General features: G+C 42.0%; 53 protein-coding genes and 4 pseudogenes (2 of these 57 only partly in view). 37 read left to right on the top strand and 20 right to left on the bottom strand.

Features of this window, described 5'->3' with window-relative positions:
• On the bottom strand, window positions 1-274 hold the 5' portion of the coding sequence (locus J5O05_RS19530) for an EAL domain-containing protein (RefSeq protein ID WP_208845306.1). The gene continues 4,217 nt to the left of window position 1, outside the view; only the first 274 of its 4,491 coding nucleotides appear in the window; its start codon is at window positions 272-274; the stop codon falls past the left edge of the window.
• A gap of 276 nt (window positions 275-550) precedes the next feature.
• On the opposite strand from J5O05_RS19530, the gene J5O05_RS19535 reads away from it, so the two are divergent.
• Window positions 551-745, top strand: a complete 195-nt coding sequence (locus J5O05_RS19535) for a (2Fe-2S)-binding protein (protein ID WP_208845308.1) — start codon at window positions 551-553, stop codon at window positions 743-745.
• Window positions 746-822: 77 nt separating this feature from the next.
• Here J5O05_RS19535 and bfr (J5O05_RS19540) read toward each other — a convergent pair whose 3' ends face one another.
• From bfr (J5O05_RS19540) to J5O05_RS19565, 6 genes are all read right to left on the bottom strand, one after another.
• Window positions 823-1,287, bottom strand: a complete 465-nt coding sequence (gene bfr / locus J5O05_RS19540; RefSeq protein WP_208845310.1) for a bacterioferritin — start codon at window positions 1,285-1,287, stop codon at window positions 823-825.
• A 9-nt stretch (window positions 1,288-1,296) separates the two neighbouring features.
• Window positions 1,297-1,767 carry a bacterioferritin gene (gene bfr, locus J5O05_RS19545; RefSeq protein ID WP_208845312.1) on the bottom strand — a complete coding sequence of 157 codons (471 nt, stop codon included), beginning with the start codon at window positions 1,765-1,767 and terminating at the stop codon, window positions 1,297-1,299.
• A gap of 156 nt (window positions 1,768-1,923) precedes the next feature.
• A complete protein-coding gene (locus tag J5O05_RS19550; RefSeq protein ID WP_208845314.1) occupies window positions 1,924-2,823 on the bottom strand; it encodes a cation diffusion facilitator family transporter in 900 nt (299 codons plus the stop codon).
• A gap of 84 nt (window positions 2,824-2,907) precedes the next feature.
• Window positions 2,908-6,027 carry an efflux RND transporter permease subunit gene (locus J5O05_RS19555; RefSeq protein WP_208845316.1) on the bottom strand — a complete coding sequence of 1,040 codons (3,120 nt, stop codon included), beginning with the start codon at window positions 6,025-6,027 and terminating at the stop codon, window positions 2,908-2,910.
• A gap of 8 nt (window positions 6,028-6,035) precedes the next feature.
• Entirely contained in the window at window positions 6,036-7,151 is a 1,116-nt protein-coding gene (locus tag J5O05_RS19560; RefSeq protein ID WP_208845318.1) for an efflux RND transporter periplasmic adaptor subunit, read from the bottom strand.
• Between the two features lie 242 nt (window positions 7,152-7,393).
• Window positions 7,394-7,678: a hypothetical protein gene (locus J5O05_RS19565; RefSeq protein ID WP_208845320.1), complete on the bottom strand. Its 285-nt coding sequence runs from the start codon at window positions 7,676-7,678 to the stop codon at window positions 7,394-7,396.
• A 270-nt stretch (window positions 7,679-7,948) separates the two neighbouring features.
• On the opposite strand from J5O05_RS19565, the gene J5O05_RS19570 reads away from it, so the two are divergent.
• From J5O05_RS19570 to J5O05_RS19595, 6 genes and pseudogenes are all read left to right on the top strand, one after another.
• Window positions 7,949-8,431 (top strand): GNAT family N-acetyltransferase, encoded by a 483-nt coding sequence (locus tag J5O05_RS19570; RefSeq protein ID WP_208845321.1) that lies wholly within the window; start codon window positions 7,949-7,951, stop codon window positions 8,429-8,431.
• A 79-nt stretch (window positions 8,432-8,510) separates the two neighbouring features.
• On the top strand, window positions 8,511-9,872 hold the full coding sequence (locus J5O05_RS19575; protein ID WP_208845323.1) for a DNA-3-methyladenine glycosylase 2 family protein: 1,362 nt from the start codon (window positions 8,511-8,513) through the stop codon (window positions 9,870-9,872).
• Window positions 9,869-10,331, top strand: a pseudogene (locus J5O05_RS22635) (methylated-DNA--[protein]-cysteine S-methyltransferase). Before J5O05_RS19575 ends, J5O05_RS22635 begins: the two are co-directional and overlap by 4 nt.
• A 127-nt stretch (window positions 10,332-10,458) precedes the next feature.
• Window positions 10,459-11,226, top strand: coding sequence for a substrate-binding periplasmic protein (locus J5O05_RS19585; RefSeq protein ID WP_208845327.1), 768 nt, complete (start codon window positions 10,459-10,461; stop codon window positions 11,224-11,226).
• A gap of 62 nt (window positions 11,227-11,288) precedes the next feature.
• A complete protein-coding gene (locus tag J5O05_RS19590) occupies window positions 11,289-11,873 on the top strand; it encodes a thymidine kinase (RefSeq protein WP_208845329.1) in 585 nt (194 codons plus the stop codon).
• Between the two features lie 132 nt (window positions 11,874-12,005).
• Window positions 12,006-13,415 carry an ATP-binding protein gene (locus tag J5O05_RS19595; RefSeq protein ID WP_208845331.1) on the top strand — a complete coding sequence of 470 codons (1,410 nt, stop codon included), beginning with the start codon at window positions 12,006-12,008 and terminating at the stop codon, window positions 13,413-13,415.
• A 59-nt stretch (window positions 13,416-13,474) separates the two neighbouring features.
• Here J5O05_RS19595 and J5O05_RS19600 read toward each other — a convergent pair whose 3' ends face one another.
• Window positions 13,475-14,665, bottom strand: a complete 1,191-nt coding sequence (locus J5O05_RS19600; RefSeq protein ID WP_208845333.1) for an acyltransferase family protein — start codon at window positions 14,663-14,665, stop codon at window positions 13,475-13,477.
• Between the two features lie 94 nt (window positions 14,666-14,759).
• Between J5O05_RS19600 and J5O05_RS19605 the strand changes: the two genes are divergently transcribed.
• Window positions 14,760-15,638 carry a LytR/AlgR family response regulator transcription factor gene (locus J5O05_RS19605; protein WP_244370185.1) on the top strand — a complete coding sequence of 293 codons (879 nt, stop codon included), beginning with the start codon at window positions 14,760-14,762 and terminating at the stop codon, window positions 15,636-15,638.
• Between the two features lie 145 nt (window positions 15,639-15,783).
• Window positions 15,784-16,305 carry a DUF2059 domain-containing protein gene (locus J5O05_RS19610; protein WP_208845335.1) on the top strand — a complete coding sequence of 174 codons (522 nt, stop codon included), beginning with the start codon at window positions 15,784-15,786 and terminating at the stop codon, window positions 16,303-16,305.
• Between the two features lie 195 nt (window positions 16,306-16,500).
• On the opposite strand, the gene rlmF is transcribed toward J5O05_RS19610, so the two are convergent.
• Window positions 16,501-17,358, bottom strand: a complete 858-nt coding sequence (rlmF, locus tag J5O05_RS19615; protein ID WP_208845337.1) for a 23S rRNA (adenine(1618)-N(6))-methyltransferase RlmF — start codon at window positions 17,356-17,358, stop codon at window positions 16,501-16,503.
• Window positions 17,359-17,538: 180 nt separating this feature from the next.
• Here rlmF and J5O05_RS19620 point away from each other — a divergent pair, with 180 nt between their 5' ends.
• Both J5O05_RS19620 and J5O05_RS19625 read left to right on the top strand, forming a co-directional pair.
• Window positions 17,539-18,390, top strand: a complete 852-nt coding sequence (locus tag J5O05_RS19620) for a GNAT family N-acetyltransferase (RefSeq protein WP_208845339.1) — start codon at window positions 17,539-17,541, stop codon at window positions 18,388-18,390.
• A 111-nt stretch (window positions 18,391-18,501) separates the two neighbouring features.
• Window positions 18,502-19,413: an alpha/beta fold hydrolase gene (locus J5O05_RS19625; RefSeq protein WP_208845341.1), complete on the top strand. Its 912-nt coding sequence runs from the start codon at window positions 18,502-18,504 to the stop codon at window positions 19,411-19,413.
• Window positions 19,414-19,477: 64 nt separating this feature from the next.
• On the opposite strand, the gene J5O05_RS19630 is transcribed toward J5O05_RS19625, so the two are convergent.
• Both J5O05_RS19630 and J5O05_RS19635 read right to left on the bottom strand, forming a co-directional pair.
• On the bottom strand, window positions 19,478-20,926 hold the full coding sequence (locus J5O05_RS19630) for a tetratricopeptide repeat-containing sulfotransferase family protein (protein ID WP_208845343.1): 1,449 nt from the start codon (window positions 20,924-20,926) through the stop codon (window positions 19,478-19,480).
• A gap of 90 nt (window positions 20,927-21,016) precedes the next feature.
• Window positions 21,017-23,599 carry a TonB-dependent receptor plug domain-containing protein gene (locus tag J5O05_RS19635; protein ID WP_208845345.1) on the bottom strand — a complete coding sequence of 861 codons (2,583 nt, stop codon included), beginning with the start codon at window positions 23,597-23,599 and terminating at the stop codon, window positions 21,017-21,019.
• A gap of 394 nt (window positions 23,600-23,993) precedes the next feature.
• Here J5O05_RS19635 and J5O05_RS19640 point away from each other — a divergent pair, with 394 nt between their 5' ends.
• Window positions 23,994-24,368 (top strand): hypothetical protein, encoded by a 375-nt coding sequence (locus J5O05_RS19640; RefSeq protein WP_208845347.1) that lies wholly within the window; start codon window positions 23,994-23,996, stop codon window positions 24,366-24,368.
• A gap of 108 nt (window positions 24,369-24,476) precedes the next feature.
• Entirely contained in the window at window positions 24,477-25,841 is a 1,365-nt protein-coding gene (locus J5O05_RS19645) for a leucyl aminopeptidase family protein (protein WP_208844658.1), read from the top strand.
• A 39-nt stretch (window positions 25,842-25,880) separates the two neighbouring features.
• On the opposite strand, the gene J5O05_RS22150 is transcribed toward J5O05_RS19645, so the two are convergent.
• Window positions 25,881-26,168, bottom strand: coding sequence for a hypothetical protein (locus tag J5O05_RS22150; protein ID WP_244370082.1), 288 nt, complete (start codon window positions 26,166-26,168; stop codon window positions 25,881-25,883).
• A gap of 23 nt (window positions 26,169-26,191) precedes the next feature.
• Complete coding sequence (locus J5O05_RS22155; protein ID WP_244370084.1) at window positions 26,192-26,554, bottom strand: hypothetical protein; 363 nt, start codon at window positions 26,552-26,554, stop codon at window positions 26,192-26,194.
• Window positions 26,555-26,672: 118 nt separating this feature from the next.
• Between J5O05_RS22155 and J5O05_RS19655 the strand changes: the two are divergent.
• Window positions 26,673-27,331, top strand: a pseudogene (locus J5O05_RS19655) (SDR family NAD(P)-dependent oxidoreductase); the annotation flags it as partial.
• Window positions 27,332-27,461: 130 nt separating this feature from the next.
• Here the strand turns inward: J5O05_RS19655 and J5O05_RS19660 are convergent.
• Both J5O05_RS19660 and J5O05_RS19665 read right to left on the bottom strand, forming a co-directional pair.
• Window positions 27,462-28,931, bottom strand: a complete 1,470-nt coding sequence (locus J5O05_RS19660) for an aminoacyl-histidine dipeptidase (protein WP_208844659.1) — start codon at window positions 28,929-28,931, stop codon at window positions 27,462-27,464.
• Between the two features lie 78 nt (window positions 28,932-29,009).
• Window positions 29,010-30,080 carry a ketoacyl-ACP synthase III gene (locus J5O05_RS19665; RefSeq protein ID WP_208844660.1) on the bottom strand — a complete coding sequence of 357 codons (1,071 nt, stop codon included), beginning with the start codon at window positions 30,078-30,080 and terminating at the stop codon, window positions 29,010-29,012.
• Between the two features lie 155 nt (window positions 30,081-30,235).
• Between J5O05_RS19665 and J5O05_RS19670 the strand changes: the two genes are divergently transcribed.
• The 17 genes and pseudogenes from J5O05_RS19670 (at window position 30,236) to J5O05_RS19745 (ending at window position 46,037) form a co-directional block, all read left to right on the top strand.
• On the top strand, window positions 30,236-30,637 hold the full coding sequence (locus tag J5O05_RS19670; RefSeq protein ID WP_208844661.1) for a nuclear transport factor 2 family protein: 402 nt from the start codon (window positions 30,236-30,238) through the stop codon (window positions 30,635-30,637).
• 67 nt (window positions 30,638-30,704) lie between these two features.
• Entirely contained in the window at window positions 30,705-31,925 is a 1,221-nt protein-coding gene (locus tag J5O05_RS19675; protein WP_208844662.1) for an ATP-binding protein, read from the top strand.
• The gene (locus J5O05_RS19680; RefSeq protein ID WP_208844663.1) at window positions 31,925-32,446 is read left to right on the top strand and encodes a response regulator transcription factor; all 522 of its coding nucleotides are present in this window, start codon (window positions 31,925-31,927) and stop codon (window positions 32,444-32,446) included. The genes J5O05_RS19675 and J5O05_RS19680 overlap by 1 nt, the downstream gene beginning before the upstream one ends.
• Before the next feature lie 59 nt (window positions 32,447-32,505).
• Window positions 32,506-32,910, top strand: a complete 405-nt coding sequence (locus J5O05_RS19685) for a DUF1761 domain-containing protein (protein WP_208844664.1) — start codon at window positions 32,506-32,508, stop codon at window positions 32,908-32,910.
• A gap of 283 nt (window positions 32,911-33,193) precedes the next feature.
• The gene (locus tag J5O05_RS19690) at window positions 33,194-33,403 is read left to right on the top strand and encodes a hypothetical protein (protein ID WP_208844665.1); all 210 of its coding nucleotides are present in this window, start codon (window positions 33,194-33,196) and stop codon (window positions 33,401-33,403) included.
• Between the two features lie 24 nt (window positions 33,404-33,427).
• Window positions 33,428-34,198 carry a sensor domain-containing diguanylate cyclase gene (locus tag J5O05_RS22785; RefSeq protein ID WP_208845392.1) on the top strand — a complete coding sequence of 257 codons (771 nt, stop codon included), beginning with the start codon at window positions 33,428-33,430 and terminating at the stop codon, window positions 34,196-34,198.
• Between the two features lie 209 nt (window positions 34,199-34,407).
• Window positions 34,408-34,659, top strand: a complete 252-nt coding sequence (locus J5O05_RS22160) for a hypothetical protein (protein ID WP_244370087.1) — start codon at window positions 34,408-34,410, stop codon at window positions 34,657-34,659.
• A gap of 212 nt (window positions 34,660-34,871) precedes the next feature.
• Complete coding sequence (locus J5O05_RS19700; RefSeq protein ID WP_208844666.1) at window positions 34,872-35,135, top strand: CBU_0592 family membrane protein; 264 nt, start codon at window positions 34,872-34,874, stop codon at window positions 35,133-35,135.
• A 339-nt stretch (window positions 35,136-35,474) separates the two neighbouring features.
• A complete protein-coding gene (locus tag J5O05_RS19705) occupies window positions 35,475-37,232 on the top strand; it encodes a TonB-dependent receptor plug domain-containing protein (protein ID WP_208844667.1) in 1,758 nt (585 codons plus the stop codon).
• Between the two features lie 194 nt (window positions 37,233-37,426).
• Window positions 37,427-38,878, top strand: a complete 1,452-nt coding sequence (locus tag J5O05_RS19710; RefSeq protein WP_208844668.1) for an SLC13 family permease — start codon at window positions 37,427-37,429, stop codon at window positions 38,876-38,878.
• Entirely contained in the window at window positions 38,862-39,347 is a 486-nt protein-coding gene (locus J5O05_RS19715; RefSeq protein ID WP_208844669.1) for a hypothetical protein, read from the top strand. The genes J5O05_RS19710 and J5O05_RS19715 overlap by 17 nt, the downstream gene beginning before the upstream one ends.
• Window positions 39,319-40,308, top strand: coding sequence for a sensor histidine kinase (locus J5O05_RS19720; RefSeq protein ID WP_208844670.1), 990 nt, complete (start codon window positions 39,319-39,321; stop codon window positions 40,306-40,308). The genes J5O05_RS19715 and J5O05_RS19720 overlap by 29 nt, the downstream gene beginning before the upstream one ends.
• Window positions 40,275-40,553, top strand: a complete 279-nt coding sequence (locus tag J5O05_RS19725; protein ID WP_208844671.1) for an ATP-binding protein — start codon at window positions 40,275-40,277, stop codon at window positions 40,551-40,553. The genes J5O05_RS19720 and J5O05_RS19725 overlap by 34 nt, the downstream gene beginning before the upstream one ends.
• Window positions 40,554-40,592: 39 nt before the next feature.
• Window positions 40,593-41,950: pseudogene (locus tag J5O05_RS19730) on the top strand (sigma-54-dependent transcriptional regulator).
• A 152-nt stretch (window positions 41,951-42,102) separates the two neighbouring features.
• Window positions 42,103-43,059 carry a porin gene (locus J5O05_RS19735; protein ID WP_244370089.1) on the top strand — a complete coding sequence of 319 codons (957 nt, stop codon included), beginning with the start codon at window positions 42,103-42,105 and terminating at the stop codon, window positions 43,057-43,059.
• Between the two features lie 10 nt (window positions 43,060-43,069).
• On the top strand, window positions 43,070-44,518 hold the full coding sequence (locus J5O05_RS19740; RefSeq protein ID WP_244370095.1) for an SLC13 family permease: 1,449 nt from the start codon (window positions 43,070-43,072) through the stop codon (window positions 44,516-44,518).
• Between the two features lie 112 nt (window positions 44,519-44,630).
• Entirely contained in the window at window positions 44,631-46,037 is a 1,407-nt protein-coding gene (locus J5O05_RS19745) for a coniferyl aldehyde dehydrogenase (protein ID WP_208844672.1), read from the top strand.
• A gap of 58 nt (window positions 46,038-46,095) precedes the next feature.
• On the opposite strand, the gene J5O05_RS19750 is transcribed toward J5O05_RS19745, so the two are convergent.
• The 4 genes from J5O05_RS19750 to J5O05_RS19765 all read right to left on the bottom strand — a co-directional run bounded on the left by J5O05_RS19750 (window position 46,096) and on the right by J5O05_RS19765 (window position 48,966).
• Complete coding sequence (locus J5O05_RS19750) at window positions 46,096-46,821, bottom strand: tetratricopeptide repeat protein (protein WP_208844673.1); 726 nt, start codon at window positions 46,819-46,821, stop codon at window positions 46,096-46,098.
• A gap of 433 nt (window positions 46,822-47,254) precedes the next feature.
• A complete protein-coding gene (locus J5O05_RS19755; protein ID WP_208844674.1) occupies window positions 47,255-47,866 on the bottom strand; it encodes a flavin reductase family protein in 612 nt (203 codons plus the stop codon).
• A 3-nt stretch (window positions 47,867-47,869) separates the two neighbouring features.
• On the bottom strand, window positions 47,870-48,583 hold the full coding sequence (locus J5O05_RS19760) for an SDR family NAD(P)-dependent oxidoreductase (RefSeq protein WP_208844675.1): 714 nt from the start codon (window positions 48,581-48,583) through the stop codon (window positions 47,870-47,872).
• Window positions 48,580-48,966 carry a thiol-disulfide oxidoreductase DCC family protein gene (locus tag J5O05_RS19765; RefSeq protein ID WP_208844676.1) on the bottom strand — a complete coding sequence of 129 codons (387 nt, stop codon included), beginning with the start codon at window positions 48,964-48,966 and terminating at the stop codon, window positions 48,580-48,582. Before J5O05_RS19765 ends, J5O05_RS19760 begins: the two co-directional genes overlap by 4 nt.
• 360 nt (window positions 48,967-49,326) lie before the next feature.
• Here J5O05_RS19765 and ppc point away from each other — a divergent pair.
• The 3 genes and pseudogenes from ppc to cdd all read left to right on the top strand — a co-directional run bounded on the left by ppc (window position 49,327) and on the right by cdd (window position 53,687).
• Window positions 49,327-51,973, top strand: a pseudogene (gene ppc, locus J5O05_RS19770) (phosphoenolpyruvate carboxylase).
• A gap of 407 nt (window positions 51,974-52,380) precedes the next feature.
• The gene (locus J5O05_RS19775) at window positions 52,381-52,770 is read left to right on the top strand and encodes a hypothetical protein (protein ID WP_208844677.1); all 390 of its coding nucleotides are present in this window, start codon (window positions 52,381-52,383) and stop codon (window positions 52,768-52,770) included.
• 53 nt (window positions 52,771-52,823) lie between these two features.
• On the top strand, window positions 52,824-53,687 hold the full coding sequence (gene cdd, locus J5O05_RS19780) for a cytidine deaminase (protein WP_208844678.1): 864 nt from the start codon (window positions 52,824-52,826) through the stop codon (window positions 53,685-53,687).
• A 72-nt stretch (window positions 53,688-53,759) separates the two neighbouring features.
• Here the strand turns inward: cdd and udp are convergent, their stop codons facing one another.
• Window positions 53,760-54,527: a uridine phosphorylase gene (gene udp, locus J5O05_RS19785; RefSeq protein WP_208844679.1), complete on the bottom strand. Its 768-nt coding sequence runs from the start codon at window positions 54,525-54,527 to the stop codon at window positions 53,760-53,762.
• 245 nt (window positions 54,528-54,772) lie between these two features.
• Here udp and J5O05_RS19790 point away from each other — a divergent pair, with 245 nt between their 5' ends.
• The 3 genes from J5O05_RS19790 to J5O05_RS19800 all read left to right on the top strand — a co-directional run.
• A complete protein-coding gene (locus tag J5O05_RS19790; protein ID WP_208844680.1) occupies window positions 54,773-55,549 on the top strand; it encodes a DUF2189 domain-containing protein in 777 nt (258 codons plus the stop codon).
• 308 nt (window positions 55,550-55,857) lie between these two features.
• Entirely contained in the window at window positions 55,858-56,967 is a 1,110-nt protein-coding gene (locus J5O05_RS19795) for an arginase family protein (RefSeq protein WP_208844681.1), read from the top strand.
• 81 nt (window positions 56,968-57,048) lie between these two features.
• A protein-coding gene (locus J5O05_RS19800; protein WP_244370097.1) for a type 2 periplasmic-binding domain-containing protein crosses the window boundary here: on the top strand, window positions 57,049-57,671 show its 5' portion. The gene runs 28 nt beyond the window's last position; only the first 623 of its 651 coding nucleotides appear in the window; it begins with the start codon at window positions 57,049-57,051; its stop codon lies off the right edge, out of view.

Here is a 57,671-nt window from a genome sequence, read left to right on the forward strand (position 1 = left end):
TATTAAGAGCACGCAGCAAATAAATAGGTTTATCAGAAAAATCAATGTCATGATTGATAACACTAATTTGATAACCGTCGAAGCGGTTGAGCCCTTGTTCAGTGCCAACCCAAACATAACCAAGTTTATCTTGGACAATGTTATTAACGACACTTTGGGATAGGCCTTCGTTAACAGAAAGGCGTGTCAGTCTTTGCGCGTAATTGGTCGTCGCGAAGGCATTTAATGAAACGCACAAAGAAAACAGAAGCATAAACAAAGACGTCAAACGCATCTACTCTAACTCCAATGCTGCGGAAACCGATTTGTCCCGCCTACATCCAAGTACTCAGACTTCTTCCATGAACTATTTCATATTCTAATAGTATAATTTACCACATATTTTAAGATTTATTTACATCATTTAAGTCGAAAAGATAATTTGTTTTCTTTATAGAAACAATCAAAGGCGTAAAAGACAGATAAAACAAAGTTTAAAAACAGTATTGATAATTATTGTTGTTTACACTAAAATCCGTTTTGTAAATCGTACTGAGATTGGTTCTTATTTATGTATATCTGTATTTGTCATGGTGTTACCGATAAAAAAATTGCACAAGCTATTGATGATGGTGCGATGACTATGCGTGATCTTGCAAAAGAGCTTTCGGTGGGCACACAGTGTGGTAAATGCACAAACTGTACGAAGAAAATTTTGAATGAACGACTAATCGAAATAGCAGATATTACAGATCAAGTCGCATAAACGAATACAAAAAAAAAGGCTTACCACTGGTAAGCCTTTTTTTTGTATTTTTAACTCACTCGATTTTCGATTTTCGATTAGAGCTGTGACTGTAGATAATTCTCGATGCCCATTTTTGCAATTAAGCCAATTTGTGTATCAAGCCAATCAATTTGCTCTTCTTGCTCACCCAAAATATGGTTAAGCGCTTCACGGCTGATGTAATCTTGTTTAGTTTCGCAAAGAGCAACCGCATCGTGAAGGTCTTTAATGGTGTCTTGTTCAAACGCAAGATTAGCTTCAATCATTTCTTGGCTATTTTCGCCAATTCGAAGTCGACCTAAATCTTGTAAGTTTGGAAGGCCTTCTAAAAATAAAATCCGTTCAATAAGACGATCCGCGTTTTTCATCTTTTGGATTGAAACTTTGTAGTCAGCTTTATCAAGTTGGCTAAAACCAAAGTCTTTAAACATTCTAGCGTGTAAAAAATATTGGTTAATGCCTACAAGCTCGTTTGCAAGAACTTTGTTTAATGAAGCAATGACCGCTTTATCACCTTTCATTTGAAACCCTTATGCTAACTGCGACTGAACGTAATTTTGTAGACCAATCTTGTCCATCAGACCAAGCTGTTGTTCAAGCCAATAGACGTGGTCTTCTTCAGTGTCGAAAAGTAGTTTTTCAAGTACTGAACGAGATTGGTAGTCTTGCTCTTGTTCGCAAATTGCAATGGCTGCTTTGACGGAGGTCACCACCTCAAGTTCGAGAGTGAGGTCATTTTGCATCATAGAACTTACGTCAGAGCCAATTAACAAGTCGCGGCGATTCGTCATATTTGGCACACCGCCTAGGAAAAGGATACGTTTAATTAGCCAATCTGCATGCGTGGTTTCTTCTTCCATTTCATGATTTAGACGCTCATACAACTTCGCCATTCCCCAATCATCGTACATACGTGAATGGATAAAATATTGATCGATAGCGGCCAGTTCGTTTGCGAGAAGTGCATTAAATGCATCAATGACTTTTTGCTTGCCTTGCATAGCGGAATCCTAGGGATATCTGTATTGCAGGCCAGTGTACCTTCTACATACGGAGTGTCAATAAAAAACGTTTAAAAACATATGGTTAAAAATTGATTGTGATTCTCATTTGGTTTCAACATGAGAATCTATTTTCATTACAATAAAAGAAGATATCTAACTTGCTGATATATAACATGTATCCAATTTTTCAGCTGAGTTAACTATTTCTATCGTCGCGTGTGAGATGTGGAACGTTTCTTTAAGTGCCAATTTTAATCGCGCTAAATCGATGTTGGGTTGATTTCCTAAGATAATTTGCGCGTCGAGCATGATTTTGTGTTCGTCTAATTGCCAGATATGAATATGAGGAACGTCTTTTATTTCCGTCGTATGTTTCATGAAATCAACCACCTCTGGTAACGTAATGTGGTTAGGTACAGCTTGCATAAGAATGTTCATACTTTCCTTGGCAAGCAGTGAACCGTGATAAATCACATAGAGACTGATCAATACGGTTGCAACGATATCAACCCAGTAAACTTGGTAAAGGATAATAAGTGAGCCTGAAATAATCACAACCAACGAGGCAAGTGCGTCGGATACGTTGTGAATAAATGCTGCGCGTATATTCATACTTGTCTTTGCGCCAGAAAAGTACGTTAACAATGCGGTGATGACGTCGATGATTAGCGCAAGAGCTGCAATCCAAACGACAATCCAGCCATCAATTGGTTCTGGATTAAAGACTTTGCTAACGGCTTCAAAGATGAGATATGCACCGATTAAAATGAGCGTTGTGCTGTTTATTAATGCGCCAATTATTTCAGCTCGTTGATAGCCATAGGTCATTGTTTCATTCGCTGGGCGATTCGCTATTTTGCGAGCAAGCTGCGCAATGAAGATAGCGCCTGCATCGGAAAGATTATGCAGTGCATCCGCAACAAGCGACAAACTACCCGATAAAACGCCGCCAACGATTTGCGCGATAGTTAGCAAAATATTAATGAATACGGCGTACGTGAGTTTGTCATGGTGATGATGACCATGAGCTCCGTGGTGATGTGCATGTGGCATGCTCAATTCCTCACTTGAATTTTGTAAATACCTAACACGATGCTAAACGGCTTAGCATCGTGTGTTCCTTTAGGTTAAAGATAATTAGTCTGTCGTCTTTGTCGTCATAACGACTAGAACAGGAAGCACAATCAAGGTCAATAGCGTTGAGGTGATAATTCCACCAACAATAACGGTTGCCAACGGCTTTTGAATTTCAGCACCAACGCCAGTAGACATTAGCATAGGTAACAGCCCCATCGCGGTTGTCAACGCCGTCATTAGTACAGGGCGAAATCGAGAAAGTGCACCATGGATGACCGCTTCTTGGACGCTTGTTCCACTTTTCATTCGTTGATTAATGCTATCGATGAGAACGACACCATTGAGTACCGCAATGCCGAATAGGGTAATAAAGCCAATCGCTGTTGGAACAGATAGGAATTGATTAAAGGTGTATAAAGATATCACGCCACCCGCTGTTGCTAACGGCACGTTCACTAAGATCAAGAGCGTTTGCTTTAGCGATTGAAAAGTAATGAACAATAAAACAGCGACCAGTAGTATCGATACGGGAATGAGTATTTGCAGACGTTTCTGCGCTCGTTGCTGATTTTCAAATTGGCCACCAATACTAAAACTATAGCCTGCAGGTAAAAGATTACTCTGTTCGATGGTCTTTTTGATTTCGCTCACAACCGGTTCCATGTCACGTCCTAACACGTTGGCTTGTATTACCACACGACGTTGTACGTCATCACGGCGGATCTGGATTGGACCCGTGGCATATGCAACCGTTGCTACATCTTTAACTCGAACCCAATAGCCGCTTGGTGTTTGTATCGGTAAGGCTTCAATCGCGGAAATGGAATTTCGAAATGATTTTGCGAGTCGAACTCGAATGTCGTAGCGCGCGTTCCCTTCGAAAATTTGTCCAGTAGTCACCCCTCCGATACCTTTCTCAACAATATCCATTAAATCCTTAACGGCGAGTCCATAGTTCGACAGTGCTGTACGATTCGGTTCAATAAGTAACTGCGCTTCCCCTCCAAGTTGTTCAAGTGCGACGTCAGCCGTCCCTTCAATCGTTTTTATCCTCTGTTCTAGTTGGGTTCCCAACAACTGCAACTTTTCTAAATCTTCACCTGTGATTTTGATAGCAAGTTGCGACTTCACACCGGACAACAATTCATCAACGCGTGTTGCGATTGGTTGCGAAAAATTTAGTAGTACGCCAGGAAATTGTTCCAACTGCTTCGCCATTTGTTGTTGCAGTAACTGTCTTGTAAGGCCTTTCGGCCAAGTCTCATGTGGGGTCAGCGATAAAAACACTTCGATATTGTTTACGGGTTCTGGATCTCCGCCTATTTCAGCTCGACCAATACGGCTGACGGCATAATCCACCTGATCAAAGGCTAAAAGAACATTCTCAAGCTTTGGAGCAAGAGTCAGTGCGGTGTCTAAGCTTGCCGAGGGTGCAAGGGTGACTCTTAGATTAATGGTGCCTTCTTCAAGTTCTGGGACAAATTCACTGCCGAGCTGAGGAATCACCAATAGTGTACTGAAAACGATCCCCAGCATGCAGACCAATACTATTTTCGAGGACCGAACCGCTCTGGTTAATAGTCGGAGATAATTCTTTTCTAACACGTTCAGTAGTGGATTTTGTCGCTCGTTTGTTTTTCGCGATAATATTTTACTGGCAATGGCGGGAACAACGACTATGGCAACGAGCATTGACGCGAGTATCGCCAACATAATTGACACAGCCATTGGTTCGAAAAGTTTTGCTTCGACACCTTCGAAACTAAACAGCGGTAAAAACACCACTAGGATAATACTTGAAGCGAAGAAAACAGGCTTTGCAACTTCGCATGCAGCCAGACGTATGGTTTCAGGTGCACAGCGCGACGTATCTTTCTGATTTTCTCTGAGTCTCTTAACCATGTTTTCGACCATCACCACCGATCCATCTACGAGCATGCCGATAGCAATGGCTAATCCTCCGAGTGACATGAGGTTTGCTGAGAGTCCGAGTAGCGTCATTACAAATAACGCGAGCGCGATTGAGATTGGTATGGAGATTAGAACGAGCAAAGTCGCGCGGAAGTCCATTAAGAATAAGAGAAGTACGATAATGATAAATAAAAAGGCGAGTAGCAACGCGAAGACCACGGTATCGATGGCTTTTTTGACGAGTTGTGACTGGTCGTAAATAACCTGAAAAGTGACGCCCCTAGGTAACGCTTGATTGATTTGCTCGACGCGTTGATTTATCGCGTTGATTGTCTCGTTAGTGTTCGAGCCGAGACGTTTCAGAATAATCCCTGTGACGATTTCGCCTTTAGGAGTAACGCGTTGATTGTCATCTTTGACAGACATGGTGACAGCTCCTTGGCGCTCTTCACCTGCAAACTTTACTGATGCGACATCCGCTACTTTTACAATTCGGCCTTCACGGTATTTGACGGGTAACTGCGCTATATCTTGGATAGCAGACTCTGAGCGGATCCAACCAAACCCTCGGATCGCCAGTTGTTCTTCTCCGCGATTTAGATACCATCCACCGACGTTAAGGTTATTTTCTTCGATTGCCTGCATCACGTCTTGCTGAGTAAGCCCAAACGCGTTGAGTTGTTCTGGATTTAACTCCACGCTTAATTGTTTAACTTCTCCACCAAACGACAATACGTCGGTGATACCATCGATGGGCATTAGCAATAATTTTACTACCCAGTCATTGAGGCTGCGAAGCGTCATGTTATCGATACCACTATTTGCATCGGCATCTAGTCGGTATTGATAGATTTGGCCAAGGCCTGATGTGTTTGGGCCGATTTCAGGGGCGGAAATTGTTCCCGGGAGTGACCCTTTGGCTTGTTCAAGCCGTTCGAAAACCAATTGTCGAGCAAAATAGATGTCGACATTTTCCTTGAATACGATGGTGACACCAGATAATCCGGTCTTTGAAATTGAACGGACAGATTCCACGTCAGGCAGCGCATACATCACGGTTTCGATAGGGTAGGTGATGAGTTGCTCCACTTCCTCTGCTGCTAAACCCGGTGCTTCAGTGTTAACTGAGACTTGAACATTCGTGACATCAGGAAAAGCATCTAGATTGATTTTTGGGATGACGATTGCACAGGCCGCGAGTAGGACGGCGAGTACTATGCACACGATCGCACGATTTGAAAGTGCCCATGAAATGATTCTATTGATCATCTTGCCTCCTAATGGTTGTGCGCATCAAAACCGGCTTTAGCCAGTTCGGAAGCCAAGTAGAAAGCGCCTTTCACAACGACATTTGAACCACTATTGAGATCATCTATGGCTATCCCACCCTCAAACTCGCCGAGTCGCTTTACTTCAATGGGAATATATTCTCCAGAGTCGTGCTCGATGAATACTTGCCAATCACCATCGCTCGAGCGGACCAGAGCACTTTCAGGTACCACACTTACATTTTTTCTATTTGCTGGAAGTTTGATTGTGACAAACATGCCTGGATGCAACTGATCATTCTCATTTTTTACATTAAGTCGTACGACTCGTGAGCGTGTATCGGTGAGTGCGAAATGACTTTGTTGAGTGACCATAGCGCTAAATTTCTGACCCAATACCTGCACTTCTACTTGTGTACCGGGTAAGACGTTTAGCGTTTCTTGCAATGGCAGTTGAGCATCAACCCAAAGTGACGATTCGTCCGTAATAAAAAAGAGAGGAGTACCAGCTTCAACACGTTGTCCACGAACAAATTCATCTTTAATGACAACACCTGCTTGTTCTGCATTTAGGACGTACTGGCCCATCTTAGCCAATGGCATTGATGGTAAGGCATCGATTTGACCCTGATCGAGGCCGAATGCTAATAGTTTTCCAGTTGAGCGGCGGAAGTCGATATTAATCAGCTGTTTATCTTTATCACTGATGATGCTGCTGCCTAAATTCTTTACACGCTGCCATTCTTGATATGCACTCAAGTAATTCGCTTGTTCGTTTGCGATATCTGGACTGAATAGTGTAACAAGCTGAGTGCCTAGAGTGACTATGTCGTTTTGCTTCACATGTCTTTGTATGACGATAGACTCCGTTCTTGGCGTAACAATGTAACTTGCGTAGTTATTCGCTCTTACTTCGCCTTGCAAAGTTAATAGCGAGGTTTGTGGTCTTGGCTTAACTTCTTGTATCTCAAGACCAATGTTGGCGACTTGCTGTGGTGTTAATTTTATGGTGTTTTCGTGGCGTTCATCGTCTAAATGAACAGCATTGTTAGCCAAAACCGAAAAGTGGATAAGCATGGAAAATAACACGACGACACGTGCCGACGCGGAAAAATTTAAGTTCATAACGTTTACCTAGCGTGGGGCAAACTCAGCTCATTTTATGGAGCAGAAAACGGGAATTCCTACATAGAAAAGCGAAGCATTAGAATGCTATCTAACATTGCCGCTGACCGTATGCAGAACGTAACTGTATCCAATGACCATAAACAGTCTAACCAACCCCAATAACGATGAGTTTGATTAAACCCGAGCAGGTGAGTCTGCCGAAAAATTTAATTTAAAAAGGTGATTGAAATAAAAATGCGCTAGGCAATGGGCGGTCTAAGCAAGGGCGCGTAATAGCCCTTGGACTGATGTTTAATCCAGTTGAAATTGTGTGTGGTCAGGCCTTCATCAAGGCTAGGTGAGATAGAGCTGTTTACCCAACTAATATGGGAGCCACTGCAATGACCACAATGGTGGCAATCTTTAATGTGGTGTCCATCTGCTTCAGAAGCAGAGTTTACCGTGTTTTTGGTGTCAAGATGATGATCGTGCTCAGTTTGTAAATGACTTTCTGTTATTTGATGTACCGTATTCGAATCAGCCATAGCAGCGATACTCTGAAATGCCACTACGCACATCAAAAGCAACGAGGTAACTGAACGAAATAATGTACTTGAAAACAAAATGACCACCCTAAATTATTCAATGTAAAAGGTATCAAATCTAAACGAGATTGTCATGCATTTGGTGACAAAGTGAAAAACCGGTTTAGCGATGTTAGTAAGCTGCTTTGAATTTTAACCTGTAGCAGTTGCAATCAATCTAACGGTATGGAAGATTAGGGATCCAAATAGTTGCAAATAAAAAAGAGAAAAATGCTCCATATTAGACCAGCAGAAATTGAAGATGTTTCTACGATTTTACATTTTATCAATGAGTTAGCGATATATGAAAAAGAGCCTGATGCGGTTTTCGCGACTGAAGAAAAGCTCATCAATACCTTGTTTTGTGAAGGTGCAACGGCACATGCGATTCTATGTTTTGATGGCGACGACGTCATCGGGTTTGCGGTTTACTTCTTTAACTATTCTACATGGCTTGGTAAAAATGGCCTTTACTTGGAAGATTTATTTGTTAGCCCATCTCACCGAGGAAAAGGGGCAGGCAAAGCCATTATGAAGTATTTGGCAAATCACGCGTTAGAACGCAAATGTGGTCGATTCGAATGGGTTGTGTTGGATTGGAACAAACCCGCAATCGATTTTTATGAAAGTATTGGTGCTCAGGCTCAGAGCGAATGGATTATTTATCGACTCACTGGACAAGCTTTAGTGGATTTTGCCAAAGCTGAACAATAAGGTTCAGTGCCAAATGTGGCTAAATTAGTTCTTAGAAGGTGGTAAGCTTTCGTTATCACCTTCTAACCTTTGTGCGACTATGTATACCAAAACTCAGTTTCAGTCCGCGAGACAATCTCGAGACCCTCGTTTTGATGGGCTATTTTATGTTGCAGTGAAAAGTACAGGAATATACTGTCGTCCTATCTGCCCTGCGCCAATGGCGAAAGAGCAAAATGTTGAATATTTTGAATTTGCACATCAAGCCGCGCAAGCAGGTTTTAGGCCCTGCATACGTTGTCGACCTGACAGTGCCCCAGGAAGTTATGCTTGGCAGGGGACGGGGACAACTGCGAATCGAGCGAAAAAGCTGATTGACGAAGGTGTATTGAATGAGGGGACAACAACCGAGCTTGCGGACCGTTTAGGTATTTCGGTTCGACATTTAAACAAGCTTTTTCAGCAGTACTTTGCAACAACGCCTAAATCCTATGCACTTTATAAGCAATGTGATTTCGCAAAGCAATTGTTACAGCAATCTCAGTTGAGCATCACAGACATCGCCTACGCGAGTGGTTTTTCGTCAGTGCGACGTTTCAATGATGCGTTTTCGAAACTCTATCAGCTCACCCCCTCTCATTTGCGTGCAAAAGGGTCGCAACCGATTACAACATCCATTCGTTTATTCTTAACGTATCGACCGCCATATAACTGGGGTGTGTTACAACGCTTTCTCGCTGCGCGTTTAATTGAAGGCCTCGAATGGATATCGGAGAGCAGCTATGGGCGAACCTTTGAAGTACAGCAGTTTTATGGCCGTTTCACCGCAACCTTTAGTGAGAACAAACATGGTTTCATGGTTGATATAGAAATTAATGATGTCAAAGGATTGCATGTTGTGGTGCAAAACATAAGGCGTGTACTCGATCTTGATGCGGATTGTTCTGTCATTGAGGATCTACTGAAAGGTAAGCTCAGTGCTAACTTTGAGTTAGTAGAAGGACTCCGTTTGCCAGGTATTTGGAGCCCATTTGAAGCTGGGATAAGAGCTATATTAGGGCAACAAGTGTCGGTAAAAGCGGCTCGAACTTATGTGCAAACACTTTATGATCAATTGGGTGTTCAACGGGGAGATCTTAAAACGTTTCCAAACCCTGAGAGAGTTGCGACAAGTGAACTCGATTTTTTCAAAATGCCGGAAAGGCGAAAAGCATCTTTGAAACTATTAGCGGACTATGAATGGCGGACACCTGCGCGCGAACTTGAAGAATGGTTGGCGATTAAAGGAATTGGTCCATGGACAGTCCAATATGCGCAAATGCGAGGGCAAAGCCATCCTGATATCTTTTTGGGTGGTGACTTAGGGGTCATTAAGGCGATGGACAAATGTGAAAAGTTTACGCAGGAAGATGCGGCACCATTTCGCTCATATTTAACGTTTCAACTATGGAGTTTATTATGATCTTTACTGCCAAAATGCCATCGCCAATCGGCGAAATTACGTTACAAGCGACGGAAGATGGGACTCTGTTATGTTGGTTTTCATCCGATATATAAAGAAGTAATTGGTTCGAATAGGCATTTAATGCAAGGAATGACGGAACTGAAAGAGTATTTCAATGGCAGAAGATTTGAGTTTGAAGTTAAGCTCGACGTAAAAGGGACTGTTTTTCAGCAGTCTGTTTGGAAAATACTCAGTACCATTCCTTATGGCCAAACATATAGCTACGGCTGGATAGCGAATAAACTAAATAACCCGAAGGCTGTTCGAGCGGTTGGGGCTGCCAATGGTAAAAACCCAATCAGTTTTATCGTGCCTTGTCATCGAATTATTGGTGCCAATGGGACTTTAACTGGGTATGCTGGTGGTATTAGTGCCAAGGCTTGGCTACTTGAGCATGAAAGAGAACATCACCATTAAATTTACAAGTATCATGCTCTTATCCAACGATTATACTAGACTTGCGGTAAATAAGGATCGAAAAGTTGGCGATTTTTTACTATGCTTCACATACTAACTATGTGAAAGCGAACGTCCTCGAGAATCAATGAAATTTGTCGCTATCTGGGTGTTTAGCCTGTTTTGCTCGTTAACGTGCTATGGTTCTGAAATTGTCTTTTGCTACGAAGATAAAGCACTTCCCCCAATGTTTATGGGTGAAGGTTTTGACGTGCCAAAAGAAGACCCCGGAGCAAGTATTGAGATTTTGCAAAAGATCACAGTCGAAGATCCACACATTCGTTTTCAATTTGTGAGACGTCCTTGGAAACGTTGTTTGGCAGACCTCACTTTAAACAAAGTCGACGCAGTTATCGCCTCCTATCGAGAAGAACGTGAATCTTTTATGGTATTTCCGAAACGAGCGGATGGACGTTTGCACACTCGTCAAGCAATTAGCCAATTTGGTTCGTGTTTAATTGTGAAAAAGACACGGGTTGACAGTCTACAAGGTACGGCAAGTGTCACGGTAGCGGTTCCAAATGGTTACTCTGTCTCTTCTGTTTTAGCTGAGCAAGGTTATCGAGTGATAAACACCTACTCGCAAAGTGATGCCTACGATTTAGTGCTAAAAGGCGTTGTTGATGCAACGGTAGGGGTCTGCAAAGTAGGTCAGGAAAACGTAATTGGTTTTTTACACTCAGATAAACTTGCTGCTAAATACCCTGCATCAGAGATGAATTATGGATTTGTCGCGTTTTCAAAAGGATATGCAAAAGCGCATCCCTCTACTGTAACTACGGTTTGGCGACATTTAGAAAACATGCCGAGCACACCGCTCTATTTGAAATACATTATGAAAGGATTGGAAGACTGAGTTCTTTCGTTTTTTAGCCGTTGTTTGATATTATCCTTTGGATTTTCTATAAGGTAATGACAATGGCACAGCTGTATTTCTATTATTCCGCGATGAACGCGGGCAAGTCGACGACCCTTCTGCAATCCGCATTCAATTATCGCGAAAGAGGTATGACGCCTTTTATTCTTACAGCAGCAATTGACAATCGTTCAGGCGTTGGAAAAGTGGCAAGTCGTATCGGTCTTGAAGCCGATGCACACGTTTACGAAAACGAAACTAACGTGCTGGCGTTAATTAGCGATGCAAATCAAAAACAAAAACTGGATTGTATTTTGGTCGATGAGTCGCAGTTTCTGACAAAAGATCAAGTGCTCCAATTGACAGACGTCGTTGACCATTTAGGTATTCCGGTTTTGTGTTATGGATTGCGAACAGATTTTCGCGGTGAACTATTTTTAGGCGCTCAATATTTACTTGCGTGGGCTGATAAATTAATTGAACTGAAGACAATTTGCCATTGTGGACGCAAAGCCAACCATGTGTTGAGGTTAGACGAGCTGGGTCTTGCAGTTGCAGATGGCGCACAAGTAGAAATAGGTGGCAATGACCGATACGTATCAGTATGCCGAGCGCATTACAAAGAAGAGTTAGCAAAAGTCAGTTAAATCAATTTGTAAATTTGGTCATTTCGGCCCAAGATTACTTAAGTGTGCAAATGCGATTCTAGGTATTAGTTATCGCTATTTGCTCTCGTAAGAACAGACAAACATTCTAAAAAATGTGAGTATCTGGCCGAAATGATAGACAAAGATGCGCCTTTAAGTTTCTTTCAGAAAGAATCTAATGATAATGAGAGTCATGACGAACGAGCATGGCCAGTGCTTATCGTCGATGATGATGAACAGGTTCATATTCTATCCAAATTAGTCCTTAATAATTTCGAGTATCATGGGAAAAAGCTGACAATACTCCATGCCTACAGCGGCGATGAAGCTTTAGCTATCCTTAGAGACAATCCAAACGTAGCGCTCGTTCTACTCGACGTCATCATGGAAACCAACGATGCGGGACTTAGATGCGCGGAGCAAATTCGTAACACCTTGTTGAATGATACTGTGCAAATCGTGCTGCGAACTGGACAGCCAGGAGATGTACCTGAACAGGTTGTTATGCAGCAGTATGATATCAATGATTACAAATGCAAAACAGAACTGACGAAAGAACGTTTGTTCTCGACAGTCACGGCAGCGCTGAGGGCATTTGAACATGTTTCAAAACTCAAGCATTTATCTGATGAACTTGCGTCACTTAATCAAAGTTTGGAGTTGAAAGTAGAACAGCGCACCGCCGAGCTAAAAGCATCCAATGATGAACTTGTCGATGCAATGGCTGAAATCGAACGCCAACAATTTGCGCTTGTTCAAGCTGAAAAACTAGCATCACTTGGTCAATTGGCCGCAGGTGTTGCCCATGAAATTAATAATCCACTCGGCTTTTTATTTTCCAACATTGAATTTTTGGAGTCTTATCTTGGTAAGTGGCATTCAATGTGGAAAGACACAGCAAATGCATCGATTTCAAATGAAGAACAGTATCTTCAACAACTCGAGGTTTTGAAAAAGAATTACCAACTTGATTGGGTTTTTGACGACGCGAAAGACTTAATGGAGGATGTAAAGCTTGGTCTCAATCGTATTCAGGCGATAGTGAAAGATTTAAGTGTATTTACGGCACAAGAGGTACAAGCTGTTGAGGACGTTAATTTATCCAAAATGATTCAGCTGGCTTTGGAAAAGTCACAGGAAATTAAACCGCATAGTTGTGTTGTTGAAACTAAAATACCAGAAGATTTTTTAATCCGATGTATGGGTTGCCAAATTGGTACAGCAATAACAAATGTAATTAAGAACGCGTATGAAGCGATTGTGGACAAGGCAGAAGGTAAAGTGTTCATCTCAATCAAGTCATTGGATAATGGCTGCTTAGAAATTCTGATTGAAGACAACGGAAGAGGAATAGAACCTGACATTTTAAATCGCATATTTGACCCGTTCTTTACCACTAAACCGATTGGCTCGGGGACAGGTCTTGGGCTAAGCATCGCAATAGCGATTATTAAAAGCCATTTTGGCGATATGTATGTCGAGTCTCAACTCGGTTTGCATACTCGAGTGCACATAATGCTCCCTGTAGGCAAACCTCATTGATAAATTCAGCACGCCTTTTAGGTAGCATACTAGATTAAACGACAAATTACTTTGAATTACTAAAAGCGTATTTTATCGGTTCTCGAGTCCTCTGTTAGTTTTAATCCAAACAACCATCGTAATATTTGCACGCGTTTCACTATTTCAAATCCTATTGCACACCCAGCCAGAGTGAACGCAAGTAAAAGCGGAAACTCGATTGTAGGATGTAATAGATATGGCTTAAGCCACCAAGCGAAAACGACGATCAGCGTTTGATGGAGAATGTAATATGGCAAGATAGCTTCATTCAAATAACGTAACCCAGGACTCGGTCGATTAAGCCAATATCCCGCATATCCCACCACTGCAAAAATAAATCCCCAATGGTTTATTGAAAATAGGTAGCCATATACGACCTTTACCACATTATTAGTTTTATACATCACAGCAAGAGAGGTAAACATCCCATGTCTATCTAATAATATAAAGATATAACTGCCAACGGCCAGTATTACAAATAGACGACGTTTTTCGATGAGTTCTGACCACCAATTAGCGTGACGAGGAAAAAAGTATCCAAGAATGAAGGCACCAAAATATTTAGCATGATTGTACCAGTCACCTACTAACGCGTTTGATGGAGGATAGGACTCCCTTAGAAAATACCAACTTAGGACGATGGTTGTCATTGTGAGAATAACAAACGATCTTGTAGAAACATTCGAAAACCACTTTGTATTGGCCATATCACGTAGTATCGGATGAAGCACAATAACAATGACGCTATAAAGCCATAAATAGGGTAAAAACCATAGGTGATTCCACGTAAGTAGTCCTAAAGGGGAATGATGTTCAGTCAGTAATGTTGTTCTAGGATTGATGTATTGACTCCAAAAAGAGAAAAAGCCCGGCTCGATGAGCTGTTGGCTAAGTGCTTCAACGTAAACCTGAGGGGCGATAATGGTAAACATGCAGAAAATGAGCGGAATTAATAGGCGCTTACTTCGGATCAATAGCAAGTCTTGAGTTTGATAACGTTTTAAAACGAGCGACAAGGCAACAGCACTAATAAAAAACAGTAAAGACATTCGCCAAGGGTTTGTTAGCACCATAACGTCTTGTAGCCAGAAGTAAGTCGTATCACTTTTTATATGCCAGCCCCAATCAGCAACGTAGTACATGCCGATGTGATATAGAATTAGTACGCCTAAAGCAATTGTACGTATCCAATCAATATCATAACGACGAAGATTAAGGTTGTTTTCCATAGTCAGCTCCAGTTATATTTTTCTCAAGTGTGACGTGAGGCGTCCAAAAAAAATACGCATAAGTGTTTGTTCTGACTTGTTTTAGGGATTAGCGGTGGATATTGGGGATAAAAAAAATACTTGGTTTGAACGTCTAGACCAACATCAACGTTTTTATGGTTACATGGGCTTGGCAATCTACCTGCTCATCAATAATTCCATTAATGCGTCGACGCAATGGATGGAGTTTACTAGACATGGCAAACCGAGTATTTCGCTGTGGGAGCCATTTGTCTGGGAATACTCCAGTGCATTGAGCACATTTTGCCTAATGCCGTTGTTGTTTTGGCTTTTTCGAACATTTCCACCTCGTTTCAGCCATATTCGCAAACAGATTGTAATTCATTTAGTTGGAACAATTATTTTCAGTTTGGGCCATATCGCTTTAATGGTTTTAATTCGCCATCTGGCTTATCTGTGGGCTGGTGGACAGTATGACTTTGGGGATTGGGTGAGAGAAGGGTGGTACGAATACCGAAAAGATGCATGGGGATATGTATCTTTGTTCATTGTGTATCATCTTGTGCGATTTGGTTTTTCTAGGGTGAAAGGGGAAGCTGTACCTATCACTAGTGAACAAGCTCCAGATGTCAATTCCGTAGAGCCTTATCCTGAGCATTTCTTGGTTAGAAAACTGGATAAAGAGTTTTTGGTTAAAGTTGCCGAAATTGAATGGCTCGAATCTTCAGGTAACTACGTTAATCTACACAGTAATGGGCGTGTATACCCGCTTCGAGGCACTTTATCCAATGTGTTACAGAGACTCAAAGCTGCTGGTTTTAGCCGAATTCACCGTAGCTATGGAGTAAATCACCATGCCATTGAAAGCATTCAGTATCAGACAAGTGGCGATGGTGAAATTAAACTAAAGGCCGGAACTCATTTACCTTTATCTAGGCGATATAAAGAAGAATTTAAACGTAGCTTTAGCTAAGTTTATTCTAGAAATAACGGTATTCAATGAATAGAGTTGATTTCTTGTTCCTAAATAAGGTTTGTGGTAATTTTTCGTGCTATTTGCATCTTAGTGATGTAATTAGCAAAAGATAAATTATTTCATCAAAACATGGAGATTTAGGATGAAAAAACTGTTTGTTTTAGGCTTTAGCTTGGTATTTTCATTTTACGTACAAGCGCAAGATGCGCGACGAGAAGCAGTAGAATCACTACTCACTTCAATGCAAATGGATTCAATGATGGAGTCAATGTATAACCAGATGCAGCAATCTATAGTGAAAAATTCACCCAAACTAGGAAAAACGCCAGAAGAACAAGCGTTATTTGATGAACACACGAAGCAGCTTTTTGATGTAATGCGTACTGAAATGAGTATGGATAAAATGCGAGCAGACATTATTGATGTTTATCTAAAACATTACACTGAAAAAGAAATTGCGGACATGTTAGCATTTTATGAGTCTGAGTCTGGACGTTCCATGCTTACGAAAATGCCTCAGGTGATGTCGGATACAATGCAAGTCTCTATGAAGATGGCTCAAAATTTCTTACCAAAAATTCAGGCGTTGAGTCAGGAATTTAATGAGAAACTTGAAACGATGCGCGCAGAAAAAGCAAATACACAAGCGACTGAGAAAAACTAATCGTGCTTGTTAGATTTGTGTCCTAAGCTTTGTGTTAGTCGTGTGACACAATTTTTTGATCACAGGTAGTATTTCACTTTGTAAAGGTGCTGGCTCTTTTGTACAGAGCCAGTCTTATCCATCTTAACAGGTAATGGGAACATCAAATCAATTCAAACTGAAAGGATATGTATCGTTCCCTTAGTGAGGTTGCTGCTACCAATTCCAAGCTACAAATCGACTTTGTTTATTCCCTTGTTCCATAGCGACAACTTTCCACTTAGCGACGCCCAACTCTTTTGCGTGTTTTTCAAGAGATTTTAAATTATCTGATTTTGACACAAGGCTCGTAAACCAATTTACCTGTTCTGAATATTGCTGGCTTTGAGTTATCATGTTTTTAATAAACTTCAGCTCACCCCCTTCGCACCATAATTCCGGTGCATGACCACCAAAATTGAGATTCGATTGGGTCTTTCCTTTTAAGTTACGCCATTTTCGTTCTGTGCCCGCCTGTGCTTCTTGTGCTGAAGCGTGAAAAGGTGGGTTGCACATAGTAAATGAAAACTGTTCACCGGGTTTAATAATATTATCGAACATCATTTCACTATTTGGTTGATGTCGGAATTTCAAACCAAGGTTATTAAACTCGGACCATTGTTTCGCTAACTTTATTGCTTCTTTATTAATGTCAGAACCGACAAACTGCCAGTTGTAACATTTGAGTCCCAAAATAGGATAAATAGCGGACGCACCAGTCCCAATATCAAGCCCTTTCACTTTTTCATGAGAAGAAAAATCAGGTTGTGTTTCTAGAAACTCGGCTAAATGATGAATGTAGTCAACACGTCCAGGGATGGGAGGACATAAAAATGGACTTGGCACAGTCCAAAAATCTATCCCATAATGCAACTTTAGTAAGGCTTGGTTAAGCGTAATAACTGCTGTTTGATTTGAAAAATCAATGCTTTGCTGTCCTCTTTGAGTAATTACGATATGATTGGACAACGCAGGATATACGGAAACGAGTTGCTTAAAATCGTAGCCTTGGCGATGAATATTTCGAGTATGCACAGTTCTTCGTGTTATAGGCAAAAGATAAGTATACTTTAAACCTAGCCAACAAACATAATCGAATCCGCCATGCCGTACTTTCTATCTTTGGGCACTCAAAGTAAATGAGGGTAACAAGCTTTATTCGGTGGGCAACGCATAGTGCCAGTACTGTGGTTGAGAAATAATTTAGGAATCAATGTGAATAATCAGGAATACACAATCAAAACCATGTCATTAGAGGACCTTAAACTCGCATCAAACTGGGCCGCGCTTGAAGGCTGGAATCCGGGCAAATTTGATGCTGAATGTTACTTTAAGGCTGATCCAAATGGGTTCTTGATGGGGTATTTAGGCGACGAACCTATTGCTAGTATTTCTGTGGTTAACTATGGCAATGAGTTTGGATTTTTGGGGTTTTACATTGTTAAACCTGAATATCGTGGAAAAGGTTTTGGTTATAAGCTTTGGCAAGCAGGGTTGAACTATCTGTCTGGGATCAATGTTGGTTTAGACGGTGTTGTGGCACAGCAAGATAATTACAAAAAATCGGGATTTAAACTCGCATATCAAAACGTCCGTTTTGAACGTTCTGTCGTCGTACCGAAAGCAATTTCGGATGCGGTGTACAATCTTAGCGAAGTCGCGTTCGATAAAGTGGCACAGTTTGAAACAGCTTTTTTCCCAGTTGAACGTAACGAATTTTTGAGAAGTTGGATTGAACATCCAGAGCATATAGCGCTTGGATACCTTATCGATGGCAAGTTGAAAGGGTATGCCGTAGCCCGATATTGTGAAAAGGGAGTTAAGGTCGGGCCACTATTCGCAGATCGTATTGAGTACGCGAAGGCTCTTTTTGATGCAGTTCAAGCTCGCTTACGGGAAGGTGATACAATTTACCTTGATGTTCCTGCTATTAACGAACAGGCACTCACATTGGTGGATGATTATGCGATGAAGCCTTGTTTTGAAACTGCTCGTATGTACACAGGTAACATTCCTGAACTCGATGTTAGACGAATCTTTGGTATTACGTCCTTTGAAATTGGATAGATGAAAAGAAGTATAAGTATTACATAAACGGTGAGCTGAGTTGACATGATTGCTGTCGATTGCCTTAACTGGTAGGATGAGTTTGATTTAACAAAAAGAATAGACATCAGGATGATCAAACAAGAATCGATATTGCTTCCAATTGGCGGTGCAAAACTGCATTTACGTCGAATCTACGATGATGAAAACATAGGGGAACCAGTGTTTTTCATGCACGGAGCTGTCGAAAATGGCAAAATTTTTTATACGGAATCCAACAAAGGGTTAGCGCCATTTCTTGCGGAACATGGCTATGATTGTTACGTTGCAGATCTACGTGGTCGCGGAAAAAGTATCCCCAATATTGGGCCAGGTCACAGCTACGGACAAACGGAGGCTATCCTGGAAGACATTCCGACTATGTTGGAAGGAATAAAGGCACTAAGAGGGAAATATCCTCGCTTTTGGGTTGCACATTCGTGGGGCGGTGTGTTGATGAACAGCTATTTCGCGCGCTTTCCAGAGATGATTGCACGTGTTGATGCCTGTGTATATTTTGGAACCAAACGCAGCCTGTATAATCGACATCCGCAAAAGTTTATACAGGGTAATCTCATTTGGTATGGTCTAGCACCTATTTTAGCTAAGAAACATGGATACCTACCTGCGCGAAAGTTAAAGTGGGGAAGCGATGAAGAAACGGTAAAGTCACATCGTCAAAGTATGGAATGGGCCAAAATTAAACCTTGGGTAGATTCGGATGATAACTTTGATTATGCCAAGACGCTTTCCAATATAGCACTTCCGCCAATTTTGCATATTGCAGGTGTTAAGGATAAAGCATTGGCACAACCGATAGACATTAAAAAGTTTATGGAAGAGTCGGGTTTAGGCAAACAGGAAATTAGGATTTTTGGTAAACGTTTTGGCCATAAATACAATTATGACCACATTAATATGCTTACGCACCCCAATGCACGACTCGACCAATTTCAAGACACGTTACACTGGTTCCAATCCCATCTTAAAAACACATCTCAATAAATGGCCTTGAGGCATTACAAAAATATCTTGGCGCTAACCCGTGAACTTAATTAAGCAATTGAATTTATGAGCTTATTGTTTCTTGGCTTAAAAGACTCTCAAAATCTTTTTGGTATTTTTTCCAAGCCTCAATAGGTGCTTTGGTTAAGGGTTTGCGCACCTGTGATTTACTCAATGTATGGACTAACCGTTTCCCCTTATAGTAGTTCATGCATTCAGGGTCATAATACTGGTCCAAAAAGTTGAGTGTACTCTTAATGGTTTTTTCCGGTTCAGCTAAGAGCGTTTCATAGCTGACTGTGTGAATATGGCGACCTATACATTGCTTGAAGTGTGTCATCAGTGCTTCTTCCGCTTGAGCATAAAGTTCGTATTCCTTTGCAGAGCAAAAATAAGGTTCATCGTGTTCAAAATAATTGGAATACACGGACCACGCATTTGCTTTAAACTCTCGAGTGACATGGATAAAACGGGCATCAGGAAATAATTTACGGATCACCCCAATAGATTGAAAATTTGAAGGGAGCTTGTTAATAACGTAAGGAGCCTCAATTCGGGCATTACGAATTTCATTGGTATAAATCTCTCTTCCGTAATCAAGGACATGAGTACTCAAACGTTGAAGGCATTCTGGATAAGGTGCTTCAACACGTTTTTCTAAATAGCTTACAACCTTATCACTAATTGCCGTATTTTCACCTAAAGAGTCAATGTTTTCGTGTTGGATCAGCATTTGTTCAAGTAAAGTAGATCCTGTTCGTGGTAAACCAACAATAAAAACGGGTGTAAAGGTTGCCTTTACTTTATCGAGTGGTTGTTTAAAAAACTCACTATCACACACCGATTTTATCGAATCAAAAAATGGAAGCATATCTTCGGTTTGGAAGTGACATTGAGAGTACTGAGCTTCATTTGCCAATTTATAATGTAAAAATGCAGACTTGAAATCTTCACTGCGGTGATAACAGTTGGCTAGAGCATAGTGGATAACAACTTCGAGTCTTTTGTTATCATATTGACTCAGCAACTCACTCAGACTTTTAATATGACCTTCCAAATTTTGTTTTTCGTCTAATTGCGACAATTCAAATAACATAAACGCTGAAACAGGTCCGGTAGGACATTTAAGTCCTGCGGTAAAGGTATTCTTAGCTTCTGAGATAAAACCATGATTTAGGTAGAATTGCCCGAGATAATAATGGGCATGAGCATTGTGTTTGGCAATGCTAAGTGTGTATTCGAGTACCGTTTTAGCGTCTACAGCAGAACCAACAGCAAGAAATGCATCACCTAAAGCGAATAGAGGATCAAGCATCTTTGGTAGGTGGTTACATGCACGCTTTAAAAAATAAATTGCATGATCATATTGTTCTAATCGCATTGCGATTCGACCAAGACCAAAAAGAGCAGGGCCGTTGTCGGGTACTTCCTTGAGCACCGCTTTAAACATAAATTCTGCTTCTTTTAACTTGTTTTCAGCTAGGAGTTCATTAGCTCTTTGTAGCAACAGCATGATCGTTCAATGGTTTGTTGTTTTTTCTAACTATAAAATAAAAAAGGCGAAATGTCGTAGACAATTCGCCTTTTCATCATTCAGTTAAACTTAGAACGTGTATGTTGCTTTTACATAGTAGAAGCCACCGTTGATACCCATTGGAGAGGTTTCGTAGTATTTACCACCCCATTGGTTATTCACTAAGCCATCTCCGGCAAAATCAAGTTTTTCTGCTTCTTGATCGAACAAGTTTTGAGCGCCAGCAGTTAAACTAATTTCGTCTGTTAAGAAGTAGGTGATCTCTGCGTCTAACGTTACTGCCGCATCAGCTGTTTTTGCCGTTGCATCGTAATCTACGTGAACGCCTTGGTATTCACCAAAGTAGTTAGCACGAATAAAGCCAGATACTTTATCCCACTGTTGAGACCATGTTAATGTAGCTCGGTGGTTAGGAAGATCTTCTTCAAGACGTTTAACCTTGAATTCACCAGTAATAGCCGAGAACTTATCTACTTTTGTGTCGTTCCAGTTATATGCTAGTGCAAACGTACCATAGCCACCTAGCATATCCATAGAGTAGTTTGCTACAACGTCCACACCTTGAGTCGTTGTGTCAAAGTCGTTAGTGAAGAAACTAACTTGCGCTAGACCATCAACGTTTGGAACACCAGCGGCTTTAAGCGCTGCTTTATCTGCAGGGCTTAACTCAATTTTGTCTGATTGGCTGATACGATCTTCAACTTGGATGTTGTAATAATCAACAGTGAAAAAGAAACCGTCATTTTGGTATACCGCACCCATTGTATAGCTTTGTGACTCTTCAGGTTGCAGTTCTTTACCACCAAGTTGCACTGAAATTGGGTTCGTTGGTGGAAGTAGCGCTGAGTCAACTAGTACGCCGCTACTTAGGTTAGTTTGAACGTTGGAAACGTTTGCTTGACCAACCGTTGGAGCTCGGAAACCTGTACTAACTGAGCCACGAAGTGCCAATGTATCTGTCGCTTGGAATTGAGCCGTTACTTTGTAATTTGTTGTTGAACCAAACGTATCATAATCTTCGAAACGAAGTGCCCAGCCCATTAAAAACTCTTCAGTAAACGGCGTTTCAATATCTAGATACGCTGCGTAGTTACGACGCGTGTATTCACCCGCATCTGAAGGTTTAAAACCAGGGAAGCCGTTTGAACCGATACTAAAGCCTTGAGTGTATAAATCACCCACTTTAAACGATGCTTCATCACCTGAAAGTACTTCAAATGTTTCTTCGTGCCATTCAAGACCACCAGCAACGTTAACATCGTAAGCTAAATCAAAATCGTAGCCTTTTGACACGTCAAAGTTAAAGTTTTTCTCAAGTTGAATGTACTTACCAGGGCTGAAATCACGAGGTGTGTCTGGACCCATTGAAGCGTTAAGTGTGTTGTAGATTAGGAAACGAGCTTCGTTTCGACCTACCGAGCCGCTCAAATCATAGTAACCACCAGATAGGAAACCTGACTTAAATTCGCCTTTCACACCCATCGTTAATGACGTATCAGTGATATTACCACCGAATTGTGGAGTGAAACCGCCTGGAAGCATTTCATTGAAGGCAAAACAGTTACGACCGAGCTCTGTGTCAGCCGCAATTAGTTGGTAAGCAGGGTTATCTGCTAGAGGACCGCCATCTAAATTCACAACTGGACACGTAATACCCGTACCTACGCCATCAAGATCACCAACAAGTAACGTTGCGCCATCATCATTTGAATAAACACCTGGGCGAGTCTGAGGGTTACGGTAGTAGAAACCACCTTTAACATCACGCTCAGAGTAGTTACCAAACATATAGAATTGAGTATCGTTATCGAGGTCAAGACCTACGTTACCAAATAATGTAACGTCATCTTTGATTTCTGGAGCGCCCCAAATCTGTGCAGGATCTGCAACTGGAACGCCTTGTGATGCAAACTTAGCAGCATCCGGGCGTTGCACTGAACGGCTGGTTGCATCTGAATTTTTGTATTGGAAACTTAAGTTCGCAAAGCCCTGATCAGTAAACGGTAAACCAACGTTACCTTCGTAAGTCGTTTGCGCGCCATCACCTTCGTAATATTCACCGTGCTTGACTGAGAAACTTCCGCCTTCAGAGTTATCTTTAAGCACGAAGTTGATTACACCAGCAATCGCGTCAGAGCCGTATTGTGCCGCTGCACCATCACGTAGTACTTCCACTTGCTTCATTGCAATGCCTGGGATCACAGAAATATCTGGACCTTGTGCACCATCGTTAATACCACCGCCAAGGAACGCGATTACAGACGCGCGATGACGACGTTTACCATTAAGTAAAACTAGAGTGCTGTCTGATGGTAAGCCGCGGAGGTTAGCTGGGCGGATAAGAGATGCCGCGTCACTGATAGGGTTTTGGTGTACGTTTAGCGATGGAACTGAACCTTTCAGCATTTCAAGCATGTCATTGTTGCCTGTTTTGCTTAGTTCTTCACCACCGATGATGTCGATTGGTACTGGCGAGTCACCTACTGAACGAGGTGCCGCACGTGAACCTACAACGGCAATTTTTTCGATGTCTTTCGCTTTTTCACCGCCATCTTCGGCTGCCATTGCGTTTGTAGAATACATACCGATTGTTGCAGACGAGGCAAGTGCAAAGCTAATTGCGCGCTGCAATTTACTAATATTATGTTTCATCCTGTTTTCCCCAGTTATATTTGTTGTCATAATGAAAACACAAAACCAAATATGTTATGCGCATTCCGTTTTGTTATACACACAGTTAACATTATGTGCAATCACTAAATTCGTCTTTTTTTCTAACGTTTAGACCAATTTAGCATTCCGTTTCAATTTTGTGGAAATGAACAAGTTCAGGCGTTGTTCACTCAAATTGGGTATTTTGAGGATAGAATATTCTGGAGATACCGCAAATTCTGAAACCAAAATTTAGATTTTTTGGCTTTTTGAAATTATCTTCTTTTTGCCAATAGGTAGTATCCGAATATGCGACTATAGGCAAATAGTTTTCTACACGGCGATTTGCTAAAATGTTTCATCAATACTGATAAGGTTTATCACCACATCGTTTATGAGATTATATCGAGTTGTACATAAAGCACCTTTGAGAGTGGTGAAAATTTCAAAAAAACGTCAACAGTTAAAACTACGACGTGCGCTAATCTTGTTAAAACTTGCATTGCGTCAGGAAAAACAAGAAACAAAGCAGATGCTCGAAATTTATAAACGTTACTCAGTAGGACAAGCCGACAAACAAGAATTGAAAATTGCCCATGCCCAATTTTTTGACCTGTTGAAAGGATTAGGTTTAGGTGTGTTTGCAATTCTTCCTTTTGCTCCCATCACGATTCCAATCATTGTTAAACTAGGCCAATGGTGTGGAGTAGATGTATTACCCAGTGCTTTTTCGTTTAAGAAAGACAAAGACACTTCTTCTAGAAAATAACCAAACTCCATATTTCTTGGCATCGCTTATTTCAAGCCAGCTCTTCATTTTGAATAGCATTGTTTGATATGCTCAGAGCAATAGACTTTTAACACTAAAGAGGCATTCATGAGTCAATATTTAGTAAAATCAGGGAAGGCAACGCCACTTTATTTCGTTGCGAAAGACGAATTGGGTTCTTGGCTCGAAACCCAGGAGAGTTTCACCCAAACTTGGATTTCGCAATTTACCAAGTCAAAACAAAAAGTATTTCATGTGCCTTCTGTAGCCACTGGCGAGCTTGATAAGACGATCGTTGTTGCAGATAGCCTTGACGATATGTGGGTTGCAGGTGAGTTGGCTCTACAATTACCAAAGGGAATTTATGAAGTTCAAGGTACTGATGAGTTAATTGAACGTGTTGCCTTTGGTTTCGTGATGGGAGCATACCAGTTTGGTGTATACAAATCATTGGATGTGATTGAAGCTAAACTGTTAATTGAAGACAGTGCTATCTACGATAGAGTTATCCTTCAGACTAATGCACTTTTCCTCGCAAGAGACCTTGTTAATATGCCTGCGGCAGATATGATGCCACAGCACCTTGCGGAAACAATGGAAGAACTTGCACAAACTTATCAAGGCCAGTTTAGCCAACTTATTGGTGACGAATTACTCGAACACAATTATCCGACCATTCATTTAGTTGGTCGTGCGAGCGACAATAAGCCTCGTTTATTAGATCTTACATGGGGTGATGAACAGGCGCCTAAACTTACGTTGGTTGGAAAAGGCGTATGCTTTGACTCAGGTGGTCTCGATTTAAAACCAGCTGCAGGCATGCGCAACATGAAAAAAGACATGGGTGGAGCGGCACACGTCATTGCCCTTGCTCAAATGATCATGGCTGCAAAATTACCAGTGCGTTTACGAGTATTAGTTCCTGCTGTGGAAAATGCGGTTTCTAAGAATGCATTTCGCCCAGGTGACGTGGTTAAAACCCGAAAAGGTATAACCGTAGAAATTGACAATACAGATGCGGAAGGTCGTCTTGTACTTTGCGACGCACTTGCAGAAGCTCAAGCTGAAACCCCTGATTTGATCATCGATTTTGCTACTCTAACAGGCGCATGTCGGATTGCGCTTGGAACCGAGCTGCCGGGCTTTTTCTCAACAGACAAAACAGTGGCAGCAGGCATTATCGATGCGGGCGAAAACCAGCAAGATCCCGTTTGGCAACTTCCTTTATTCGGCCAATATAAAGCATTATTCAAAAGTGACGTGGCCGATATTGCTAACTGTGGCGCAACACCCTTTGGTGGTGCGATTACCGCAGCATTGTATTTACAGGAATTTGTGGAGCCTAAAACGACACCTTGGGTTCATTTCGATGTTATGGCTTGGAATTTACGTCCGTTACCTGGTCGTCCTGTCGGTGGAGAAGCATTGGGTCTTCGCGCCGTGTTCAGCTATTTAGCATCACGTTACAAATAGCCGCTTAAAAATGCCTGCACAATGCAGGCATTTTTTTACTCAACTTGGTTGTTGATTGGTATCTGAGAATTGTTTGACCCAATAAAATAAGTACATCATAACAAGTTTCGTTATCGCACTTGTAAAAGCCAAAACCATTAATGGCCATCCTTTTGTCAGCGGCATGGTGAGCGCAAATGCAATGGTAGAGATATCCATCAATAAAATGTACTGACTCATTTTTAGATTGATCGCGCCAGTAGAGCGTGACTTGACGATTTGGATAAATTGATGCGTGTAACCTTGCGCGATTAATAGGCTTGCCACAATGATCAGGCATGTCGACAATTGTCTCCCTTCATCATTGAACGTCACATTAGATGTAAGCGCGAATAATCCACCGCATAAAAAAATCCACTCAGTAATGAGCTTACTTTCGAGTAACGAGTTTGCCGGTCTCGGTAAATTTCAACCAAAATCAGCCACGCAAGAACACTCGCAAGGAGGCGCGGCCAAGCCAGAAAATGGTTAATCGGTTCAATAAAAATCGCGTACAGATAAAAGGAAAAATAGGCAACAAAAGAAACGGTAAATTGATTTACCGAAAGTACAGCAGTGGGATTGGCGGTATTATTTACTCGACGTTCGTAAATCGATTTAAGTTGCAGGAGTACGCCATAAGCACTCAGTACGATGAGCGCAGCATTAATTGATCCTAAAAGTGTATAAAGCATAAAAAGTCAAAATGTCGACAATTAATGTGCTTATTTTTAGTTTGAACTTGATATTAAGCAAATTGCATCACTAAATATCGACAATAAATGTTATTTATGAATAGTAAGGACAAGATTCATGGTCGTGATTATTACTGGTGCAAGTCGAGGAATTGGCGCAGAGACAGCGAAGTTACTTGCTCTGCGAGGTTATAAAGTCTGTGTGAATTACCTAAGCTGTCATACTAGTGCACAAAAAGTTGTATGCGAAATTGAGAAATCTGGGGGCGTTGCGATAGCTTGCAAAGCAGACGTGTCTGATGAACAAGAGGTACGACGATTGTTTGAAACGACAGAAAAACAACTAGGTCCAATTACTCATCTTGTTAACAACGTTGGTAAACTGACTCATCAAGCACAGCTAAAAGACATGACGCTCGAACGGTTTGAGTGGATTGTCAAAGCGAATGTCGCTTCATGCTTTTTGTGCACCAAAGAAGCTCTCCACCGAATAGCGCGAGGTGGCGCAATTGTAAACGTTTCATCTCTCGCTGCCGTAACTGGTTCTCCTTTTGAATACGTTGATTACGCAACGAGTAAAGGGGCTATGGATACCTTCACAAAAGGAGTTGCTAAAGAAGCGGCTGAGCTTGGTATTCGTGTTAACGGAGTACGTCCTGCATTTATCGAAACGCAAATACATGCTGATGGTGGTGACCCAGATAGGGTAGCTCGTATAGCGAATAAGATCCCCTTGAAACGAGGGGGAAACCTATCGAAGTCGCTTATGCAATCGCTTGGTTGTTGTCAGACGAGGCGAGTTTTGTGACTGGTGCATTTATCGACGTAGCAGGTGGCGCATAGAGTCATATACGTTTTAATAAACAAGCCGCAGTTTGCGGCTTGTTTATTAGGTTTAACTGTGTATTTATGCTTTAGGAATATGTGCAAGAATACCGCAAAGCTGTTGCCAATATTGACCAACCGATTTGATCTCTACTTTTTCTTCAGGTGAATGAGGAAACTTGATTGTGGGGCCAAAGCTTATCATATCCATTTCTGGATAAGGCTCTTTGAATAAACCGCACTCTAAACCCGCGTGAATGACCATTATATGTGGTTTGTACCCATAGTTTTGTTCATACATGTCGCGGAAAATATGCAGAATTTTTGACTCTGGGTCCGGTTTCCAACCTGGATAAGCACCTGAAAATTGAATTGAAGCGCCTGCAAGCGATGCAATTGAAGTCAACATGCCTTCGACATCTTGGCGGCCAGAATCAATAAGAGAACGGATCAAGCATAAAATCTCGACTTGCGATCCCGTTGTGGTAACAACGCCCATATTTAATGACGTTTCTACCACACCTTTAATGTCATCACTCATTCGAACAACACCATTCGGACACGCATTCATAAGGGCAAGCACGGTGCTTTGACTTGCTAAACTCATGACATCGAGAGTGGCTGATTCTTCAATTGCAGTGAACTGAATGTTTTTCTCAACGGCTCCCAACTCTTGAGTAACCAGAGCAGCATATTTGTCCATTGCTTCACGTAATGATTCGACCAACTCCGCGGGGATAGCTATTGTCGCATAGGCTTCACGAGGGATCGCATTTCTCAGTGTGCCACCTGAAATAGAAACAAGACGAAGTGCCTGACTTAACTGTCCGTGAGCCAAAAATCGAGCGAGCAATTTATTGGCATTGCCTCTGCCTGTGTGAATATCAACACCCGAATGACCGCCACGCAGTCCTTTAAGTGCTAACTTGTAAGTTACGTAATTCCCGCTCAGTGTTTCGCGTTCAACAGAGAGCTTCAGTGATGTGTCAACGCCACCGGCGCAGCCCATGTAGATTTCGCCTTCTTGTTCTGAATCGGTGTTTAAGAGAATTTTAGCATCTAGGTATCCCGCTTCTAACCCAAATGCACCGGTCATCCCGGCTTCTTCGTCGATAGTAAGCAACACTTCAATCGGACCGTGAGGGATGTCAGATGAATCCAAAATCGCAAGACATGACGCCATCCCAATGCCATTATCTGCACCCAACGTAGTACCTTGCGCAGTGACCCAGTCACCATCTACATAGGCTTTAATAGGGTCTTTAACAAAATCGTGATTGGTATCGTCATTCTTTTGCGGCACCATGTCGATATGCGCTTGAAGAGCCACTATTTGACGATCTTCCATTCCCTCGGTAGCTGGTTTTTTAATGATTACGTTGCCAACACTATCACGTGTTACGAATAGGTTTTTGCTTTTTGCAAACGCAATTATGTGTTGCGCGAGCGCTTCTTCATGCTTTGATGGGTGAGGAAAAGAACAAATCTCGCTAAAAAAACGCCATATTGGTTTTGGTTCTAATTGAAGTAAATCTTGGTAGGGTTGTGACATCGTGATTCCCGTTTTTTGGTTCCTCGTAAGAATGGCCTGATTCTACCATCCATTACGAGAACACCAAAGGGAATGCGATTATGCTTCTTTACACGCAGCAACGGAATGCGCGATTAATTCCAATCCTGTTTTGTCACATGGTGGGAGCGAAGCACTGGGTGGATTAATTGGAGTTACACGTGTGCCCCACTTGATGTAACTTGCTGCCCACGTCAATCCCGCACCAAAAGCCGCAGACATAATATTTGACTCTGGCTTTATTAAGCCATTTTCGACCGCTTCACAGAGCGCAATCGCGATGGTTGCTGCCGAAGTGTTGCCGTATTTATCAATGTTCACCATGACTTTTTCGTCTTCAATGTTCAACTTTTGTTGAATCGCTTGAATGATACGTAAGTTCGCTTGGTGAGGAACAAGGACATCTATATCTTCAAGGCTTAGTTGCGCTTGAGAAAGAACGTCATCACACGCTTGGCTCATGCCTTTTACTGCACGTTTAAATATTTCACGGCCTTCAAACATCAAATCAGATGGACCGATTGGCTCATATTTATTTAAGTCGGTACCACAGTTAGCAATATGTAAAATATTACGGTCTTCTGTATCACAGCCAATTTTACTGGCGAGCAAGCCTGATGGTTCATCCGACGCTTCTAATACAACTGCGCCTGCACCATCACCAAAAAGTACAGCACTGTCTCGCTTTGCCCAGTTTACATACCACGTCATGCGTTCCGCCGCGATGACTACTGCACGCTTGATCATACCTGTACGAATTTGTGCAGTAGCAAGTTGCATCGCGTACAAGAAACCCGAACACGCCGCATTTGTATCACAGGCAGCCGCGCCAACAGCACCAATGTTTTTTTGCACTAACGAAGCCGTATTTGCGACCATTGTAGACGGTGTACAAGTTGCAAGTAATACCAAGTCAACATCTTTACCTTCAAGACCTGCACAATCAAGTGCATTTTGAGCCGCAACCGTCGCAAGCTCTGCAGTTGAAACATGGCTTACGCGACGAGCGCGGATCCCGGTGCGAGTTGAGATCCATTCGTCGTTTGTCTCAACGATTTGGCTAATTTCATCATTCGTAATGCTTGCTGGTGGAATGCATTTACCCCATCCAGTGATCTGTGCGTACTTCATTGTGTTCTCTTTATGTTGTCAGACCAGTTAAGGTATTCGTGACGTTATAACAAAGTTGCTCACGAATTTCCAGTTGAGTGTAAAACTATAGTCTTGCTTCATGAACTTCGATAGTCTAACTTATGGACAACAAAGCATAATTTTGGAAATTATCGGTGCACAGTAAAATCACTGCTCAGTTGTTAGCTCATTTGATTGAACAGGAAAGGCAATTGCTTGAGCCAGAAGTGCGCTCCGACTCGAACGCTCTAGGTGCTTTATTAGACGACGAGTTTTATGAAATATCGGCAAACGGCTTAGTCTTCAACAAGCACCATGTTTTAACCCGATTACCAAAGGAAAAAGTGCCGCAATTTTACAATCAACAATTCACTGGAAGAATGTTACATGAACACATAGTCCAGTTGAGTTATCGAGCAGCATATCGATCGACAGCGCGGTCAGAATTTCATTTTTCGATGCGTATGTCACTTTGGCGTTTTAAAAATAATCGTTGGCAACTTTACTATCATCAAGGCACACCTTGCCCTGCTTTTTCGCTGAAATTAGACGATTAATTGATGTAGGGCATCAGCAACTATCTAAGTTCATATATAATAGCATTTTTGTAAAACGGCCTACTTTATGATTGCCTTTTCGCCTAATTCTACTATTGGCAAGTTGTTACTGCTGAGGACACTTGCCATCGTAGCGCAGTTAATCGCGCTACTCGTCAGCGTGTTTTGGTTAAAGGCTGAAATTTCGCTGCTTCCCGCTTTAGTCGTCATTGCTATTGCGTCTTTGTTCCAACTCGCCAGTGTATACGCCTACCGTAATCATACAGAAGCCAATCCCCCTGGTATGTGGATGCAACTTGCGGCTGACGTCGTCTTTCTCACGTTACTTTTAGCGTTTACTGGCGGCGCAACAAATGCATTTGTTTCATTGTTGCTGTTACCCATTGTGATTGCGGCAATAACACTTAACTTCAAGTCAGCGTGTTTGATTGCATTGAGTGCAATGGCGAGTTATTCGTGGCTACTTTGGAAAATGCCTGCACAGGGGCATCACCATGACATGACAACCCATTTTCAGGCAATGTGGATTAACTTTGTTTTCAGTGCAATAGTCATTGTCTGGGTTGTGTCCTCAATGGCGGATAAAATTAAAGAAAAAGAGCGTCGATTGGCTCAGTCTCGAGAACAGCAATTGTATCAAGAACAGCTTGTCGCGCTTGGTGCTAGTGCAGCTCAAGTTGCACACCAATTAGCTTCTCCCGTTGCGAACTTGCACTTGCTCCATGAGGAACTAATGGAGGACTATCCAGATGATGTGGTGCTCAAAGAAATGGAAAAACCGTTAGAGCAATGTCGCCAGTTACTAAATGACTTCAGGACGCAAAGTCAATATCTGCAGAAACACGACAAAGCAACGCCAATTTACACGCACCAACTAGTACAACAACTAAAAGAATTATTACAGCTAGAATACCCAAGTGTACAAATTGAGCACAAAGACGATGGTGTGCTTACTGAAGTATTAAACGATCCGATGCTTTTGCCTGCATTGCAAAATATTGTGAATAATGCGGCGCGTGCTTCTACGTTAAATCACATTGATAAAATCACGCTTTGTTCTTCGCGAGATGAACAACACTGGCATCTTTCTATCGCTGACTTTGGTATCGGCTTTAAACCTGAACAACTCTCGCAAATTGGGTTGAAACCTCAAACGAGCGAAGAAGGATTTGGCGTAGGTTTGTTGCTTACTCAAATTACAGTTAATCGTTTAGGCGGCCAATTTCTAGCCGATAATTATGAACATGGTGCAAAAGTCACCGTTACTCTCCCTGTGAGGCACGTATAGTGAACGTAGTGATAATTGAAGATGATGAAGCGTTGAGTAGGACGCTCGCCAGACGTTTGCAAAAAAACCAATGTGAAGCAACGGTTTTTACCGAGATAGCCCATCATTTTAATGACATAGTCGCCGTTAAACCTGACGCTATTTTGCTTGATATGAAACTTAAGGAACAAACGTCAATTGTTTCTATTCCTGCTCTTCGTGATAGTTTGCCTGACGCCCGTATCGTTGTTTTAACGGGCTATGGCAGTATTGCAACGGCGGTAGAGGCTATTCGCAAAGGAGCGGATGATTACCTAACTAAGCCTGCAGAATTTCAATCGATTCTAGCAGCATTGCGTGGCGAAAGTGTGGATACTGCGCCAATTGAAAATGAAGTGATGTCACCAGATAGACTTGAGTGGGAACATATTCAAAGAATATTGGCAGAAAACGAGGGTAACGTGTCTCAAACAGCAAGACAGCTTAATATGCATAGGCGAACGTTACAAAGAAAGTTACAAAAAAGGCCTGTTTTGAAATAAACCCTTTTGCAACCCGTTCTATTATTGTCTAAATTGAAATAAAAACTAATGGGCGAGATATGGGAATAGACTATTTAAATTGGTTCGCGGTATTTGTTGCTGCAGTGTCTTCGTTCATCCTTGGTGGGATTTGGTATTCGCCATGGCTTTTCCAGCGAGCTTGGATGGAAGAGTGTGGACTGACAGAATTAGATTTAAAACAATCGGATGTAAAAAAGACTTTTGGAGGTTCGTTTTTATTAACGTTACTGGCAAGTGTAATGCTAGGTATCGTGCTAGGGCCAGAACCGCAATTAGGTAAATCGGTTTTAACAGGACTCATTATAGGCGTATGTTGGGTTGCCTCTTCATTTGGTGTCAGTTATTTATTCGAACAGCGCTCGCGAAAGCTGTTTCTTATCAACGGCGGTTATCACGTCTTCCAGTTTATTACGATGGGATTGATCATCGGTTTGATTGGTTAGAAAGGTATTGAGAGTAGAAGGATTTGCTCTTGCACATGGCTTTTGTCAATCAAGGCAATCGGTTAAACCACGAATGCCGTTTTGATTTTCTCTTTCCCGAACACTAAGCACAGCACTTTTCAACCTAGTTTTTCTGAAACAAAGTCTAAATTACGCTTTATGGCATTCAACTTTTATTATAGGTTGGACACAAAATAGAGCTGCGTGGTGCAAATTGTCAAAATGGATTAAACAATCTGCCTCATACGCATTTTGATTGGAATAAACCATTGTAGAGGAAAGAATGAATAGACTATTGGATGAACTCAGCTCGTCGTTAATTGAAGGCGATTTGGAACATCAAGTGAGAGCATTAATCAAATTGCTACATCACTCTACAGGTCTAGAATCTGCTTACTTTACGCGAATTGATTTAGATGAAGGTGTGCAGCAAGTCGTATACGCGTTAAATACTGGCGCGCTTAAATTAGACGAAGAACTCACTGTTCCGTAGGGCGACACGCTTTGTAAACGAGCTATAGAACAACAGCAATTTGTCACCAGCAATGTGAGTGAATGTTGGGGGGACTCAGATGCCGCGACACAGTTAGGCATTCAGACATATATGAGTGCGCCCGTGCATCTGACGGATGGAAATTTGTATGGCACCGTATGCGCCGCCAGTACATACCCACAAAAAGTGTCTCCAGAAAACCGCACATTACTTGAATTGATTAGCCAAATTATTGGTATTCAAGTGGACCGAGAGTTTTTGTTAAAACAACTTCAGCATGAGAATCGTCGTTTTCGTAATATTGCGCTTATGGACCCATTGACAGGGGTCGGTAACCGTCGAGCATTAGAACAAGAAATAGAGCACGCACTCAGCGAGTCAACCAAAAAAGGGGAAGCCTATTTCGCGGCGTTCATTGATCTTGATAACTTTAAGCAAATTAACGACAACTTCGGGCATGACGCAGGTGACCGTTTTTTACTTGCAATTTGTGCCAGATTGAAAAACAACTGTGATGAAAACGATTTTATAGCGCGTATCGGTGGCGATGAGTTTGTGGTGTTCGGAAAAATACCAAATGAATGCGATAACGGTGTAGCGTCCGCCATACAACAAAGACTGTTTGCAAGTACCGTCGGTAACATTGATATCAGCACCATGATGATTAACTATCAGGGGGCTAGTATAGGCGTTACCGTATCCGAAGAAGGTGAAGGTGTTGAGTCTTTGCTTCAACGAGCGGATAAGGAAATGTACTTAGTGAAAAAGCAGCGAAAAAAAATGAGTTTAAACTAGCGAATTTATGATGCTTTGAAACATTGTTGAGAACACACCATCCAGTATTGCTTAAAGGCTTTTAATGTCAGCTTTGACTTTATTGATTAATTCTAGCGAGAAATTATTGATACATTGGCAAAGCTTAATTGCTTTTGTTTGAACGTTAACCAGATTAATGCCTTGTTGGGTCTGTAGTGTCTCAACTTGGCAAATCAACACTATTTTATATGTCTAAACCAAATAAAACAGGACCGATAAGAACGGTCGACATAATCTGTTATAAATGCAAGACCTTGTTGTTCGTATACCGTAAAGGAGGAAAGGGCGCGTTGGTGAAATGCTTTATTGAACGGATTAATGCTTCCTACGCAGTCGATTATATTAAGTGCCCTAACTGTGATAACGAATTCGGTCGAATGGCGATGATACGAGGTGTGCCAGCCGTTAAGATTATTGGCAACAAAGCTCGGATGAATTGAACTCGTTGTGTTTATCTATCTTAACGCTTAACGCATTGGAGTATTTTAAACGCATCGCCCATTAACTTAAACGCGAATGAGGACATAAATCCTGTTGCCGCTGAGTATCTTTGCTATGATTGGTCGGTTTGCTGTTTCAAAGACTGAAAATAACCCTCCCCAAGGATACGGGCCAGCGTGTTTGGGTTTAGCATAATCATTAGGACAAAAACATGATTGCGTTGTTGTTTGATATTGTAGGTATGACAGGTACTTTTCTTGTTGTTGGTGCGTTCTTCCTTCTTCAACTTGGAAAGGCAAGCCCTGAAGGTTTGTTGTATAACGTGATGAACCTAAGTGGTGCCATTTTGTTGCTAATCAGCCTATGTTACAACTTCAACTTGGCAAGTTTTGTAATTGAACTTTTCTGGATTGCGGCTTCGTTGATTGGTTTGTACAAGTACATAAAATCTAAGCGAACTTTAGCTGTAAATTAAGATAATTCCTCGCAAAAAAATTTGCCAATGGCCAACCACGCGTTATTCTATTTAATAGTAATAGTCGTGTTTGGCCTTTTAAGTAGGCCTCAATAAAACAAAAAGAGTAGCCTATGTCGTTTTCTCGCAAACTTTTCGGGTTCTTATCCATTGTCAGTGTCCCTTGTTTTGCGACGACTTCAACATCCCAAGAGGATCTATTTGAGCTGAGTTTTGAAGAGCTGCTTGATGTCAATATCGAGCTTGCGACCAAAACGGATGAAACTCGCGCTTCGGTACCTTCCAGTATTACCGTCTTTAATAAACAGCACATTAAACTGCTAGGCGTAAAAAGTGCCTATGAGACTCATGAATTTTGTGCCCGGTTTTCAAAATACACGTGGAGATTGGGTAGGAGCTGTGCCAAAGGAACATACTCGTGGGATTTACCTTGATAGCGGCAATGTCCTTGTCATGATTAATGGGCAGCGACTCAACGAGTCTTCATTCGGTAAGGCGTCAGTTTATACCCCATTTATTCCCGTTGAAATTATCGAGCGCGTAGAGTTTATTCGTGGACCAGGTTCTGCTTTGTATGGCAGTAATGCGTTTCTTGGTGTGATGAACGTAGTTACCAAAAAGAAAGACAATGAGTTGACATTGAGCATAGGTGAACATGGTTTTGCACAAGCGGCTTTAAGTGCGGTGACAGAATTACAAAATGGTATCAGCGCCTACTCAAATATCGCTCTCGTAAAACAACGTGGGGAAAGGTACTTTAACGGAGAAGTAAAAGACCCACTTAGAAGTCAATTTATTGAATTGGGCCTTCGTAACAAACGGTTTGACCTAAACTATCGCCAAAGTGTAAATGAATTAAACGAGTTTATTAATCTCGCGGGTGTAAGCCCTAATAACCGCCATAAAAGTGAAAATCGTTCTGTTAGTGTTGTTTATCACTGGCTCACAGATGATGAATGGAATATCAGTTCACGATTATACAAAGTCGTGCATGAGATCGATAGCGCAGGACTAATTGCGCCCGCCGAAGTGTTGCCTGCGGGGGACTTTTATGTCGGACCTGCATGGAAGTCGTCAGACCTTAACTTTGTTACCGATTTTGCATGGCAGTACAATGATGCGACAAATGTAAATTTCGGCATTGAAATATCTCGCGCGAAACAAACCGAAGCGGATATTAACACCAGTTACTTCGATTATGTGCTCGGTGACACGTACATTGTGCCAGATGCTTATCTCGGTGAAATAAGAACGGTCACAAATTACGCACGTTTTCAGCCATTGAAGCAAGATTTTAATTCGAGTGCCGCGTATACACAGATTAAACACAAATACAGTGACAATTTGACGTTCTTTATCGGTGCGCGATACGACTATGTCCAGGACATTGATAAAAAGCTGTCGCCTAGAGTGGCCGCGATTTATAACTTAAATGACGAACATACACTGAAACTTCAATATGGGGAATCGTTTAGAACACCAGTAAGCAATGAACTGAATTCAAATGACGATGTGACCATTGGGAATTCAGAGTTGAAATCGGAATCTATAAAAACCACTGAGTTAGTCTGGCACTGGCAAACTGACCAAAATCAAATCGACGTCGTTTTGTTCAACAATGACTTGAGTGACTTCATTAATTTGGTTCCGATTGATGTTATCGGTTCGCGTTTTCGATTCGAAAACGAGTTTAGTACGAGTATGCAAGGCGTTGAGCTTAACGGGAACGTGACATTGACCGATGAAAGCTGGTTTGAATTTGGTTATACGCAGTTGTTTGATGAACCTTTTAACCCAAGCTTTAAGCGTTTTGCGGTGGCTGCATGGAAACAACAAATTGGCGAATTACAGGTCAGTTTAAATGCGAACTGGCGTGATACCGTCGATGTGCCTGGCATTGGTGTTCATTTTGTGCAAAAGGCTTATGTGATTTTTGGTTCAACGTTTGTGTGGCAACCATCAAGCGAGCACCAGTGGCGTATAGAAGCGCAAAACCTGTTAGACAAACATTACAATGTGTTTGACCCTAGAATGCCAAACGGAGAAGTGCCGGCAGCGGGTAGGCAAGTGCGTTTAAGCTACTCGTGGAAATTTTAGTCTTCACGAGCTTTGTACAATGCCCTATTAAATTAGAACGCTGCTAAAAATGCAGTGAACGAACACCTCTGTTTACTGAACAAGACTGTCTAATAGCTCGTTCGACAGCTCTTACCAATTCCCCAAAGATTGATTTTGTCATACAAAGCTTCTAACCTCCGAGTTTCATTTGAAATGGAAATAAAAATAAGAGTATGGAATCAAAAAACAATTTCTATGTTCAACTAATATGTTTGTTGCTAGGCCCCCTTTGTTTGGCTTTTACATTGGTGGCTGGCGCGCCTGAAGGTATGACTGACGTAGCGTGGCGGACAACAGGTTTGGCATTATGGATGGGCATTTGGTGGGTAAGCGAAGCAGTCCCGATACCTGTCACTTCGCTTTTACCGCTTGTGGTCGTGCCGATGACAGGTATTGCATCGATTTCTTCTGCATCAGCAAGTTACTCGCATCCTCTGATATTCCTGTTCTTAGGCGGATTTTTGCTGTCCATTGCCATGGAAAAGTGGTCATTACATCAACGCATTGCCCTGCACACCATGGTTCGAAGTGGCAACAATCCGGCTGTTCAAATACTCGCGATGATGACGGTGAGTGCTGGGTTATCAATGTGGATTAACAACACGGCAACGACCTTGATGATGTTGCCTATTGCCTTATCGGTTATTCATGTTCTAGAAAAAAAAGGGGTCGATGTAGACAATTATGCAAAGTCTTTGCTGTTGGGTATTGCATACAGTGCCAGCATAGGAGGTGTCGCGACCATCATTGGGACAGCACCAAATGCCCTCATGGTTGCGTTTCTTGCTGATTCCTATCACATAAAAATTGGCTTTGCAGAATGGATTGCAATGGGGCTTCCATTTGCGATTTTGCTTGTATTGATTGGTTGGTGGTGGTTGACCCGTTTAGCCTTTCCATTAGCAGGCTACTCGAAAAGTTGTTTTGAAACGAACGTATTTAAACGACAATTAATCGACTTAGGCCCCATGCATTTTGCCGAGAAACAGGTACTGTTCGTGTTTCTATTTGCTGCAATTGCGTGGGTGCTAAGGCCTTTGTTGGTCAAATGGACAGGACTCGCAATAACAGATACGGGCATAGCTATGATGGCTTCACTGTTGCTGTTTATTCTTCCGTCGGACAATACTTTTCAACAACGCGTGATGTATTGGCGAGATGCGCAATCTGTACCATGGGGTATTTTATTGTTGTTCGGCGGTGGTTTATCACTCGCAGCACAAATTAAACAATCCGGTCTTGCAAATTACGTCGCGCAATCGTTGTCGCAACTCGATACGATGCCTGTTGTGGTCGGCATTATTCTAGTGACGACGTTGATCACCTTTTTGACCGAAATTACCAGCAATACGGCGACGGCTGCAGGTTTCTTACCGTTGCTTGCGCCAGTTGCTATGGAGCTAAGTGGTAGCCCTCTCGTCTGGGTAATACCCGCCGCAATGGCTGCAAGTTGTGCCTTTATGATGCCGGTTGCCACTCCTCCAAATGCCATAGTGTTCGGCTCTGAAAAGCTGACCATAAGAGATATGGTCAGAGCGGGTTTTGCGATGAATATTATTGCAATCACAGTCATTTCGATGCTCACTATTTTTGTGGCAAGCAACGTATTTGGCTTCGATGTATAACCTGTTTAAGGAACCTGAATTTAGAAAAGCTATTGCTAAATGGGTCGTCGCACTCATTTGGTTGATATTTTTAGCTGTCGTCTACTGGGCTGGCATGAGCTTTGATAAACAGAGGGAATTGTCGCTCGGTATGACAAATGGTGACAAGCTGGCTGAGTATTTTAATGATGAATTTCAACACTTTTCTGTGGTGCCTAAGTTAATTGCCGAAAACGAACACGTACTGCAGTTTATTGCGTCACCCAAAAAAGATACACGCGATTCCACCAACGTGTATTTGCAAGATATACAAAGAGCATCAAGTGCATCCGATGCCTACCTTTTGGATAGCAAAGGCGTTGTTCTCGCGAGCAGTAACTTTAAATCGGCTCACTCTTATGTTGGAAATGAGTACAGTTTTAGACATTACTTTGTAAACGGTCGAGTCTCAGGGACATGCATTGGAGTTTGCTGTAGGGCTTCGGTCTAATTTGCGAGGCTTTTATTTTTCCCAAGCAATTACTCAAGCCGAACAATTCACAGGGGTGGCTGTTATCAAAGTGAACGTCAATCAGTTTGAAACTGATGAAGCGCAGTTGGATACGGGAGAGAGCAGCCATTTTGCGATTCTGAGTGAGAGTAATGAAATTTATGCTTCAGATGTGGAAAGCTGGCGGCTGAAAAATAAGTCCGAGTTTCTCGAGCCATGTTTGAATGAAAAAAAGGCACCGCTTTGCTATTTAAACATTGAGGAACGTCGCTATCTTTCGTTTGCTTTTCCACTGCTTGGATTAAAGGCAAAGCTCGTGTATATGCGTGATATAACAGATTTACCTAAAGCTCAGTGGCCAAGGCTTGGTATAGCAACGCTCATCTTTATAGTCTTTATTTGGCTCGTCCGTTCTATCTATAAACGCGTGACACAGTACCAACGTTTAATAGCAGGTCGTCGGGATTTAGAGTTAAAGGTGCAAGAGCGCACGCAAAAACTCGAACAGACCCAAGCGGCATTGATAAGAGCAGCAAAACTCGCAACGATCGGTCAGTTAAGCGCCAGTATAAATCACGAAATTAACCAGCCGCTGAGTGCGATTTCAACATACCTTGCCAGTACCAAACGATTGATCGTCAAAGCTCAGTACACAACAGCGTTAGACAATGTGGAATTGATAGAAGGATTAATGGAACGTGTTAGTCGTATCGTAACCCAACTAAGGCAGTTTTCTCAGACGACTGAGAATAAAATGCAATATTTTGAATTACAGCCACTCATTCATAATGCATTAGTCATTGCTGGGCCAGAATTAAAACGTTGTGAAATTGATACTCAGATTAACGTGGACCCAGTAATGGTGTGGGTTGACCCATTTAAATTTGAACAAGTGCTTGTAAATCTGTTTACCAACGCGCGCACGCGATGGAAAAGAGTACCGTTAAAACGTTGCGTATAGTTTCTGAGCAATTTGATGGCAAAGTGAAGCTATCGATACAAGATTCTGGGCCAGGCATTGAACAACATCAACTTTCGACGATTTTTGAACCCTTTTACACAACCAAGTCGGGCAGTGGATTAGGGCTAGGTTTATCTATATCGAAAGAGATTATTCAGTCATTCTCTGGCATTTTGACGGCGCAAAGTAACTCAAAACAGGGGGCCGAATTTATAATAACCCTCAATGGAAATTCGGTTTCGTAAACCACGGCGCCAATCAAAAAAATATCGTAGGCAAAAAGAATGAACAACATTGTGATCATTGATGATGAGCAAATTATCCGAGATTCGTTAAAGCAACTCTTTGAACTGGAAGGCTATCAGGTCGAATGTTTTGCTTCGGCGAGTGTGGCGCTTTCACGTATAAATAGACGTTTTGAAGGTGTGATTGTCTGTGATATCAATATGCCTCAAATGGACGGTCTAAGTTTTTTAGCATCGGTCAAACAGTTTGATTCGGAGTTACCCGTCGTTTTCCTAACAGGTTTTGGAGATGTGGGGATCGCAGTTAAAGCGATGCAAATGGGTGCGTATGATTTTTTTGAAAAGCCCGTTTCTGAACCGCTTTTAGATTGTTTACAACGAGCATTAGAGAAGCGCCGATTAGTCATGGAAAACCGCGCTCTTAAAAAGACCTTGGCGTCAAAGTCTGCCCCCGGGGTGAGAATTTTGGGTAATACGCATTTAATGAAGGCGATGATTGAGCAGCTTGATGCGATCGTTGATACACCCGTTGATGTTTTAATTGAAGGTGAAACTGGCACGGGGAAGGAATTGGTTGCTCGCTATCTTCATGACCACAGCCCACGGAGTGAGGCACATTTCGTCGCGATTAATTGTGGTGCAGTTCCACTTGAATTAATAGAAAGTGAGCTGTTTGGTATTAAACGTGGAGCATTTACCGACGCGAAAGAAAACCGCGTGGGCAAGTTTGAATATGCACAGAACGGCACGCTGTTTCTGGATGAGATTGAAGCCATGCCACCCAGTATGCAAGTCAAATTGTTACGAGTGCTAGAAGAAAGACGTGTTACACCGGTAGGAAGTAATGACGCGATTGAACTTGATGTTCGTATCGTTGCAGCCACTAAAGTGGATCTCCAAGGCTTAGTGGATTCTGGCGATTTCAGAGCCGATTTATACTACCGATTAAATCTTGTGAAGATCCCAATTCCTGCACTTCGCCATCGCAAGGATGACATTCCAATTTTGTTTAAACACTTCAGCTCGATTGCCGCCAATCGTTTTCATCGTACATTTGAGCCGTTGGTTCAGGTTTAATGCATAAACTAAGGGAATACAATTGGCCTGGAAACGTCAGGGAGTTACGTAATGTTGCAGAGCGCTCTGTGTTGTTAGGTCAGCAAAATGCGTTACAACATTCTTCAAATGCCAACGACGACTTTTCTATCGATCTTAGTCTGGCGGAGAAAGTCAATTTCTACGAGCAAAGTCTTATAGAAGAAGCCTTATCTCGTACCCAAGGAAGCATAAAATCGACCATGGATATTTTACAACTCCCTCGAAAAACACTTTATGACAAAATGACGAAGTATGGTTTATCGAGAGCGCGTTTTACCGATACACAAGAGGGTGAATAAAGTGACAAAGCCCTTAAAATGTGTGTGGAAATCCACACACTTGAACGTTTTATTCGACATGTGAAAATTTTAACTATCTGATATACGGTTGTTTTTATGAGTGGCAAAAAAGTTGCTCGTATTCTCTTAATATAATAACAATTGGGAGCAATATGATGACAACAAGTAAGATTGCCAAGGTTCACTGGTTAATCGCCTCCACATTAATGATGCCAATGGTAGGGCTTGCACAAGAGTATCAATTCTATGGCAAAGCAGAAATTCAAATAGCGCACACCGATAAAGGCCTACTACGATATACCGAAATGGGTACGCAAATCGACGCTCCTTTTTCGCGAATCGGTGTAAAGGGTAAGCATCAGCTGAAACCGCAATTGAATTTGGTCTACAAGTACGAAGTTCAGGTAAAAGGGTTTGAGCAAGACGATACAAATAATCCATTCGCTGCTCGTAATACCTATTTAGGTGTACAAAGTTATCTCGGTACGTTGCTGGTGGGACGCAATGATACTCGATTTAAGTACAGCGAAGGGAAGTTCGACCTATTCAATGAAACACAAGGGGACATAGCGCAAGTCATTGCTGGCCAAGACCGCATAGGTGATACAATAACTTACGTAGTACCAAAGTGGTATAATACCGAAATTTCAATGACATATGCTCCTAAGGACGATGCGAATAGCCAACAAAGTGGGTATGCTATTACGGCGATTTATGGTGATAGAAGTTTGCAAACGTTACCTTACTCAGTTGCGGTATCTCATGTTGATGGATTGAACAATCTGGTTGCAAGTCGGGCTATTGGTATGATGAAAATGCAAAATTGGCAGATTGGGTTACTTTGGCAAGAAGCTAAAAATGTTGCAGAAACTAAGTCAGGGCATGCATTTGGTATGAGTGTTCAGTTTCAACATGATGCATGGCGTCCAAAATTGCAGTGGCTGCGCGATACCAGTGAATTGCGACATCAAGGCTCCACGACGAATTACAGCGTTGGACTTGATTACGTGTTTGATAAATCGGCGAACGCCTACATAATGTTGAGCCGATTATCACTCGAAAACAGTTCAGATGTTAGCACTGCTGTTGGCTTAAAGTATTTATTTTAAAGGAACAATAATGATAAAAAACAAACCTTTAATGAGCAAAGAAAACGTATTGTTGATTCTCGGTCCACTTATTATGCTGCTTAGCTGCATTGTAGAGCCAAAATGGGGAATGAATGAAAATGCATGGAAAACCGCAGCGCTTGCATTTTGGTTGGCCACTTGGTGGGTGAGTGAAGTAGTGCCTATTCCTGCAACATCGTTACTGCCTTTAGTTATCTCACCTTTGGTGGGCATAGCGCCAGTAAATACCGTAGCATCACCTTATGCACATCCTCTGATTTTCTTATTTCTAGGTGGATTTATTTTATCAATAGCGATGGAAAATTGGGGGTTACACAAAAGAATAGCTCTAAATACAATGCTGCGAGCGGGAAAAACGCCCAGCTTGCAAATTCTTGCAATGATGATAGTTACAGCCTTTTTATCAATGTGGATGTCAAATACCGCGACAGCGGTGATGATGTTACCTATTGCGCTTTCAGTGATAGGGCTGGTTAAAGCAAATAGTAGCAAAGGGCAAGAATATTCTAAAGCGTTGCTGCTCGGTATCGCTTATGCGGCAAGTATTGGTGGAATCGCAACACTAATCGGTACACCACCAAATGCTCTCATGGCAGCATATCTTGCTGACAGTTATAAAATAGAGATTGGTTTTGCTACGTGGATGATTGTCGGCGTGCCTTTGTCGGTAGCAATGTTGGCTATCACGTGGGTTTGGCTCACGAAAATCGCGTACAAAGTAGATAAGGTTGAGACTGACTTTGACACCAAAAAGGTGTTCATTGACCAATTGGTAAAACTGGGAGGAATGACCAAAGCTGAAAAGGGAGTATTGGTGATATTTATATTTGCAGCGCTAAGTTGGGTATTTCGTCCCATTATCGCTTCGTCCACAGGACTTGCGATTACCGATACTGGCATCGCGATAGCTGCCGCCATTTTGCTTTTTGTCATGCCGAGTTTTGATACAAACCAGCCAAGACTGTTAGACTGGGATCATGCGGCTAAAGTGCCGTGGGGTATCTTGTTGCTTTTTGGTGGAGGTTTGACCCTTGCGGCACAAATTAAATCGTCAGGTCTTGCTGATTACATTGCACATATGTTGTCAGGAGCAGATAAAGTACCGCTAGTGTTGAGTGTACTCATTGTTGCTGGGCTGATTACCTTTTTGACAGAAATAACAAGTAATACGGCTACGGCAGCGGGCTTCTTGCCTCTACTAGGGCCTGTTGCTGAATCCCTTACGGGCACGCCGCTTGTATGGGTCATTCCCGCAGCGATTGCGGCTAGTTGTGCATTCATGATGCCGGTTGCTACACCTCCGAATGCTATAGTTTTTGGTTCTGGCGAAATAAAGATGAAAGATATGATAAACGCAGGTTTCGTACTAAATCTTGTCGCCATCGTCTTGATTACACTGGTTACAATGACGATTGCAGCGACACTTTGGGGTTTCTAGTTATCTTTCACTTAAATCGAATTGAGGAATACTCGATACGCTCGATTTAGGTACGGTTGCTTTAGCGATTACGGACAGCTATATTGAATTTTTTATTCTATGGGGCTGTCCTGTGATCACTGAACCGCAATTACAACTCGAACAAGAATTTTTGAGGTTGCAATCACTTTTCCAAAAAGACACTCATCCTTCTGTTGAACTACGTCTCGAAAAACTCTCAATGTTGAAGCAAGCTTTGCTTAGGCATAAAACCGATTTAGTCGATGCCGCAGCTAAAGATTTTGGGCAACGCAGTTCGTTTGATACTGAATTTGCAGATATTCTTCCGACCGTTACACAGTTAAACCATATTGTCAGTCGTCTCTCAAAATGGATGAAACCTAAAAGACGTCCTGCTGGACTTATGCTTTTTCCAACAAAAGTCTCTGTAGAATACAAACCGAAAGGTGTGGTGGGAGTCATTTCACCTTGGAACTATCCTATACAATTGGCGCTTTTACCTGTTGCGACCGCAATTGCTGCAGGTAATCGGGTAATGTTAAAACTGAGTGAATTCACGCCAGCGGTGAACCAAGTTCTAAAGCGAATACTGATTGATTTATCCGATTGGTGTGTCGCCATTGAAGGGGAAGCGGCTGTAGCGAGTCAATTTTCTAGTTTGCCGTTTGCGCATTTATTTTTTACCGGTTCAACGCCTGTTGGAAAAAAAGTGATGCAAGCAGCTGCGGCCAATCTTACGCCTGTGACGCTTGAATTGGGTGGTAAGTCGCCCGTTATTGTGACGCGAAATGCATGCCTTGATACCGCTGCTACTTCGCTGGTCTTTGGCAAAACAACCAATGCCGGGCAAATCTGCGTTTCTCCTGATTACGTACTCGTTGAAAGCGACGTGGCGCATGATTTACGTAAAAAGATCCTAGCGGTATACAAACAACATTTCTCAAAGGGTTGTAAAGACACCTCATTCACCAGCATTATTAATGTGCGTCAATACGAGCGCTTAACTGAACTTTTAAGCGATGCCAAGAATCATGGTGCGCAAGTTGATTCAAGCATTGAATCCGATTGGCAAGAAAGCGAACATAAATTGGGGTTACATTTACTTTCGGGCGTTACAGACGATATGAAAGTAATGCAAGAAGAGATCTTTGAGTACTTGCTACCAATTGTCGAAGTGGAAAATCTTGAACAAGCTATATCGTATATTCGTCGTCGTCCTGATCCCTTAGCTTTGTATCTGTTTTCTGAGAATGAAAGTGAGATTAAGCGTATTCGACGTGAAACGTTGAGCGGGGGGATGGGGATCAATGAATGTGTTTTGCACGTTGCGGCTGAATATGCTCCATTCGGAGGCGTTGGGCATTCAGGAATGGGTCAATACCATGATTTCGACGGTTTTGAAACGTTTAGTCATAAACGCACCGTAATTGAGTCTCATCGAATGAACTGGCGCACGATACTGCTGCTTTCCCGCAAAGCGTGGTTTCTAAAACCCATTAATTGGCTCTTTATGCGATAAAACTTACTTGGGTAAGTTTTATCGCATTGAAGATAAAAGTGCTCGAATTTAATTCGCTTTAGTTAATACGAGAGTCTGCGATATAGGTACCTGCTTGAATGCGCTCGTAAATAGCGTCCGCCTTTTTGATGGCCTCATCAATTTCTGATGGTGACAGCTTTTGTTCATCTAACTGGCGACTTTTACGCGCATTTTCATTGCCATTGTACTCAGCAATACGATTCCAAATATATGACTTCTCGACACTTTCTTCTACGCCCAGGCCTTGGAAATACATCAGCGCTAGGTTAAATTGTGCCAAGGTATAATTGTTAGCTGCTGCTTTCTCATACCAGTCCATTGCAACAGCGTAATCTTTTACGACACCTTCGCCGTTCGTGTACATTACACCGAGGTTAAACTGTGCTGCTGGTAAATCTTTGTGTGCGGCTCGGGTAAATAAAGAGACTGCGGTTTGTAGGTCTTTTTTTACACCTTCACCTTCTTTGTACATAACCGCCAGATCGAACATCGCATCCGGAAGATTTAAATCCACGGCTTTTTGCAAAAGTTCAGCAGCTTTACGTTCATTCTTAGTCACGCCGTAGCCACCTTGATACATTTTAGCAAGCTCGTAAATGCCAGGCGCATACCCCATATTTGCAAGATAATTGAATTCTTTTAGCGCCTCTTCAAACCGACCTTCGTTCGCAGCTTTAATACCGTCTTCTAATCCTGCATGGCTAAATGAGCTGCAAAGCAACGCACTTAAGAACACCACGACTTTTGCTTTTTTCTGCCACATAACGACTCTCCAAAACCGATTTCAGTATTGTTCATTCCGTTATCGAATTAATAGCGGACTATTTTAGCCAAAATCAGATATTTATCTAAAGCGATGAGTAGCTTGTTGTCCGACAAACATAGGTAAACCCAAGCTGCTCATAACGTCACTATCATTTTTCTGACCGCTTAAACTCGTATAAGTTTAATTCACGCGAGAGTGAATACAAAATTAAAACAACGAAAAATTACTGGTTGGACATAGATATAGGGGCGAATTGAAAAACAAAAAGCCCTTTCGGGCTTTTTAACAGGATCACATCTACCGTCTAGATATGAGCAATGTAGCAAGTAAATTCAGTGCGTATCGAGAAAGGAAAGCAATACCTCTCAAGATGAGAATGATTATCAACAGTAATGATGCACTTGTCAACTCAAATGATAATTAATGTCATTTAAACTGGTTTGGCATAGGGTAGTTGAGCAAGTCTTCGTGTTTTGTGATATGAATCGAGTCCTGAAATGCACACTGTATTTGCGACTTCCAAATCGGCATAGCCTGTTGCTGCAACAATTTCTTCCGGCAGTTCAATGTGTAGAATTTCGCCAACGAGAAATACCGTTTCGTTCAATTTCAGTGTTTGGTGTTCGCGATATTCCATGGCAATACGGATTACGGATTCTTGTACGAACGGAGCAATAAAGGTTTCATGGAAGAGTGGAGTTAAGTTACACGCTTCAAATTCACTAATCGATTTTGGGTAACGGGCAGATGTTTGGTGTGCCTTTTGAAAAATCTCGTTATTTACGTGGTTTATGGTATATACACCTGTTTCTAAGATATTTTCTAAGGTGTGTCTTGGCACTGAGTGAGGTCTGAACACCATGCCTAAGAGCGGTGGGTTGCTTCCTAGGTGAATGACGGATGACATTATCGATAAATTCGTCAGACCATTATTGTCAATCGTCCCAATTAGGTTCGCACTTTTAAAACCTGAAACGGAATTGATTAATTGTGCGCGATAGCGCTCTTCTAAAGTCGTAAGTTGGTCTTTACTAATAATCATAAATCACCATTGTATAGGGTTAAACTGCCAGTCGATAAAGTCGATGTCGGTGTGTTCTATTTCTGTGTCGCACAGTGCTGATAATCTCTGTGCAACAAAGTGAGGTGTAAACAGTTTTTCTTTCGCTATGTTCTTTTGAAACGGTTTTGAGAGCGCTGTGTCGGTGGTACCAGGATGGAATAGAATGACTTTTGCGCGCGACTTCGGACGATTGAGTTCCAGTGAGAAGGTTTTTGCAGCCATATTTAGTGCCGCTTTTGTCATTCTATAACTATACCAACCACCACTTCGGTTATCTGCGATGCTTCCAATCCGTGCGCTTAGAATGATGATTTTGGCGATAGAGTCTCGACAAAGTAATCTGGGTAGTTCCGCAAACCAACGCATGTGTGGATAGACGTTTGAGGCTGTTAAGTGGTGATAGTACTCTTCGCTAAATTGAGTAACCTGTTTTTCAGGCATCATCTGGTTGTGGTGTAAGGTGCCATTAAAAAATAGGACGTAGTCGAATAAACGTTCTGACGCAATGAGCGAAGACGCAATTTCTCGAACGCTTGCAGCTGAGTAATCGCTCATAAAATGAATGTGCTGAGAACTCAATGTAACAAGCTTATTTCTTGAAATCGAAACGAGTTGTGCGTCCGGCTTTTCTTTAAGTATTGAAATCAAAGCTTGTGCGATACCACTTGATGCGCCGATAAGAAGATAATGTTTCACTTTGACGACCTATTGCATTGATTGCTGGTGCATGATGATTTGAGAAAAATAGAAGAAATTTTCATGCGATGTTTTGCAAACATTAAATACACCCCATCAGCTAAATAGCGGATCACAGGCCAACGCAATATCTTAAGCCAAGAATGTTTGCCAACAAGTGACCATGCCATCACGCTGACATCTAAGCCTAATAACACGCGACCTTGATTGTCTACGCCATGCAGTATGGACATTGCTTTTTCTTTGTCGATTCCAGGGTACGCTTTCAGCGCGCAGGCATCGTGTAGATTGATAAGGGTTAATGATTTATTCGAGTCATGTTCAAGTAAGGCATTCATCTCTCTCACACAAAGAGGGCAATTGCCATCAAAAAAGATCACCATAACGCACTCCCAGATTCATTAAACTGCAAAAGGTGACAGTTAGCTTTAATTGAAAAATTCTTTTATGGTTTAAATAAGAGACACACCCAAAATATATTTAGTGTGACTGGGCAAGGCATAAACGTGCGGATAATTCGTGACTCGAAGTAGCGATTCCACGTCTATCACATTGCAAATGTCTAGTTTACGTAGGGTTTTCATGATTCGATCACCGCGTGTTTTAAATCACATTTTTGGGTAAATACAGTGTAAAAATGGCATAAAAAATAACAAATTAGTTACCAAAATGATGAAAATTCATTTGCCCCCACACTGTGCTATCGTCAGTATAGAGGACATCATCAAAGCGAAGGAGTAAATATGAGTGAACAATATGCAGCATTACGATCTAACGTAGGTATGCTTGGCCAGTTGCTTGGTAGAACAATTGAGGAAGCTCAAGGCACCGCACTCTTAGAGAAAGTTGAAGAGATCCGCCATCTATCCAAATCATCACGCAGCGGCAATGAAACGGACAGACAAGCGCTTATCGACATTCTTCATGGCCTGAAAGATGAGGAATTGTTGCCGGTAACAAGGGCATTCAATCACTTTTTAAACCTAGCCAACGTAGCAGAACAGTTTCATACCATTTCCAAAGAAAGCCAACGTGCAGTTTGCAACATCAGCCCTCTCACTCAAACTTTACGTCACCTTAAGCACAAAATTGATGAAAATGCTTTAGATATTAATCAGGTTGCGCAATCGATAGCTCAACTTAAAATGGACATGGTACTAACGGCACACCCGACCGAAGTAACGCGTCGTACGATCATTAGCAAACATATTGAAATGAGTGATTGCCTTGGTCAACTCGAAAGAACGAGTCTGAGTGAAGAAGAGCGCGCTCGCGTTCATGCTCGACTTGAACAACTAATTTGCCAAGCGTGGCATACCAATGACATCCGAGATAGCCGTCCAACACCGCTCGATGAAGCGAAGTGGGGCTTTGCTGTAATTGAAAATAGCCTTTGGGAAGCGATCCCTCGGTTTGTCGATGAATTTGCGAAATCGGTAAAAGACACGTTGGCGCTAACGTTGCCACAAGATTTTATGCCAGTTCAGTTCACCTCGTGGATGGGGGGAGACCGAGATGGTAACCCATTTGTAACGGCGCTTGTGACAGAGAAAGTGCTGGATCACGGACGCTGGATGGCGCTTGACCTTTACGCGAGAGACATCGATAAACTCAGTGCTGAGTCTCTCAATGGTTGATGCAAGTGAAGAACTACTTGCTAAAACTGGAAAAGTAAGCGAACCGTATCGCGTTGTGTTAAAAAAACTCAAATCGGATATTTCGCAAACTGTCGAGTTTTTGGATGCCAAAATAAAAGGTTTGCCAACAGGCGCGGTTGACAAAATCACAGACGTGGATCAACTCAAAGAACCGCTTGAACTTTGTTATCGTTCACTGATTAAATGTAATATGAAAGTCGTTGCTGACGGCTTACTGCTCGACACGTTGCGTCGTATTGCGTGTTTTGGTTTGAGATTGGTTCGTCTTGATGTGAGACAGGATTCTGGACGTCACGCACAAGTTTTCTCTGAATTAACCCGATATTTGGGTATTGGAGATTATCAGCAATGGGAAGAGCAGGATAAGCAAGCATTCTTATTAGCGGAGCTTAACTCTCGCCGTCCTTTGATGCCTAAGCACTGGAATCCCTCCGCTGAAGTTCAAGAAGTACTCGATACCTTTGATGTTATTGCGAGACAAGACCCCAGTGCGTTTGGCATTTACATCATCTCAATGGCAAGAACCGTTTCAGACGTGCTCGCCGTTCATTTGTTACTAAAGGAAAGCGGTTGCAGCTTTAACTTACCAGTGGCACCTTTGTTTGAAACGCTGGACGACTTAAATAACGGTTACGACGTAATTAAAGATTTGTTAGCCAGTACGTGGTATCGGGGACACATTGCTAACAAGCAGTACGTTATGATTGGTTACTCAGACTCTGCAAAAGATGCGGGTATGATGGCTGCAGGTTGGGCGCAATATCGAACAATGGATGAGTTAGTTGACTTAGCAGAACAAGCGGGTATTGAACTTGTCCTGTTCCACGGTCGTGGAGGCACAATTGGTCGAGGAGGGGCGCCTGCAGCGCAAGCACTTCGTTCACAACCACCAGGTTCTCTGAAGAGCGGTTTGCGCGTAACTGAACAAGGAGAAATGATCCGATTTAAGTTTGGTCTACCTGATGTCGCGTTGCAAAGCTTACACATCTACGCAGGTGCTGTGCTTGAAAGCAATTTGCTACCACCACCAAATCCGGAAGCAAAATGGAAAGACGTCATGGACGTCATCGCTGATGCTTCTTGTGCACGTTATAGAGAGATTGTGCGTGAAGATAAAGACTTTGTACCTTATTTTAGAATGGCAACGCCAGAAGTTGAACTGGCAAAGTTACCGTTGGGTTCAAGGCCTGCGAAGCGTAACCCGCAAGGTGGAGTGGAAAGTCTAAGAGCAATACCCTGGATTTTTGCTTGGAGTCAAAACCGTTTGATGCTACCAGCTTGGCTTGGTGCATGCAAAGGACTCGAAGTTGCAATTGAGAAGTTTGGTATCGATACGTTACAAGAAATGAACCAAACATGGCCATTTTTTAGAACACGGTTAGAAATGTTAGAAATGGTCTTTTGTAAAGCCGACAGTTGGCTTAGCGAACATTACGAACAAGGGTTGGTCGAAACGCAATACCGCCATTTAGGTGAAACGTTACGTAGTGAATTAGCGGATGCCATTAAGCTCGTCCGAGAAATTTGCAAGGAACACACCTTGCTTGCCGGTCAACCTTGGATCCGTGAATCCATCAATTTGAGAAACCCTTATACTGATCCGTTGAATCTTTTACAGGTGGAATTGTTAAAGCGCTCTCGTGAAAATCAGCAGGAGGTGAATTCCCATGTTGATAAAGCCTTAATGATCACGATGACGGGTATTGCAGCAGGTATGCGCAATACTGGCTAACAGTTCGTTATAGACCAAATCAGGGAGCGGAATGCTCCCTTTTTTACATTCCTTCTATTAAAACCCCGTTGGGTTTTGAACCCAAAAACAAGGTGCATTTAAAAGTATGATTTATTGCGTATTTTGGTAAAATAGAGAGCTAAAATGGTATTTCAGTACGTTATTTATACAGAAAGACTAATATTCGCTTTTCGATACTTATATTGGTAGTAGCTTAGCCACTAAAATTCTCAATTTATTTACATTTGGATTTTGAAATTCGCCACAAAAACTCATCCCTTTTTCTGTTTTATTGTCCATAAATTAGGTTTTTATTATTGCTTTATTGACTTTGGGTCCAAATCTCATAATATGCGCTGGTTATACCAGTTAATGAACAGCGAAAAGCAAAACCGAGCAAGGCAAATATGAACCAGTTTTCAACCAGTATTACTTATGATGAGACGACTAAGTTAGTCATGATGACGCTGCGAGGGAAAATTTCAGCACAGGATGTGATTAGCGTATACAAAATTGCGAATGAGTATGCAAAATCTCACGATTGCACCAAAGTGCTGATTGATGTCATTGAGCTTGAGCATCAGTTTGCCGCGATTGATATCGTGAACATCATGCCAAGTGTTGCACATTACCTAAATGGGTTGGTTGTAGCAAGAGTCGTCGGATTTAAAGGCTTTATGCACGATCTATTCTTACAAAAAGCAAAGCGCTTCGATGTTGTTGCTGAAAATTTTGACTGTTTTAAGCAAGCAAAACAATGGCTTGGTAGTATTTCATCGCCAACACTTGCCAATTAAGTTTTTTGCAAATAGACTGGTCGGCCCTTTAAAACAACAAGAAACAGAAAAGAATGTTAAGTCAGGACATGCTCCAATCGCTTTATGAGCGTATTAAGGCATCTCGTGGAAAGCTACTAAATTCTGAAGTTAAACAATTATGTAAGTCACTGGGTATGGATGTCGAAGCGTTGATGCTTGCATTACTCCCAGTAGCTGCAAAATTCGCAAAACCTCCAATTTCAAATTTCTACGTGGGTGCAATCGCGCTAGACCGTAACCTCGAAGAATTCGGTGACCTCTATTTTGGCGCTAACCTCGAATTTGCCCATGAAGCGCTCAGTTTAGTTGTACACGCAGAACAATCCGCAATAAACAATGCTTGGTCAAATGGTGCCGCAAAAGTCGATTTAATCGCGATTACAGATGCACCCTGTGGTTATTGTCGTCAATTTATGAATGAACTTCATAATGCGGATGAACTGAACGTCACCCTGCCTCATAAAAAAACAACTTTGCGACATCTATTGCCAGAAGACTTTGGTCCGAATGACCTCGGGAATTCACAAAGTGTGTTTAATTCTGAGCCGGTTAGGCTTCAAGCCATTGAGCATGTATCTGATTCGTTGCTCAAAGCGGCTTCTCGTTCATATGCACCATACTCAGGTAACTACAGCGCAGTAGAGATAGAAACGGAACACGGCAATTTTGTCGGAAGTTACATTGAAAATGCTGCGTATAGTCCTAGCTTGTCGCCGCTGCAAAGTGCGCTTAGCCAAATGGAACTTGCTGGTTTATCAATTGATGAGTGCCGAATTCACAAAATCACCTTACTAGAAATTGAAGGTAAGGAAAATCAGCTAGATGTGGCTAAGGCAGTATTAAATAGCCTGCTCTATGAGGTTGAACTTAACCACGTAAAAGTACGACTAGTTTAATTCTGTATTTAGGTATGAAACAAAAAAGCACCATTTGGTGCTTTTTTCACTTTTTAAATCATGTAGTGAAGATTACTTCACTTCGTTTTTGATTAAGCTGCGCGCGGCTTCAATTACGACTCCAACGGCATTGTTCTCTACCATTCCATGATCCACATTTGGAATTTCTTGTTTAGTACGGTTCACTAGTACTCCAGCTACACAGCCCGCTTTTAGGCCAATAGCCGCGCACATTGTAAATAGCGTTGCCGACTCCATTTCGTAGTTCATTACGTTTAGCTTTTGCCATTCTTGACATGAACCTTGGAACGCTTTTAGCACATAACCTGAATGCGTGTCGTAGCGTTCTTGACCAGGATAGAATGTGTCGCTAGAAGCAGTAATACCTACATGGAATGGCACGCCAACTGTATGACAGGCATTTACCATGGCTTGTGTACAGTAAAAGTCAGCTGCTGCAGGGTATGCAAGCGGTGCAAAATGCTGGCTTGCACCATCAAGACGCACGGAAGCTGTACTAACTAACACATCACCTTCATTAATGTGAGGCTGTATTGCACCAGTTGTTCCTACTCGCAAGAATGTTTCAACCCCCAGCTGTGCCAATTCTTCAACTGCAATCGAAGTAGAAGGACCACCGATACCCGTTGAACATACCACAATTGAGTGACCTTCAAGCTCAGCAAGATAAATGTGAAATTCACGAGTTTTATTTAGGCATTGAGCGGTAGAAATACGTTCAGCGATGCGTTTCGCTCGGTCTGGGCAGCCAGGTACGATTGCGATTTTAGCGCCTTTTAAATCGGCCTTGGTTAGTCCTAGGTGAAATACCTTTTCCATAGTTAGCAACTCTATTTTAAGTCAAAGTGTAATGTTAAGAACCACAAGTATAAAGTACAGGACACTTGTCCTGATTGAGCTATATCACAGACTATTTGCATCTTTATTGAGTATAACCTAAACCTTTATTAATGAAGGTGTGACATTGTTTGCATTTTTGTGTTTTAAAACCTGGTTAAAAATACATCGAATGAGCGACTAATCTTTTTGGATCGATAAACTTAATGATAATGATGGAGTGTACTATGCCAACAACACGTTCGTTAGACAGGGTTGAATTTGCACGCTGTTTTGATAGTAACAAAATTTCTGCTTTTGCTCCTTTTCATTGGCTTGCTCTCGGGTTCAAAGACATGGCGCGAGCGCCACTGTTGAGCCTCGTGTACGGCTTAGTGTTTACACTTATACCAGTTGCTATTATGTGGTTTGTGCTAAATTCAGGCTCGCCACATGTTATTTTACCCGCAGCCGTTGCATTTGCACTTATCGGCCCGTCGTTTTCAGCTGGGCTATATGATGTTGCTTGGGAGCTTGAAAAAGGGCATCAACCTACATTGGGACATAGTCTAAAGTCGATGTTTAGAAACCCAGCGGGAGAATGGGGTTTTGCAGTTCTTTTGCTTGTATTAATGATTGTTTGGATGCGCTTGGCTGCGCTTATTTACGCCTTATATCCCAATTCTCCTAACCCGAGCTTGGAAGAGCTAAGTGCGTTTTTGACTTTAGGCTCGATTGTTGGTGGTGTATTGCTAGTGGCTGTTTTCGCGATATCTGCCTTTACTCCGCAAATCATGCTCGAGCGTCGAGTTGATGTGATGACCGCGGTGGTTTCGAGCCTTCATGCTGTGCGAACTAATGTGCCCGCGATGGTCGTCTGGTGTGCAACTATCAGCGTGTTAGTGCTGTTGGGATTTTTAACAGGCGCAGCTGGTTTTATTATCATCATGCCGCTCCTAAGTTACGCGAGCTGGCATGGATACATTGCAATCATCAAAACTAAAAAGCCTCGCCATTACGAATAGGTCGCTATTCAAAACTATTGAATATTCAAGCAGCTAGTGCAACTAAGACCGTGGTGCACTAGCTTGACTTATGCTCTGACCTTGTTATACCTGCGCTAATCACTATTTCTTTCGCTTGGCTGTTCTCAATAAAAATACATGGGTTTTTAGCTAACCTTATGAAATTTAAAGATTGATGTGGATTTCTTCAAACGTCTAGAACGTAACAAGAAAGTAGATAAGCGTCTCGCTTTATTCGAGAACCTAGAAAGAAATGAACATTTTGTGCAATGCATGTCTATGCAACGAACATCGACAGGAGACTCGCCATGAGCAGCAATTGGCAATCATATAAAGAAAAACTGGCAAATTGTTTATGTCCACCAGGAGACGGTGTATTTACGGTAAATACAGCGAAAGAACGTAAATCGGCACTGAGAGAAAAGCAATTTGGTCAAGCCGATGATATCCATCCTCTTTGGCTTGAGTCTCTAGATAAGTTACCCGATGACGCTCGCAAGGCGGCCATTTTGGGGATTAGTTCAGACTGTGGTGGGGGCATTTTGCGTGGTGCAAACTGGGGTCCTCTATTTTTGCGTTCAACCTTACTGGAAAACCATCCAGAGTCGATGACGTTTGACCTTGGTGATGTGCGAGTTATTCCACACCTACTGCATGATAAATATCTCAATCCAGAAACGATCAGCCGTTGTCAAAATGCGCTCTATCAACAGCAAGCTAGCGAATATCATGTTAGTCCGCTTTCTATCACAGAAGACGTATGTGATGGTTTTTATGCTAACTTTCCAGACAAAGGGATTTTTGGTATTGGAGGCGACCATTCAATTAGTTACCCATTAACTAAGTCTTACTTGAAGGCCAAACGGGCAGAAGGGAAACGCACCGCCATTATTCATTTTGATGCACATACTGACCTTCTTGTGGAACGCTTAGGAATTGATCTGTGTTTTGGCTCTTGGTGTACGCATATTCTAGAGTTTTTACCTGCACCGCATCATTTGATTCAGTTTGGAATTCGTTCGAGTGGTAAAAATAAAGAGCACTGGGAATCAACCTTTGGTGTAAAACAACACTGGGCACACGAAATTAGGGAAAAAGGCGCGGATGCCATTGCAGATGAGGTCATCGCGCAATTAAAACAAGATGCAGTCGACGAACTCTACGTTAGTTTTGACATCGACGCATTGGATGCCGAATATGCCTCAGCGACAGGGACGCCGGAATCAGGTGGTCTTACTCCGGATGAAGCGATGATCATTCTAACGAAATTGAGTGAGCATTTCCCAATAACAGGGGCTGACATGATGGAGATTGCACCATTTACAGATAGCTCTCTCGAAGGAAAATCTAGCTCGGAAACAACCCTCAAAGAAGGGGCAAAATTATCCGCCTTTTTGCTAAATGCGATGAATAAATAAAATAAGCCCCATAAGGGGCTTTTTTAATCTTCGAAAATTCAACTATATTTTATACATCAATCTCTTTTTGTTGGACTTTCTTTGGGAATATTACGTTACCGCTTCAGTTTTTTTCTGATGCTCGTTTTGTTTAGTCAAACGACGTTCGCTAAGGTGCTCAACGTTGTAACTGAGGAATTCCCCGATTATCAGTATTTGAATGGTAAAGGTGAGCTAATTGGCAGCGCCGCTGATATCGTTCGACAGGTGCTTAACTTATCACAAGTTCAATATGAGATCTCATTGGTCAATTGGGCTATTGCTTATAATGCGGTACTTAGGCGCCCTGATACGTGCCTCTTTTCGGTAGCGCGATTACCAACGCGGGAAGAACAATTTTTATGGATGTTTCCCGTAGGAAAATTCACTACGTCATTTTATGGTTTGAAATCGGCAAAAATTAAAATAAATAGTTTGGAAGACGCAAAGAAATACAAAACGGCCGTAATCCGTAATAACTACAGTCATCTGTATCTTCTAGAAAATGGGTTTTCTGAAGAGAAGCAACTTATTTTGATCTCAAGTTTCGACAATGTATTTAATCTTATTTCGACTCGAAAGGAATCGTTAGATCTTGTGATCTTAAGTGATGCTCAATACCGGTATCGAGAAGAGCATGGGGAGCTAAGTGAGCCGTTGGAGAAGTTGTATACATTACAGGATGG

This window comes from Pseudoalteromonas xiamenensis, from assembly GCF_017638925.1.
In the GTDB taxonomy this organism is placed as follows: Bacteria; Pseudomonadota; Gammaproteobacteria; order Enterobacterales; family Alteromonadaceae; genus Pseudoalteromonas; species Pseudoalteromonas xiamenensis.

Excerpts from the sequence above, each read along its gene's own strand:
- J5O05_RS19535 (WP_208845308.1), top strand. The coding sequence starts at position 551 with ATGTATATCTGTATTTGTCATGGTGTTACCGATAAAAAAATTGCACAA.
- bfr (WP_208845310.1), bottom strand. The coding sequence starts at position 1,287 with ATGAAAGGTGATAAAGCGGTCATTGCTTCATTAAACAAAGTTCTTGCA.
- bfr (WP_208845312.1), bottom strand. The coding sequence starts at position 1,767 with ATGCAAGGCAAGCAAAAAGTCATTGATGCATTTAATGCACTTCTCGCA.
- J5O05_RS19550 (WP_208845314.1), bottom strand. The coding sequence starts at position 2,823 with ATGCCACATGCACATCACCACGGAGCTCATGGTCATCATCACCATGAC.
- J5O05_RS19555 (WP_208845316.1), bottom strand. The coding sequence starts at position 6,027 with ATGATCAATAGAATCATTTCATGGGCACTTTCAAATCGTGCGATCGTG.
- J5O05_RS19560 (WP_208845318.1), bottom strand. The coding sequence starts at position 7,151 with ATGAACTTAAATTTTTCCGCGTCGGCACGTGTCGTCGTGTTATTTTCC.
- J5O05_RS19565 (WP_208845320.1), bottom strand. The coding sequence starts at position 7,678 with ATGGCTGATTCGAATACGGTACATCAAATAACAGAAAGTCATTTACAA.
- J5O05_RS19570 (WP_208845321.1), top strand. The coding sequence starts at position 7,949 with ATGCTCCATATTAGACCAGCAGAAATTGAAGATGTTTCTACGATTTTA.
- J5O05_RS19575 (WP_208845323.1), top strand. The coding sequence starts at position 8,511 with ATGTATACCAAAACTCAGTTTCAGTCCGCGAGACAATCTCGAGACCCT.
- J5O05_RS19585 (WP_208845327.1), top strand. The coding sequence starts at position 10,459 with ATGAAATTTGTCGCTATCTGGGTGTTTAGCCTGTTTTGCTCGTTAACG.
- J5O05_RS19590 (WP_208845329.1), top strand. The coding sequence starts at position 11,289 with ATGGCACAGCTGTATTTCTATTATTCCGCGATGAACGCGGGCAAGTCG.
- J5O05_RS19595 (WP_208845331.1), top strand. The coding sequence starts at position 12,006 with ATGATAGACAAAGATGCGCCTTTAAGTTTCTTTCAGAAAGAATCTAAT.
- J5O05_RS19600 (WP_208845333.1), bottom strand. The coding sequence starts at position 14,665 with ATGGAAAACAACCTTAATCTTCGTCGTTATGATATTGATTGGATACGT.
- J5O05_RS19610 (WP_208845335.1), top strand. The coding sequence starts at position 15,784 with ATGAAAAAACTGTTTGTTTTAGGCTTTAGCTTGGTATTTTCATTTTAC.
- J5O05_RS19625 (WP_208845341.1), top strand. The coding sequence starts at position 18,502 with ATGATCAAACAAGAATCGATATTGCTTCCAATTGGCGGTGCAAAACTG.
- J5O05_RS19630 (WP_208845343.1), bottom strand. The coding sequence starts at position 20,926 with ATGCTGTTGCTACAAAGAGCTAATGAACTCCTAGCTGAAAACAAGTTA.
- J5O05_RS19635 (WP_208845345.1), bottom strand. The coding sequence starts at position 23,599 with ATGAAACATAATATTAGTAAATTGCAGCGCGCAATTAGCTTTGCACTT.
- J5O05_RS19640 (WP_208845347.1), top strand. The coding sequence starts at position 23,994 with ATGAGATTATATCGAGTTGTACATAAAGCACCTTTGAGAGTGGTGAAA.
- J5O05_RS19645 (WP_208844658.1), top strand. The coding sequence starts at position 24,477 with ATGAGTCAATATTTAGTAAAATCAGGGAAGGCAACGCCACTTTATTTC.
- J5O05_RS22155 (WP_244370084.1), bottom strand. The coding sequence starts at position 26,554 with ATGCTTTATACACTTTTAGGATCAATTAATGCTGCGCTCATCGTACTG.
- J5O05_RS19660 (WP_208844659.1), bottom strand. The coding sequence starts at position 28,931 with ATGTCACAACCCTACCAAGATTTACTTCAATTAGAACCAAAACCAATA.
- J5O05_RS19665 (WP_208844660.1), bottom strand. The coding sequence starts at position 30,080 with ATGAAGTACGCACAGATCACTGGATGGGGTAAATGCATTCCACCAGCA.
- J5O05_RS19675 (WP_208844662.1), top strand. The coding sequence starts at position 30,705 with ATGATTGCCTTTTCGCCTAATTCTACTATTGGCAAGTTGTTACTGCTG.
- J5O05_RS19685 (WP_208844664.1), top strand. The coding sequence starts at position 32,506 with ATGGGAATAGACTATTTAAATTGGTTCGCGGTATTTGTTGCTGCAGTG.
- J5O05_RS19690 (WP_208844665.1), top strand. The coding sequence starts at position 33,194 with ATGAATAGACTATTGGATGAACTCAGCTCGTCGTTAATTGAAGGCGAT.
- J5O05_RS22160 (WP_244370087.1), top strand. The coding sequence starts at position 34,408 with ATGTCTAAACCAAATAAAACAGGACCGATAAGAACGGTCGACATAATC.
- J5O05_RS19700 (WP_208844666.1), top strand. The coding sequence starts at position 34,872 with ATGATTGCGTTGTTGTTTGATATTGTAGGTATGACAGGTACTTTTCTT.
- J5O05_RS19705 (WP_208844667.1), top strand. The coding sequence starts at position 35,475 with ATGAGACTCATGAATTTTGTGCCCGGTTTTCAAAATACACGTGGAGAT.
- J5O05_RS19710 (WP_208844668.1), top strand. The coding sequence starts at position 37,427 with ATGGAATCAAAAAACAATTTCTATGTTCAACTAATATGTTTGTTGCTA.
- J5O05_RS19725 (WP_208844671.1), top strand. The coding sequence starts at position 40,275 with ATGGAAAAGAGTACCGTTAAAACGTTGCGTATAGTTTCTGAGCAATTT.
- J5O05_RS19735 (WP_244370089.1), top strand. The coding sequence starts at position 42,103 with ATGATGACAACAAGTAAGATTGCCAAGGTTCACTGGTTAATCGCCTCC.
- J5O05_RS19740 (WP_244370095.1), top strand. The coding sequence starts at position 43,070 with ATGATAAAAAACAAACCTTTAATGAGCAAAGAAAACGTATTGTTGATT.
- J5O05_RS19750 (WP_208844673.1), bottom strand. The coding sequence starts at position 46,821 with ATGTGGCAGAAAAAAGCAAAAGTCGTGGTGTTCTTAAGTGCGTTGCTT.
- J5O05_RS19755 (WP_208844674.1), bottom strand. The coding sequence starts at position 47,866 with ATGATTATTAGTAAAGACCAACTTACGACTTTAGAAGAGCGCTATCGC.
- J5O05_RS19765 (WP_208844676.1), bottom strand. The coding sequence starts at position 48,966 with ATGGTGATCTTTTTTGATGGCAATTGCCCTCTTTGTGTGAGAGAGATG.
- J5O05_RS19775 (WP_208844677.1), top strand. The coding sequence starts at position 52,381 with ATGAACCAGTTTTCAACCAGTATTACTTATGATGAGACGACTAAGTTA.
- cdd (WP_208844678.1), top strand. The coding sequence starts at position 52,824 with ATGTTAAGTCAGGACATGCTCCAATCGCTTTATGAGCGTATTAAGGCA.
- udp (WP_208844679.1), bottom strand. The coding sequence starts at position 54,527 with ATGGAAAAGGTATTTCACCTAGGACTAACCAAGGCCGATTTAAAAGGC.
- J5O05_RS19790 (WP_208844680.1), top strand. The coding sequence starts at position 54,773 with ATGCCAACAACACGTTCGTTAGACAGGGTTGAATTTGCACGCTGTTTT.
- J5O05_RS19795 (WP_208844681.1), top strand. The coding sequence starts at position 55,858 with ATGAGCAGCAATTGGCAATCATATAAAGAAAAACTGGCAAATTGTTTA.